General features: G+C 76.9%; 5 protein-coding genes. All 5 read right to left on the bottom strand.

Annotated elements, in window-relative coordinates; translation table 11 throughout:
* Window positions 1–11,673 (bottom strand): type I polyketide synthase (locus AB0G08_RS23215; RefSeq protein WP_358091397.1); only part of this gene is annotated, 11,673 nt, incomplete at its 3' end.
* Window positions 11,674–11,719: 46 nt separating this feature from the next.
* A complete protein-coding gene (locus AB0G08_RS23210; protein WP_358091395.1) occupies window positions 11,720–22,903 on the bottom strand; it encodes a type I polyketide synthase in 11,184 nt (3,727 codons plus the stop codon).
* 41 nt (window positions 22,904–22,944) lie between these two features.
* Window positions 22,945–37,512: a type I polyketide synthase gene (locus AB0G08_RS23205; RefSeq protein ID WP_358091393.1), complete on the bottom strand. Its 14,568-nt coding sequence runs from the start codon at window positions 37,510–37,512 to the stop codon at window positions 22,945–22,947.
* A gap of 43 nt (window positions 37,513–37,555) precedes the next feature.
* Entirely contained in the window at window positions 37,556–47,608 is a 10,053-nt protein-coding gene (locus AB0G08_RS23200; RefSeq protein WP_358091391.1) for a type I polyketide synthase, read from the bottom strand.
* Between the two features lie 348 nt (window positions 47,609–47,956).
* The gene (locus AB0G08_RS23195; protein ID WP_358091389.1) at window positions 47,957–54,802 is read right to left on the bottom strand and encodes an SDR family NAD(P)-dependent oxidoreductase; all 6,846 of its coding nucleotides are present in this window, start codon (window positions 54,800–54,802) and stop codon (window positions 47,957–47,959) included.
* Window positions 54,803–54,810 lie beyond the last annotated feature (8 nt).

Genomic DNA, 54,810 nt, shown 5'->3' with positions numbered 1-54,810 from the left:
CACCCGCACGGCCGCGTCGAACCGCACGGTCTGCCGCAGGTTCTCGTACCAGTAGTCCGCCGTCATCGAGGACGGCTCCACCCAGTCCCCGGTCAACGTCGAGACGAGCCGGACGTGCCCCTGCCGCGGGGTCACGTCGGCCAGGTCGGCGCGCAACCGCTCCGCGACCTCCTGCACCGCCGCCGAGTGCGACGCGTAGTCCACCGGGATCAACCGGGCGCGCACGCCGTCGGCCTGGCACGCCTCGACCAGGTCGGCGACCGGCTGCGGCGGCCCGGACACCACGACGGTGGTGGGGCCGTTGACGGCCGCCACCCCCACCCCGGGGAACGCCGCGAGACGGGCGGTCACCGCCTCGGCGGACAGGTCGACCGAGGCCATCGTGCCGGTGCCCCGCAGCACGGTCAGGGCCCGCGAGCGCAGGGCCACGGCCTTCGCCGCGTCCTCCAGGCTGAGGATGCCGGCGACGCACGCGGCGCCGATCTCGCCCTGCGAGTGACCGATCACCGCGGCCGGAGCGACACCGGCGTGCTGCCACACCGCCGCGAGGGCGATGCCGACGGCCCACAGCACCGGCTGCACGACCTCGACCCGCGCCAACCACGACTCGTCATCCCCGGTCAGCACCGACACGAGGTCCACGTCCAGGTACGGGGCCAGGGCACGCTGGCACTCGGCCAGCCGCGCGTCGAACACCGGCGTACGACCCACCAGGCCGGCGGCCATCCGCGCCGACTGCGCACCCTGACCCGGGAACACGAACACCGCACCCGCGCCGGTCCCGGAGACCGCGCCCGTGACGAGGTTCCCCGCCGGCATGCCGGCGGACAGGGCGTCCAGCCCGGCCAGCAGGTCCTCGGCAGTCGACCCGACCACGGCGGCCCGCTGGTCGAACGTCGACCGGGTGGTGGCCAGGGACCAGCCCACCGCCGCCGGATCGACCTCGCCGCGCTCGCGGACGTGCCGGGCCAGGCGGGCGGCCTGACCGGCCAGGCCGGCCTTCGAGCGCGCCGACACCGACCAGACGACGACGTCGGCGGCCACCAGGCCCGGGCCCCGGCCCGCGCCGGTCTCGGCGTCGGGAGCCGCGCTCTCGGCGGGCAGGTCCTCGGGCAGCTCGATGATGACGTGCGCGTTGGTGCCGGAGATGCCGAACGACGACACCGCCGCGCGACGCGGCCGCTCCACCGCCGGCCACGGCCGCGACTCGATCGCCAACTCGACCGCGCCGGAGGTCCAGTCGATGTGCGGGGACGGCTCGTCCACGTGCAGCGTCGCCGGGACCACGCCCTCCCGCATCGCCAGCACCATCTTGATCACGCCGGCGACGCCGGCGGCGGCCTGGGTGTGGCCGATGTTCGACTTCACGGAGCCCAGCAACAGCGGCTCGTCGCGCTCCTGCCCGTACGTCGCCAGCAGGGCCTGCGCCTCGATCGGGTCGCCGAGCGTGGTGCCGGTGCCGTGCGCCTCCACCACGTCCACGTCGGCGGTGGACAACCGCGCCGACGCCAGCGCCTGCCGGATCACCCGCTGCTGCGACGGCCCGTTCGGCGCCGTCAGGCCGTTCGACGCGCCGTCCTGGTTGACCGCGCTCCCCCGCACGATCGCCAACACCTCGTGACCGTTGCGCCGCGCGTCCGACAGCCGCTCCACCAGCAGCATGCCGACGCCCTCGCCCCAGCCCGTGCCGTCCGCACCGGCCGCGAACGCCTTGCACCGGCCGTCGGCGGCCAGGCCCCGCTGCCGCGAGAACTCCACGAACAGCCCGGGCGTCGACATCACGGTCACGCCACCGGCGAGGGCGAGGTCGCACTCGCCGCGCCGCAGCGACTGCACCGCCAGGTGCAACGCCACCAACGACGACGAACACGCCGTGTCCACCGACACCGCCGGCCCCTCCAACCCCAACGCGTACGCCACCCGACCCGACACCACACTCGCGGCGTTGCCCGTCCCCGCGAAGCCCTCCACCTCGTCCCCCGCCACCATCAGCAGGGCCCCATAGTCCTGACCATTGGTGCCCACGAACACCCCTGTTCGCGAACCCCGCAAGACCCCAGGCTCAACCCCTGCCCGCTCGACCGCCTCCCACGAAACCTCGAGCAACAACCGCTGCTGCGGATCCATGGCCAACGCCTCGCGGGGCGAAATCCCGAAGAAACCGGCATCAAACTCCGCCGCCTCGTAGAGGAAGGCGCCACTGCGGACGTAGGAGGTGCCGGTGGAATAGGGGTCGGGGTCGTAGAGCCGCTCGACGTCCCAACCCCGATCGCCGGGTAGGTCGGACACGGCGTCGCGGCCGGCGTGCAGCATCTGCCAGAACCGCTCGGGGTCGTGCGCCCCGCCGGGGAAGCGGCAGGACATGGCGACGATGGCCACCGGCTCGTCGTCGCCGAGCGTCACCGGGGCGGTCTCCGCCGCCACGGCGGCCTCCCCGCCGAGTTCCTCGTGCAGGTGCCGGGCGAGCGCGGTCGGCGACGGGTAGTCGAAGACCAGGGTCACCGGCAGCCGCAGCGAGGTGGCGGTGGCGAGCCGGTTGCGCAGCTCCACCGCCGTCACCGAGTCGAAGCCGAGGTCGCGGAACGCGTGGTGCGGGTCGACGGCCTGGCCGTCGGCGTACTTGAGGACCGTGGCCGCCTGGTCGCGGACCAGGTCGAGCAGCGCCTGCTGGCGCTCGGCGGCGCTCATCCGGGTGAACGTCCCGGCCGGGCCGGCCTCCTCGGTCTGCTTCGTCTCGGCCAGGCCCTTGGTGGCCTGCAACCGCTGCGCCTCGGGGATCTCCGAGATCAGCGGGCCGGGTCGGGTGGCGGTGAAGGCGACGAAGAACCGGTCCCAGGCGATGTTCGAGATGGTCAGGAACGTCTCGTCGTGCTCGACGGCCTGGTGCAGGGCCGCGACGGCGAGCCGCGGGGGCATCTCGGGCGCACCGTGGCGGTGCAGCATCTGGCCGAACTCGCCGTCGGCCATGCCGCCGCCGCCCCAGGCGCCCCAGCCGATCGAGGTGGCGGGCAGGCCGAGGGCCCGCCGGTGCTCGGCGAGGGCGTTGAGGAACGCGTTGCCGGGGGCGTAGTTGCCCACGCCGGAGCTGCCGACGGTGCCGGCCATCGAGGAGAACAGGATGAACGCGTCGAGGTCCAGCTCGCGGGTCAGCTCGTGCAGGTTCAGGGCCGCGGTGACCTTCGCGCTGAGCGCGTAGTCGACCTGGTCGAGGGTCAACGAATTGATCACCGAGTCGTCGAGGACGGCGGCGGTGTGCACGACGGTGGTCAGCGGGTGCTCGGGCGGCAGGTCGGCGAGGACGGCGGCGAGCGCCGACCGGTCGGCCGCGTCGCAGGCGGCGACGGTCACCCGGGCGCCCAGTCCGACCAGCTCGGCCTCGAGGTCGGCGATGCCCTCGGCCTGCCGGCCGCGCCGGCTGACCAGCACCAGGTGCGCGGCGCCGTTGGCGGCGAGCCAGCGGGCCATGTGTCCGCCGAGCGCGCCGGTGCCGCCGGTGACCAGGGCGGTGCCGGAGGGCCGCCAGGCGCGCGGGGCGGGGGCGTCGCCGAGCGGGGCGTGCAGCAGTCGCCGGCCGAACGCGCCGGCCCACCGCAGCGCGACCTGGTCCTCCCCGTCGGTGCCGGCGAGGACGCGGACCAGCCGGCGGCCGGCCGCGTCGTCGAGCTCGTCGGGGAGGTCCACGAGGCCGCCCCAGCGGTCCGGGTGCTCGAGTGCGGCGACCCGGCCGAAGCCCCAGGTGAGCTGCTGGAGCGGGTGCGGCAGCGGGTCGGCCGGGCCGGTGGCGACGGCCCCCCGGGTGAGGCACCACAGCGGTGCGCGCACGCCGGCGTCGCCGAGTGCCTGCACGAGGGTCACGGTGCCGGCGAAGCCGACCGGCACCGACGGGTGCGCCGGGGCGGGCGTCTCGTCGAGCGGCAGCAGCGACAGGATCCCGGCGGGCGGCGCGCCGCCGTCGGCGAGGTCGCGCAGCCGGGCGGCGAGCGCCGCGCGGTCCGTGCGGTCGGCGTCCAGCACCAGCGGTACGACGGTGCCGCCGTGCCGCCGCAACGCCTCGGTGCAGAAGGCGGCCTCGGCCGCGCCGGTGTCGTCGGGGCCGGTGACCAGCCACCAGGTGCCGGTGACGGCGGGCTCGCCGGCGGCGTCGGGGGCGATCGGCGTCCAGCTGTCCCGGTACCGCCAGGAGTCCACGGTGGCCTGGTCGCGGTGCCGGCGGCGCCAGGCGGCGAGGACCGGCAGCACGTCGGCGAACGCCGCGTCCGGCACGGGCTCCGACTCGGTCGCGCCGGCGAGTTCGGCGGTGAGCGCGGTCAGGTCCTCCGCCTCGACAGCCGCCCAGAACCGGGCGTCGACCTCGTCGTCGGCCACGGGACCGGTGACGCCGGCGGCCGGGGCGGGGGTGGCGGACGGCTGCGGCCAGTAGAGCTGCCGCTGGAACGGGTACGTGGGCAGGTCGCGGCGGCGGCCGGCGAGGCCGGTGAACGCGGGCCGCCAGTCCACCGGCGTGCCCCCGGTCCAGACCTCGGCGAGGGCGCGGAGGAAGCGGCCGAGGCCACCCTCGCCGCGGCGGAGGCTGCCGGTGACGGTGACCGCGTCCGGGTCGGCGGCGGCCAGCTCGACGCTCTCCTGCACGGCCATGGTCAACACCGGGTGGGCGCTGACCTCGACGAAGGTCTGGTAGCCGGCGGCGACGAGGCTGCGCACCGCGTCGTCGAAGCGGACGGTCTGCCGCAGGTTGCGGTACCAGTAGTCGGCGTCGAGGGCGGCGGTGTCGAGCCAGTCCCCCTCCACAGTGGACCGGAACCGGACCTCGCCGGTGCGGGGCCGCAGCCCGGCGAGCAGTTCCAGGAGCTGCTCGCGCAGCTGCTCGACGTGGGCGGAGTGGGAGGCGTAGTCCACCGGGACGCGGCGCACCCGCACCTCGCGGGCCTCGTAGTGGGCGACCAGCTCGTCGAGGGCGGCGCTGTCGCCGGAGACCACGACCGAGGTGGGTCCGTTGACGGCGGCCAGGGCGATCCGGCCGGCCCAGCGGGCGATCGTCTGCGTGGCCTCGTCGGCGGTGGTGGCGACCGAGACCATGCCGCCGTCCCCGGCGATGCCGGCGATGATCCGGCTGCGCAGCGCGACCACGGCCGCCGCGTCGTCCAGGGTGAGGCCCCCGGCGACGTACGCGGCGGCGATCTCGCCCTGCGAGTGGCCGACGACGGCGGAGGGGCGCACCCCGTACGACGCCCAGAGCGCGGCGAGCGAGACGCTGACCGCGAACAGGGTGGGCTGCACGACGTCGACCCGCTCCAGCGACGGGGCGTCCGGCGCGCCGCGCACCACGTCGGTCGGCGACCAGTCGACGTACGGGCGCAGCGCCTCGGCGCAGGCGGCGAACTTCTCCGCGAAGACCGGGGCGGTGTCGAGGAGTTCCGCGGCCATGCCGACCCACTGGGAGCCCTGGCCGGGGAAGACGAAGGCGACCTCGCCCGGGGTGCCGGGGGCGCGGGTGACGGTCTGCGCGGTGGGGCGGCCGGCGACGAGCGCGTCGAGGGCCGCGGTCAGGTCGTCGCGGTCGGCGGCGAAGACGACGGCCCGGTGGTCGTGGGACGCGCGGGTGGCGGCCAGCGACCAGCTGACGTCGGCGAGTTCGCCGTCGTCGACCGTCTCGAGGTGGTCGAGCAGGTCCCGGGTGCGGGCGGTGAGGGCGTCGACGGTGCGCCCGGAGAGCACCCAGGGCAGCTCCCCGGTCGGCCCGTCGGCCGCCGGCTCGGGCTCGGGCTCCTCGGCGGGGGCCTGTTCGAGGATGGTGTGCACGTTGGTGCCGCTGATGCCGAACGAGGACACGGCGGCGCGGCGTACGCCGTCGGCCGGCTCCCACGGGCGGGCGGCGGTGAGCAGCTCGACGCTGCCGGCGCTCCAGTCGACGTGCGGGGTGGGCTCGTCCACGTGCAGGGTGGGCGGCAGCACCCCGTGCCGCATGGCCAGGACCATCTTCATCACCCCGGCGACGCCGGCGGCGGCCTGGGTGTGCCCGATGTTCGACTTGATCGAGCCCAGCCACAGCGGCCGGTCGGCGGGACGGTCCTGGCCGTAGGTGGCCAGCAGCGCCTGCGCCTCGATGGGGTCGCCGAGGGTGGTGCCGGTGCCGTGCGCCTCGACGGCGTCCACCTGGTCGGCGGTGAGTCCGGCGTTGGCGAGGGCCTGCCGGATCACCCGCTGCTGGGCGGGGCCGTTGGGGGCGGTGAGGCCGTTGGAGGCGCCGTCCTGGTTGACGGCGCTGCCGCGCAGCACGGCGAGGATGGGGTTGCCGTCGCGGCGCGCGTCGGAGAGCCGCTGGAGCACCAGCAGGCCGACGCCCTCGCCCCAGCCCGTGCCGTCGGCGGCCCCGGCGAACGGCTTGCACCGGCCGTCGGCGGCGAGGCCGCGCTGGCGGGAGAAGCCGACGAAGATGCCGGGGGTGGCCATCACGGTGGCGCCGCCGGCCAGGGCGAGGTCGCACTCCCCCGCCTGGAGGGCCTGCGCGGCGAGGTGCATCGCGACCAGCGACGACGAGCAGGCGGTGTCGACGGTGACCGCCGGGCCGTGCAGCCCGAAGGTGTACGCCAGCCGACCGGAGATGACGCTGGCGGAGGTGCCGGTGGCGAGGTAGTTCTCGTCGACGTCCCCGGCGGCCATCAGCAGCGAGCCGTAGTCCTGGCCGTTGGTGCCGACGTACACGCCGGTGCGGCTGCCGCGCAGCGCGGTCGGGTCGATCCGGGCCCGCTCGAACGCCTCCCAGGTGGCCTCCAGCAGCAGCCGCTGCTGGGGGTCCATGGCGAGGGCCTCGCGGGGGCTGATGCCGAAGAAGGCCGGGTCGAACTCGCCGGCCCCGGCGACGAAGCCGCCCTCGCGGACGTAGCTGGTGCCGAGGTGCTCGGGGTCGGGGTGGTACAGCTCGGCGAGGTTCCAGCCGCGCTCGCCGGGCATCAGGCTCATCGCGTCGGTGCCGGTGGCGACGAGGTCCCAGAGCTGCTCGGGCGAGGCGACCCCGCCGGGGAAGCGGCAGCTCATCGCGACGATGGCGATCGGCTCGCGGTCGCGGCCCGTGCCGTCGGCGACCACCTCGCTGGTGGTGTGCCCGGCGGTGAGGCCGTGCAGGTGGGCGGCGAGTTCGGCGACCGTGGGGTGGTCGAAGACCAGCGTGGCGGGCAGCGTCATGCCGGTCTCGGCGGTCAGCCGGTTGCGCAGCTCGACGGCGGTGAGCGAGTCGAAGCCGAGGTCGCGGAAGGTGCGGTCGGGCAGCGGCTGGCCGGCCGGGTAGCCGAGCACGACGGCGGCCTGGGTGCGCACGAGGTCCGCGAGCTGCGGCAGGGACCGGCCGACCACCACGGCCCGGGCGGGGCCGGTGGGCACGGCGGGCACCCCGGGCAGGGCGGCGATCAGCGGCGTCGGCCGGCCCCAGGAGGCGGCGAGGCGTCCCCAGTCGACGTCGGCGACGGTGACCGCCGGCTCGGCGGTGTTGACCAGCCGGCCGAGGGCGGTGACGGCCTCGGCGACGGGGAGCGCGTTGACTCCGCCCCGGGCGAGCCGGGCGGTCAGCGCCGCGGCCATGCCGTCCTCGGACCAGGCGCCCCAGGCGATGGCGGTCGCTGGCAGGCCCTGGTCGCGCCGCCAGGCCGCGAACGCGTCGAGGTACGCGTTGGCCGCCGCGTAGTTGCCCTGTCCGGCGCTGCCGATGACCCCGGCGAGGGAGGAGAAGAGCACGAACGCGTCGAGGTCGCGGTCGGCGGTGGCCTCGTGCAGCACCCGGGCGGCGCGGACCTTGCCGTCGAGGACGGTCTGCATCCGGGCCAGGTCGAGCCCGTCGAGCACGCCGTCGTCGACCACGCCGGCGGTGTGCACGACGGCGGTCAGCCCCGGCAGGCCGGCGACCAGCGCGTTGACCGCGGCCCGGTCGGTGACGTCGCACGCCACCACCCGCACCGCACCCAACTCGTCGATCAGCTCCGCCGCGCCCGGCGCCGCCGAGCCACGCCGCGAGGCGAGCACCACCTCGGCCGCCCCGTTGGCCAACAACCAACGGGCCACGTGCCGACCCAACGCACCCGTACCGCCGGTCACCAGCACCGTCCCGGCGGGCCGCCAGCCCGACCCGGCGGGCGGCGCGGCCGGCACCAGCCGCCGGCCGAGGATCCCCTGCGGGCGGATCGCCACCTGGTCGTGGCCGCTGTCGGCGAGGACGGCGAGCAGCGCGTCCCCGGCGCTCCGGTCGACGCGGGCGGGCAGGTCGACCAGGCCGCCCCAGCGGTCCGGCTGTTCGAGGGCGACGACCCGGCCCAGGCCCCAGGCCAGGGCGGGCCACGGGTCGGCGAGGGTCTCGCCGCCTCCGACGCGGACGGCGCCCCGGGTGAGGCACCAGAGCCGGCCGGGCAGGTTGGCGTCGGCGAGCGCCTGGGTGAGGGTGAGCAGCAGCGCGGCGCCGGTGGAGACGGCCGGGGCGTCCGGCAGTGCCCGGTCGTGCGCGGGCAGCACGCAGAGCACCCCGGTCCAGCCCTGGTCGCCGTGGTCGCGCAGCAGCTCGGCCAGCTCCGCGCGGCCGACGCCCGGGGCGGCGGTGAGGGTGTCGACGTGGGCGCCCGCGCCGGTCAGCGTCCCGGCCACCCCGGCGTCGTCGGCGTCGGCGGTGACGACCAGCCAGCGGCCGGTCAGCGCCGGCGCGGCGGCGGGGCGGACGGGCTCCCAGTCGACCCGGTACGCCCAGCCGTCCACCACGGCGTCGCGGTGCCGGGCGCGCCGCCACGACGACAGCACCGGCACGGCCGGGGCGAGGGCCTCGACCGCCGCGGGGTCGTCCTGCACGGCCAAATGGGCGGCGACCTCGGTCAGGTCGCCGCGCTCCACCGCCGCCCAGAAGTCCCCCTCGGCGGTGTCGGTCGGCGCGGTCGGTCCGGCGGTGCCGCCGACCTCGGGCCAGTAGCGCTGGTGCTGGAAGGCGTACGTGGGCAGGTCCACCCGCCGCGCGCCGGTGTCGGCGAACCACGGCTGCCAGTCCACCGCCACCCCGTGCACGTGCAGCTCGGCCAACCCGGCCAGCAACCCCTGCGCCTCGGGCCGGTCCTTGCGCTGCACGGCGACGCTCAGCGCGGCGTCGTCGCCGGGCAGGATGTCGGCCGCCATCGCGGTCAGCACGCTCTGCGGGCCGACCTCCAGGAACGTGTCCACGCCCGCGGCCCGCAACGCGGCCACCCCGTCGGCGTACCGGACCGCCTCCCGCACGTGCCGCACCCAGTAGTCGGCCGTACGGATCTCCTCGGCGTCGGCGAGCGCCCCGGTCACGTTCGACACGATCGGCAGCGCCGGCGCGGCGAAGGTCAGCTTGCCGAGCACCGCGCGGAACCTCGCGAGCATCGGCTCCATCAGCGGGCTGTGGAACGCGTGGCTGACCGCCAGCCGGCGGGTGCGCACCCCGCGCTCCCGCCAGACGCGCTCCACCTCGTCCAGGGCATCGACGGCGCCGGAGACGACGACCGACGACGGCCCGTTCACGGCCGCGATCCCCGCCCGGTCGGCCAGGCCGTCCAGCGTGGCGAGGACGTCGGCCTCGGCGGCCGCGACGGCGAGCATGCCGCCGCCGGTGGGCAGCGCCTGCATCAGCCGGCCCCGCGCCGCCACCAACGCGGCGGCGTGCTCCAGGGACAGCACCCCGGCCACGTACGCGGCCGTGACCTCGCCGATCGAGTGGCCGGCGACCAGGTCGGGGACGATCCCGAAGGACTCCACCAGCCGGAACAGCGCCACCTCGACGGCGAACAGGCCGGCCTGCGTGAACACCGTCTCGTCCAGCAGCTCGGCCTCGGCCGAGCCCTCGGCGGCGAAGAGCACCTCGCGCAGGGGGCGCGGCAGGGCCCGGTCCAGGTGTCCGCACGCCTCGTCGAGTGCGGCGGCGAAGACGGGGAACTCGGCGTACAGCTCCCGGCCCATGCCGGCGCGCTGCGCGCCCTGGCCGGAGAAGAGGATCGCGAGCTGACCGCGCGGCGACCCGGCGCCGGCGACGACGGTGCCGGCCGGTTCCCCGGCGGCGAGGGCGCGCAGCCCGGCGAGCAGGTCGTCGCGGTCGGTCGCGGAGACCACGGCGCGGCGGTCCAGGGTGGAGCGGGAGGTGACCGACGAGAAGGCCACGTCGAGGGGGCGCAGGGTGTCGTCGGCGGCGAACCGGGCGGCCCAGCGGCCGGCCTGGGCGGCGAGGGCGGCCTCGGAGCGGGCGGAGAGCAGCACGGGGGCCACCGGGCGCCGCGCCGTCGCGGTCGCCTCGGCCTCGGCCTCGGCCGGGGCCTGCTCGATGATGGTGTGCGCGTTGGTGCCGGACACCCCGAACGACGACACCGCGGCCCGGCGCGGCCGGTCCACGGCGGGCCACGGGGTGGCGGCGGTGGCGAGGGTGACCGCCCCGGCGGTCCAGTCGATGTGCGGGGACGGCTCGTCGACGTGCAGGGTGGGCGGCACGACGCCCTGCCGCATCGCCATCACCATCTTGATCACGCCGGCCACGCCGGCGGCGGCCTGGGTGTGGCCGATGTTCGACTTGACCGACCCGAGCAGCAGCGGCGCGGCGTCGTCGCGGTCCTGCCCGTACGTGGCCAGCAGCGCCTGCGCCTCGATCGGGTCGCCGAGCCGGGTGCCCGTGCCGTGCGCCTCGACGACGTCCACCTGCTCGGGGGTGAGCCGGGCGTTGGCCAGGGCCTGGCGGATGACGCGGACCTGGGAGGGGCCGTGCGGGGCGCTGAGCCCGTTGGACGCGCCGTCCTGGTTGACCGCGCTGCCCCGCACCACGGCGAGCACCGGGTATCCGTGCCGCTGCGCGTCGGAGAGTCGGGTGAGCAGCAGCATGCCGATGCCCTCGGACCAGGAGGTGCCGTCCGCGCCGGCGGCGAACGCCTTGCACCGGCCGTCGGCGGCGAGGCCGCGCTGCCGGCTGAAGCCGACGAAGACCGCCGGGGTGGGCATCACCGTCACGCCGCCGGCCAGCGCCAGCTCGCAGTCGCCGTTGCGCAGGGCCTGCGCGGCCAGGTGGATGGCGACCAGCGAGGACGAGCAGGCGGTGTCGACGGTGACCGCCGGCCCCTCCAGCCCGAGGGTGTACGCGACGCGGCCGGAGATGACGCTGGTGGCGTTGCCGGTGAGCAGGTGACCCTCGCCGTTCTCGGCCTGCGCCATCATGCCGTCGTAGCCGTGCGACGACGCCCCGACGAAGACGCCGGTGCGGCTGCCCCGGACCGCCGGCAGGGGCAGCCCGGCCCGCTCGAACGCCTCCCAGGAGGTCTCCAGCAGCAGCCGCTGCTGCGGGTCCATGGCGACGGCCTCGCGGGGCGAGATGCCGAACAGGTCGGCGTCGAAGTCGGCGGCGGAGTAGACGAAGCCGCCCTCGGTCACGTAGCTGGTGCCCGGGTGGTCGGGGTCGGGGTGGAAGAGGCGGTCCAGGTCCCAGCCCCGGTCGGCGGGGAACGGCCCGATGCCGTCGCCGCCGTCGCGGACGAGCTGCCACAGCGCCTCGGGGCTGTCGACCCCGCCCGGGTAGCGGCAGCTCATCGCCACGATGGCGATGGGCTCGGAGTCCCGGGTCTCCAGCTCGCGCAGCCGCCGCCGGGTACGCCGCAGCTCCGAGGTCGTACGCTTCAGGTACTCGACGTACTTCTCGTCCTCGTTGCTCACCGTGGACCTACCTCACTCGGCATGCCGATGTCGTTGCGGCTGGTGGTCACGACGTCTCCAGCTCGCGGTCGATCAGGTCGAAGATGTTCTCGGCGGTGGCCGACTCCAGGTCGTCGTCGCCGTCCGCGTCCGCCTGCCGCTCGGTCAGCCGGTCCAGCAGGCCGTGCAGCCGGTCGGTGATCCGGCGGAACTCGTCGTCGGTCGGGTCGAGCCCGACGAGCGCCGCCTCCAGCCGGTCGAGCTCCCGGCCCGCCGTCGACGTCCCGCCCGCCGGGGTCGCCGGGGCGAACTGTCCGGCCAGGTGGGCGGCGAGCGCCGCGGGCGTCGGGTTGTCGAAGACCAGCGTCGCCGGCAGCCGCAGCCCGGTGGCCGCGCCGAGCCGGTTGCGCAGCTCGACCGCGGTGAGCGAGTCGAAGCCGAGTTCCCGGAACGCGCGGGTCGGCTCGATGCCGGCCGGGTCGCCGTGGCCGAGGACGACCGCCACGTGCGACAGCACCAGGTCGCGCAGGACGCGTACCCGCTTGTCGTCGGGCAGGCCGCGCAGCGTCTCGGCGTACGCCTGCCCGTCGGCCACCTCGCCGGCCGCGGCCCGGCGGCCGGCGGGACGGACCAGGTTCGCCAGCAGCGGGTGGACCGGCGCCCCGGGCGCGGCCACCCCGGTGATGATCTTGGCCGGCATCAGCGTCGCCCGCTCCGAGCGCCAGGCCGCGTCGAACAGGGCGAGGCCCTCGTCGTTCGACAGCGCGGCCATGCCGCCCCGGTCGAGCCGGCGGATGTCGGCCGAGTCGAGGTGCCCCGTCATGCCGCTGGCCTGGGCCCAGCGGCCCCAGGCCAGCGAGACCGCCGGCAGGCCGAGGGCCCGCCGGTGCTCGGCGAGGGCGTCGAGGAAGGCGTTGCCGGCGGCGTAGTTGCCCTGGCCGGGACCGCCGAAGACGCCGGCGGCGGCGGAGAAGAGCACGAACGCCGTCAGCTCGTGCCCGAGGGTGGCCCGGTGCAGGTTCCAGGCCACGTCGACCTTCGGTCGCAGCACCGCGTCGAGGCGGTCCGGGGTGAGCGACTCGACGGTGGCGTCGTCGAGGACGCCGGCGGCGTGCACGACCGCGCGCAGCGGACGCCGCCGGTCCACCATGGACAGCACGTCCGCCACGGCGTCCGGGTCGGCCAGGTCGGCGGCGACGATCGACACGTCCGCGCCGAGCGCCTTGAGGTCGGCGAGCAGCTCGTCGGCGCCCTCGGCGTCCGGGCCGCGCCGGCTGACCAGGAGCAGCTGCCGGGCGTCGTGCGCGGTGACCAGGTGTCGGCAGAGCAGCGCGCCGAGGGTGCCGGTCGCCCCGGAGACCAGGACCGTGCCGTCGAGGCGGGGCACCTGCGGGATGCTCAGGGCGAGCTTGCCGACGTGCCGGGCCTGGCTGAGGAAGCGGAACGCCTCGGGGGCGCGCCGGACGTCCCACGTACGCCGGGGCAGCGGCCGCAGCGCCCCGCTGGCGAAGAGCGCCATCAGCTCGCCCAGCATCGCGCCGATCTTCTCCGGGCCGGCCTCGATCAGGTCGAAGACCTGGTAGCTGACACCCGGGTGCTCGCCGGCGACGAGCCGCGGGTCCCGCTTGTCGGTCTTGCCCATCTCGACGAACCGGCCGCCGTCGGCGAGCAGCCGCAGCGACGCGTCCACGAACTCGCCGCTGAGCGCGTTGAGCACCACGTCGACGCCCCGCCCGCCGGTGCGGTGGGCGAACTCCTCGACGAAGTCGAGGCTGCGGGAGGAGGCGAGGTGCGCGTCGTCGAAGCCGGTGGCGCGCAGCGCCGGCCACTTGCCGGGGCTGGCCGTGCCGTAGACCTCCGCGCCGAGGTGGCGGGCGATCTGCACGGCGGCCATGCCGACGCCGCCGGCCGCCGCGTGGATGAGCGCGGACTCCCCGGCGCGCAGCCGGGCCAGCTCCACCAGGCCGTACCAGGCGGTCAGGAAGACCACGGGCACGGCGGCGGCGTCGGTGTACGACCAGCCGTCGGGGATGCGGGTGAGCAGCCTGCGGTCGGTGACCGCGGCCGAGGAGAACGAGCCGGAGAAGATGCCCATCACCCGGTCGCCGGGGGCGAGGTCGGTGACCCCCGCTCCCACGCCGAGCACCACGCCCGCGCCCTCGTTGCCCAGCACCTCCTGGTCGGGCACCATGCCGAGGGCCAGCACCACGTCCCGGAAGTTCAGCCCGGAGGCGCGCATCCCGACCAGGACGTGGCCGGCCGGCAGGTCCCCGGCCACCTCGGGGGCGGGCAGCAGGGCCAGGTTCTCCAGCGTGCCCTGTTCGGTGACGTCGAGGCGCCACGGCACCTCGTCAGCGGGCGGCGACAGCACCGCGGCGTCGCGCGCCCGGGCCAGCCGGGGCACCAGCGGCGCGCCGTCGCGGACCGCGAGCTGCGGCTCGCCGGAGGCGACGGCCGCCGGGACGGCCGCCAGGGAGGCGGCGGCGTCGTCGGTGTCGAGCAGCGTGAACCGGCCGGGGTGCTCGGACTGCGCGGAGCGCACCAGCCCCCACAGGCTCGCCCGGGCCAGGTCGCGCGGGGCCTCGCCGGGAGCGGCGCCGACCGCGCCCCGGGTGTGCAGGACCAGCCGGGCCCGCTCCAGCCGGGGCTCGCCCAACCACTGCTGCACCAGCGCGAGCGCGGCGCGGGCCGCGTCGTGCGCGGCCGCGTCGGCCCGCTCCGGGTCCGGCTCCGCGCCGGAGCGCAGGTCCAGCACCACGTCGGGTACGTCCCCGGACTCCTCGATCGCCGCGACCAGCGCCGCCAGGTCGGCGTGGACCCGCGTCGGGTGCCCGGCGGCGGTGAGCGCCCCGGCGAGGCCGGGGGTGTCGTCGCCGAGCAGCGCCCAGCGGGCGTCCCCCGCCACCGCGTCGGTGCGCGGCAGCGGCGTCCAGTCCAGGTGGAACACCGAGGTGCGGCGCAGGGCGGCGGCCTCGTCGGCCCGGCCCGCGGCGACCGGGCGGAAGGTCAGCGAGCCGACGGTGGCGACCGGCTGGCCGGCGGTGTCGGCGAGCGTGACGGCGACCGTGTCCGGGCCGAGCGACCGCAGCCGTACCCGCAGCCGGGTGGCGCCGTGGGCGTGCAGGGCCACCGAGCGGAAGGCGAACGGCATCCAGCCCATTCCGGAGGTGTCCGCCGGGTCGCCGAGCAGGGCGGTGATCCCGCTGGCCTGGAGGGCCGCGTCGAACAGGGCCGGGTGCAGCCCGAACCGGGACGCGTCGGCGGTCGCCTCCTCGGGGAGGGCCACCTCGGCGTAGACCTCGTCGTCGCCGCGCCACACCCGGCGCAGGCCGCGGAAGGCGGGGCCGTAGCCGAGGCCACCCTCGGCCATCTCCGCGTACCAGGCGTCCAGGTCGGCGTCGACCTCGACGGCGTCGGCCGGCGGCCACTGCCCCGGTACGACCGTCGGGGCGGTCAGGTGCGGCAGCAGCAGGCCCTCGGCGTGCCGGGTCCACTCGGCGTCGGCGTTCTCCTCGGGGCGGGAGTGCACGGTGACGGTCCGCTCGCCGGTGTCGCCGGGCGGGCCCACGCGCACCTGCACCTGCACCGCACCGGCCGGCGCGAGCACCAGCGGGTTGATCAGGGTCAGGTCGCCCACCTGGCCCGCGTCGACCTCGTCGCCGGCCCGGACCACCATGTCGACCACGCCGGTGCCCGGGACGATCACCGCCCCGCCGACGGCGTGGTCGGCCAGCCACGGGTGGGTACGCACCGACAGCCGCCCGGTCAGCACCACCGTCTGGTCGTCGGCGACCGGTACGGCCGCGCTGAGCAGCGGGTGGTCGGCGTCCTGGAGGCCGGCGGAACCGACGTCGTGCACCCGGTGCGCGGGCGCCTCCAGCCAGAAGCGTCCCCGCTCGAAGGCGTACGTGGGCAGCGCCACGGCGTCGGTCTCGGCGAGGACCGTGGTCAGGTCGACGGGCAGGCCGATGGTGTGGGCGGTGGCGAGGTTGGTCAGCAGCCGCGTCGCGTCGTCGTCGCCGCGCCGCAGGCTGCCGAGGGTGTGGCCGGTGGCGCCGGTGTCGTCGAGGATCGCCGTCACCGGCATCGTCAGCACCGGATGCGGGCTGATCTCCACGAACGTGGTGTGCCCGGCGGCAACGGCCACCCGCACGGCCGCGTCGAATTGCACGGTCTGCCGCAGGTTCTCGTACCAGTAGTCCGCCGTCATCGAGGACGGCTCCACCCAGTCCCCGGTCAGCGTGGAGACGAGCCGGACGTGCCCCTGCCGCGGGGTCACGTCGGCCAGGTCGGCGCGCAACCGCTCCGCGACCTCCTGCACCGCGGCGGAGTGCGACGCGTAGTCCACCGGGATCAGCCGGGCGCGCACGCCGTCGGCCTGGCACGCCTCGACGAGGTCGGCGACCGGCTGCGGCGGACCCGACACCACGACGGTGGAGGGGCCGTTGACCGCCGCGACACCGACGCCGGGGAAGGCCGGCAGACGCTCGGCGACGGCGTCGGCGGAGAGGTCGACCGACGCCATGGTGCCGGTACCGCGCAGCACGGTCAGCGCCCGGGAGCGCAGGGCCACGGCCTTCGCCGCGTCCTCCAGGGACAGGATGCCGGCCACGCACGCGGCACCGATCTCGCCCTGCGAGTGACCGATCACCGCAGCCGGGGCGACACCGGCGTGCTGCCACACCGCCGCGAGGGCGACGCCGACGGCCCACAGCACCGGCTGCACGACCTCGACCCGCGCCAACCACGACTCGTCGTCACCGGTCAGCACCGACACGAGGTCCACGTCCAGGTACGGGGCCAGGGCACGCTGGCACTCGGCCAGGCGCGCGTCGAACACCGGCGTACGACCCACCAGGCCGGCGGCCATCCGCGCCGACTGCGCACCCTGACCCGGGAACACGAACACCGCACCCGCCCCGTGCGACAAGGCCGTGCCGGCGACGACATTGCCGGCCGGCGCCCCGGAGGCCAGGGCGTCCAGCCCCGCCAGCAGGTCCTCGACGGTCGACCCGACCACGGCGGCCCGCTGGTCGAACACCGACCGGGTCGTGGCCAGGGACCAGCCAACCGCAGCCGGATCGACCTCGCCGCGCCCGCGCACGAACTCCGCCAGGCGGGCCGCCTGACCGGACAGCGCGCCCTTCGAGCGCGCCGACACCGGCCACACCACGACGTCCGACGCCACCAGGCCCGGCCCGGACACCGCCGGGGCCATCGCCTCCGGCTCGTCGGGCAGCTCGATGATCACGTGGGCATTCGTGCCGGACATGCCGAACGACGACACCGCCGCCCGACGCGGGCGGTCCACCGCCGGCCACGGCCGCGACTCCGTCGCCAACTCCACCGCGCCGGAGGTCCAGTCGATGTGCGGGGACGGCTCGTCCACGTGCAGCGTCGCCGGGACCACGCCCTCCCGCATCGCCAGCACCATCTTGATCACACCCGCCACGCCCGAGGCGGCCTGGGTGTGCCCGATGTTCGACTTGATCGAGCCGAGCAGCAGCGGCTCGTGCCCGTCGCGGCCCTGCCCGTAGGTGGCGAGCAGCGCCTGCGCCTCGATCGGGTCGCCGAGCGTCGTGCCCGTGCCGTGCGCCTCCACGACGTCCACGTCCGCCGCGCCGAGTCGGGCACCCGCGAGGGCGTGCCGGATCACCCGCTGCTGCGACGGGCCGTTCGGCGCGGTCAGGCCGTTCGACGCGCCGTCCTGGTTGACCGCCGAGCCGCGTACGACCGCGAGGACCCGGTGCCCGTTGCGCCGCGCGTCGGACAACCGCTCCACGAGCAGCACGCCGACGCCCTCGCCCCAGCCCGTGCCGTCGGCGGCCGCCGCGAACGCCTTGCACCGGCCGTCGGCGGCCAGGCCGCGCTGCCGGGAGAACTCGAAGAAGGTGCCGGGGGTGGCCATGACCGTGACTCCGCCGGCGAGGGCGAGGTCGCACTCGCCGCGCCGCAGCGACTGCACCGCCAGGTGCAACGCCACGAGCGACGACGAACACGCCGTGTCCACCGACACCGCCGGCCCCTCCAACCCCAACGCGTACGCCACCCGACCCGACACCACACTGGCGGCGTTGCCCGTGGCCCCGAACCCTTCGGCCTGCTCCCCCGCAGCCATGAGCAGGGCCCCATAGTCCTGACCATTCGTGCCCACGAACACCCCTGTTCGCGAACCCCGTAGGACCCCAGGCTCAACCCCTGCCCGCTCGACGGCCTCCCACGAGACCTCCAGCAACAACCGCTGCTGCGGATCCATGGCCGCGGCCTCGCGGGGCGAGATCCCGAAGAAGCCCGGGTCGAACTCCGCCGCCCCGTGCAGGAAGCCGCCCTTGTCGGCGTAGGTGGTGCCGGGGTTGGCCGGGTCCGGGTCGTAGAGCCGGTCGAGGTCCCAGCCCCGGTCGGTCGGGAAGTCACCGATGGCGTCGACGCCGTCGGCGACGAGGCGCCACAGCCGCTCGGGGTCGTCGACGCCGCCGGGGTAGCGGCAGGCCATGGCGACGATGGCCACCGGCTCGTCGTCGTCCACGGCGGCCGGGGCGGCGACGGGGGCCGGCCCGGCGTCGGCGCCGAAGAGGCCGGTGAGCAGGAGCCGGGCCAGCACGACCGGGGTGGGGTGGTCGAAGACCAGCGTGGTGGGCAGCGCCTGCCCGGTGGCGGCGACGAGCCGGTTGCGCAGCTCCACCGCGGTCAGCGAGTCGAAGCCGAGGTCACGGAACGCGGTGGTCGCCGGGATGGCCGCGGCCCCGCCGTCGTGGCCGAGCACGTCGGCGGCGAGTTCCCGGACCAGGTCGGCGACGGCCTCCTCCCGCCGCGCCGGGGCCAGCCCGGCGAGGCGCCGGCGCAGGGTCGCCGCCGGGCCCTCGTCGCCGTCGTCGACCGCGACACCGCCGTCGAGGGCGGCCCGCGCCTCCGGTACGCCCTCCAGCAGCGGCCGGCGGCGGGCGGAGGCGTACGCCGGGGCGAACCGGGACCAGTCCACGTCGGCCACCGTCACGGTGACGTCGTCGTGGTCGAGGGCCTGCCGCAACGCGCCCATGGCCACGGTCGGGTCCATGGCGGGCAGGCCCCGGCGGCGCAGGTTCCGCTCGGCGTCCGCCGCGTGCATGCCGCCGTCGGACCACGGCCCCCAGGCGATGGCGGTGCCGGCCCGGCCGTCGGCCCGCCGCCGCTGCACCAGCGCGTCCAGGTAGGCGTTGCCGGCCGCGTAGCCGACCTGTCCGCCGCTGCCCCAGGTGGCGGCGATGGACGAGTAGACGACGAAGGCGTCCAGTTCCCGGTCGGCGAGGAGGTCGGCGAGGTGGGCGGCGCCGGCGGTCTTGCCGACGGTCACCTCGGCCAGCTCGGCGGGGGTCACCTCCGCCAGCGGGGTGGCCTGCGCGATGCCGGCGGTGTGCACGACGGTGCGCACCGGCGGGCCGTCGGCCTCGATCCGGTCGAGCAGGTCGGCGAGGGCGGCCCGGTCGGCGATGTCGCAGGCGGCGACGGTGACCCGGGTCCCGAGGCCGGTCAGCTCGGCCTCCAGCTCGGCGGCGCCGGGGGCGTCCGGTCCGCGCCGGCTGACCAGCACGACGTGCTCGGCTCCGGCGGCGGCGAGCCAGCGGGCGGCGCGGGCGCCGAGTCCGCCGGTGCCGCCGGTGACCAGGGCGGTGCCGGTGGGCGTGAACCGGCGCGCCGGCGGGCGGTCGCCGAGGGGGGCGCGGACCAGGCGGCGGACGAAGACGCCGGGGCCGCGTACCGCGAGCTGGTCCTCGCCGGTCGATCCGGTGAGGACCGCGGCGAGCCGGGTGGCGCTCCGGTCGTCGGGCTCCGGCGGCAGGTCGACCAGGCCGCCCCAGCGGTGCGGGGCCTCGACGCCGACCACCCGGCCGAGGCCCCAGATCGCGGCCTGGGCCGGGTCGGTGAGCCGGTCGTACGAGGCGGCGGCGACCGCGCCCCGGGTGACCAGCCACAGCGGCGCGTCCAGCCCGGCGTCGCCGAGCGCCTGCACGAGCGCGAGGGTGGCGGTCAGGCCGGGCAGGACGGTGCCGTCGGCGGCGGGCGGCTCCGCGGCGAGCAGGGAGACCACGCCGGCGGGATCGGTGCCGGCGAGGGACGCCGCGAGGTCGGCCCGGTCGGCGTCGGGCTCGACGCCCAGCGCCACCACGTCCGCGCCAGCAGCGGTCAACGCGGCCCGGACGGTCCGCGCCGCCGGGTCGTCGGCGCCGCCGGCGGGCAGCGCCAGCAGCCAGGTGCCGGCCAGCCGGGCCGGAGCGGGTTCGCCGGTCACCTGCCAGTCGGCCCGGTACCGCCAGCCGTCGAGCACCGAGTGCTCCTGCCGCTGCCGCCGCCAGTCGGCGAGGACGGGCAGCAGGGTGCGCAGCGACTCGGCGGCGGCGGAGTCGGTGACGGCGAGGGTGTCCCGCAGCGCGTCGAGGTCGGCGCGTTCGACGGCCGCCCAGAACCGCCGGTCCAGCGCGTCGGCTCCGCCGGGGGTGACCTCGTCGGCGGGCGCCTCGGCCGGCACCCAGTAGTGCTGCCGCTCGAACGGGTACGTGGGCAGGCCGACGAGCCGGCCGGGCCGGTCGGCGAAGAGGTCCGCCCAGCGCACCGGCGTGCCGGCGACGTGGAGCTGGGCGAGGGCGGCGAGCAGGGCGCGGCGGTCCGGGCGGTCCCGGCGCAGCACCGGCACCACCACGGCGGGCGCGGCCTCGGCGGCCTCGGTCCCGGCCAGGGTCTCCTGGATGCTGGCGGTGAGGACGGCGTCGGGGCCGACCTCCACGAAGGTGCCGACGCCGTGGGCGCGCAGCGTGCGTACGCCGTCGGCGAAGCGGACCGCCTCCCGGACGTGGCGCACCCAGTACCCGGGGTCGGTGAGCTGCGCCGGGTCGGCCAGCTCGCCGGTCAGGTTGGAGACCACCGGCAGGGTGGGGGCGCGCAGGTCGAGGTTGGCGGCGACGGCGGCGAACTCGGCGAGCATCGGCTCCATCAGCGGACTGTGGAACGCGTGGCTGACCCGCAGCCGTCGCACCTTCACCCCCCGGCCGGCCCAGAGTTCGGCCAGCTCGTCGATGGCCGCGCCGTCGCCGGAGACGACGACGGAGCCGGGGCCGTTGACGGCGGCGACGGCGACCCGGTCGGTCAGGTGGGCGATGGACTCGGCGACCCGGGCCTCGTCGGTGGCGACGGCGAGCATCGCGCCGCCGTCGGGCAGGGCCTGCATGAGCCGGCCCCGGGCGGCGACGAGGGCGCACGCGTCGTCGAGGGTCAGCACGCCGGCCACGTGGGCGGCGGTCAGCTCGCCGACGGAGTGCCCGGCGACCAGGTCGGGGGCCAGCCCCCAGGAGCCGAGCAGCCGGTGCAGCGCCACCTCGACGGCGAACAGGGCGGCCTGGGTGAAGACGGTCTGGTCGAGCAGCGCGGCCTCGGCGGTGCCGGGCTCGGCGTGCAGCAGCGGCTTCAGTGGCCGGGGCAGCCGGTGGTCGAGGTGGGCGCAGACCTCGTCGAGCGCCTCGGCGAAGACCGGGTACGTCTCGTACAGTTCCCGGCCCGCGCCCGCGCGCTGGGCGCCCTGGCCGGAGAAGAGGAACGCGGTCCCGCCGCGCTCGGCGGCGGCGCCGGTGACCAGGCCGGGGGCGGGCCGGTCCTCGGCGAGGGCGTGCAGGGCGGCGAGCAGCCCGGCGGAGTCGTCGGCGAGGACGACCGCCCGGTGTTCCAGGGGCGAGCGGGAGACCACCGAGGTCCAGGCGACGTCGGCCGGGCGCAGGTCCGCGTCGTCGGCGACGGACCGCGACCAGCGCTCGGCCTGACGGCGCAGCGCGGCGCGCGTGCGGCCGGTGAGCAGCACCGGTACGGGCGCGGGCGGTTCGGGCCGGGCGGCCTCGGCGCGGGCCGGTTCGGGCTGTTCGAGGATGAGGTGGGTGTTGGTGCCGCTCATGCCGAAGGAGGACACGGCGGCCCGGCGGGGCCGGTCCACGGCCGGCCACGGCGTGGCCTCGGTGACCAGGGTGACCGCGCCGGCGGCCCAGTCCACGTGCGGGGTGGGCTCGTCGACGTGCAGGGTGGCCGGCACGATCCCGTGCCGCATCGCCTGCACCATCTTGATCACCCCGGCGATGCCGGCGGCGGCCTGGGTGTGGCCGATGTTGGACTTGATCGAGCCGAGCAGCAGCGGCGCGGCGTCGCCGCGCTCCCGGCCGTACGTGGCGAGCAGGGCCTGGGCCTCGATCGGGTCGCCGAGGGTGGTGCCCGTGCCGTGCGCCTCCACCACGTCGACCAGGTCGGGGGTGAGCCTCGCACCGGCCAGGGCCTGCCGGATGACCCGCTGCTGGGACGGGCCGTTGGGGGCGGTGAGCCCGTTGGACGCCCCGTCCTGGTTGACCGCGGAGCTGCGGATGATCCCGACGACGGGGTGGCCGTTGCGGCGGGCGTCGCTGAGCCGTTCCAGCAGCAGCATGCCGACGCCCTCAGACCAGCCGGTGCCGTCGGCGGACGCGGCGAACGACTTGCACCGGCCGTCGGCGGCGAGGCCGCGCTGCCGGGAGAACTCGACGAACGGGCCGGGGGTGGCCAGCACGGTCGCCCCGCCGGCGAGGGCGAGGCCACACTCGCGCTGGCGCAGCGCCTGGCAGGCGAGGTGGATGGCGACGGACGCCGACGAGCAGGCGGTGTCCACGGTGACCGTGGGGCCCTCCAGCCCGAACGTGTACGCCAGCCGGCCGGAGACGACGCTGGCGGCGGTGCCGGTCAGCACGTACCCCTCGACGCCGGGGGCCCGGTGCAGGACGGCGGCGTAGTCCTGGCCGGAGGTGCCGACGAAGACGCCGGAGCGGCTGCCCCGCAGCGACAGCGGGGCGATGCCGGCCCGCTCGAACAGCTCCCAGGTGACCTCCAGCAGCAGCCGCTGCTGCGGGTCCATGGCGACCGCCTCGCGCGGCGAGATGCCGAACAGCACGGCGTCGAACTGCCCCGCGTCGTGCAGGAACCCACCGGAGGTGGTGTACGAGGTGCCGGCGTTGTCCGGGTCGGCGTGGTAGAGCCGCTCCAGGTCCCAGCCCCGGTCGGTGGGGAAGTCGCCGATGGCGTCCCCGCCGGACGAGACGAACTCCCACAGCTGTTCGGGCGAGGTGATGCCGCCCGGGTAGCGGCAGCTCATCGCCACGATCGCCACCGGCTCGGACTCCTCGGCGGTGACCTCGCGCAGCCGTTGGCGGGTCTGCTGAAGTTCGGCGACGACCCGCGTCAGGTACTCGCGCAGCCGCTCTTCGTCCGCCATGACATCTCGCTTTCTCGTGACACCACAGGTCCCCGGGCGGCTCAGGAGAGCCCGAGGTCCTGGTCGATGAGGTCGAACAGCTCCTGGTTGCTGGCCACCCGCAGCCGGTCCGCCACCTCGGCGGTCTCCTCCCGGCGTTCCTCGACGGTGCCGAGCCGTTCGAGCAGGCTGTGCAGCCGCATCGTGATCCGCACCCGGCCGATGTCGTCCGGGTCACGCAGCGCGAGGGCACTCTCCAACTGGTCCAGCTCCGCGAGGGTCGGCAGCGCCTCCACCGACGCCTCGCTGAGCAGTTCGGCCCGGAGGTGTTCGGCCAACGCCTGCGGCGTCGGGTAGTCGAACACCACCGAGCTGGGCAGGCTCAGGCCGGTCGACCGGGCCAGCCGGCCCCGCAGCTCCACCGCCGTCAGCGAGTCGAAGCCGAGGTCCCGGAAGGGCCGGCCGGCCTCCACCGCGTACGGGCTGTCGTGGCCGATGACCTCGCCCGCGGCGGTGCGGATGAGGTCCACCAGCAGCCGCGCCTGTTCGGCCTGCGACAGCTCGCCGAGCCGCTTGCGCAGTTCGCCGGCGACCTCGTCGCCGTCCTCGGCGTCGGCCCGTGCCGCCGCGGCCTGGGCGGCCACCTCGGCGATCTCGCTGATCAGCGGCCGGGGCCGGGCGGAGGCGAACACCGGCGCGAAGCGGTCCCAGTCGATGTCGGCGACGGTGAGGGCGGCGTCGTCGCCGTCGAGGCCGGCGCGCAGGGCGGCCATCGCCGGTTCCCGGTCCAGCAGGGACACCCCGCGCCGGCTCATCGCCGCCGCGTGCGCGTCGGTCACCATGCCGCCGCCGGCCCACGGTCCCCAGTTCACCGAGAGGTGCCGGGGACCCCCGGCCGGGCGGGACTGCGCCCAGGCGTCGAGGAAGGCGTTGCCGGCGGCGTACGCCCCGTGGTCGCCGACACCCCAGACGGCGGCGATGGAGGAGAAGTGCACGACCAGGTCGAGCGGCTCCGGGCCGAGGAACTCGTCCAGGTGCCGGGCGCCGGCGATCTTGCCGGACACGACGTCGGCGAGTTCCTCCCCGGTCACGGCGGCGACCGGGTTGAGCCGGCCCACCCCGGCGGCGTGCACCACCGCGTGCACGGTTTCGCCGTCGGCGCGCAGGCCACGTACGAGCTCGGCGACCGCGTCCCGGTCGGCCAGGTCGCAGGCCAGGACCCGGGCCTGGGCGCCCAGCGCGGCCAGTTCCGCCACCGCCTCGTCGGCCCCGGGGGCCGCCGCGCCGCGCCGGCTGACCAGCAGCAGCCGCCGCGCGCCGTGCCGGGCGAACCAGCCGGCGGCGTACCGGCCGACGGCGCCGGTGCCGCCGGTGACCAGGACGGTGTCCGGCGACCGCCAGTCGGCCGGCGCCTCGGCGCGGGGCGCGCGGGCCAGCCGGCGCAGGTACGTCCCCGAGTCCCGCACCGCGAGCTGGTCCTCGTGCCCGGCGGCGGTCAGCGCCGCCAGGACGTGCCCGGCGGCGGCCGGGGTCAGGGTCGCGGGCAGGTCCAGCAGGCCGCCCCAGTGCCGGGGGTGCTCCAGCGCGGTCACCAGGCCGAGGCCCCACGTGGTGGCCTGGGCGGGACGGGCGACGGGGTCGTCGGCGGCGGTGGCGACGGCCTGCCGGGTGAGCAGCCACAGCGGCACCGGCGGCAGGGCGTCCGTGACCGCCTGCACCAGGGCGAGGTTCGCGGTCAGCCCCAGGGGCACGGCGGGCCGCTCGGGGTGCGGTCGCTCGTCGAGGGCGAGCAGCGACACGATCCGGGTCGGCGCGGCGTCGGCGAGCTGCGCGGCGAGCGCCGTCCGGTCGCTCGTGGCCGGGTCGACGGCGAGCTGCCGCACGGTGCCGCCCCGGGCGGTGACGAGTTCGGCGAGCCGGTCGACGACCGACTGGTCCGCACCGCTGTGGACCAGGACCCAGGTGCCGTCGGTGCTGCCCGCGGCGAGTGCCTGCGCACGCCAGGTGATCCGGTAGCGCCAGCCGCCGGCGAGGGTGTCCTCCTGCTGCTGGCGCCGCCACTGGGCCAGGTCCGGCAGCAGCTCCCGCAGCGGCCGGTCCGCGTCGAGGCCGAGCCGGTCGGCGAGCACGTCGCCGTCGCCCGACGCCACGGCCCGCCAGAACGCCGAGTCGACGTCGTCGTGGGTGGCGGCGGGGGTGCCCGCCGTCGCCGCGTCGAGGGTCGGCCAGAACCGCTGGTGGGCGAACGCGTACGTGGGCAGGTCCACGGGGCCGGCGCCCGGCAGCAGCCGCGACCAGCGTACGGCCACGCCCTGGCAGTGCAGTCGCGCCACCGCGCCCAGCAGGGTGGCCACCTCGTCCTGGCCGGGCCGCTGCACGCCGGTCACGGTGACCGGGGCGTCCGCCGGCAGCGCGTCGGCGGTCAGGGCGGTCAGCACGGTGTCCGGCCCGATCTCCAGGAACCGGGTCACCCCGTTGGCGTGCAGGTGGGTGACGGTGTCGGCGAAGCGGACCGCCTCGCGCACGTGCCGGACCCAGTAGTCGGGGGTGCAGAGCTGCTCGGCGTCGACGACCGCGCCGGTCAGGTTCGACACCAGCGGCACCGTCGGCGGGGCGTACTCCAGGCTCGCCGCCACGGCCGCGAAGTCGGCGAGCATCGGCTCCATCAGCGGGCTGTGGAAGGCGTGGCTGACCCGCAGCCGCTTCGTGCGCACCCCGAGGCCGGCGAAGTGGGCCGCCAGGTCGGTCAGCGCGTCCTCCGCGCCGGCGACGACGACGGCCGTCGGCCCGTTCACGGCGGCGACGGCGACCCGGCCCCGCGTGTCGGTCAGCGCCCGCAACACGTCGACCTCGGGCGCGGCGACGGCGAGCATCCCGCCGCCGGCGGGCAGGGCCTGCATCAGCCGGCCCCGGTTGCCGACGAGCGCGCAGGCGTCGGCCAGGGAGAGCACCCCGGCCACGTGGGCCGCGCTGATCTCCCCCACCGAGTGGCCGGCCACGAAGTCGGGCCGGATCCCCCAGTGCTCGAGCAGCCGGAACAGCGCCACCTCGACGGCGAAGAGCCCGGCCTGGGTGAAGGCCGTCTGGTTGAGCAGGTCGGCCTCGGCGGTGCCGGGCTCGGCGAACAGCACCGGACGCAGCGGTCGCGGCAGGTACGCGTCCAGGTGCTGGCACGCCTCGTCGACCGCCGCGGCGAAGAGCGGGAACGTCTCGTACAGCCGGCGGCCCATCCCGGCGTGCTGGGCGCCCTGGCCGGAGAAGAGCGCCGCGAGCGCGCCCCCGGGTTCGGCGACGCCCCCGGTGAGTCCGGGGTGGTCCTGCCCGGCGGCGAGCGCCCGCAGCCCGGCGAGGGCGGCGTCGGCGTCCGCGGCGAGCAGCACCGCGCGGTGCCGCAGCGGGGAGCGTCCGGTGGCCAGGCCCCGGGCCACGTCGGCGGCGGGCGTGCCGGTGTGCGGCAGCCAGTCGGCCAGCCGTGCCGCCTGGGCCCGGAGGCTGTCGGCGGTGTCGGCCGAGACGACCCAGGGCAGCACCGGCGGCCCGTCGGCCGGTCGGGGCGTGCCGGTGTCGGCCGGCGCGGCGGCGGGCGCCTGTTCGAGGATGACGTGCACGTTGGTGCCGCTGACCCCGAACGACGACACGCCGGCCCGGCGCGGCCGGTCCACCTCCGGCCACGGCTGCGCCTCGGTCAGCAGCGCGACCGCGCCCGCCGACCAGTCCACGTGCGGCGAGGGCTCGTCCACGTGCAGGGTGGGCGGCAGCAGGTCGTGCTGGAGCGCCAGCACCATCTTGATCACGCCGGAGACGCCGGCGGCGGCCTGGGTGTGGCCGATGTTCGACTTGACCGAGCCGAGCCAGAGCGGCCGGTCGGCGGGCCGGTTCCGCCCGTACGTGGCGAGCAGCGCCTGCGCCTCGATCGGGTCGCCGAGCCGGGTGCCGGTGCCGTGCCCGTCGACGGCGTCCACGTCGGCGGCGGTCAGCCGCGCGTTGGCCAGCGCCTGGGTGATCACCCGCTCCTGGGCGGGCCCGTTGGGCGCGGTGAGGCCGTTGCTGGCGCCGTCCTGGTTCATCGCCGAGCCGCGCACGACGGCCAGGATGCGCCGGCCGTCGCGCTGGGCGTCGGAGAGCCGCTGCAACATCAGCAGGCCCACGCCCTCGCCCCAGCCGGTGCCGTCGGCGGCCCCGGCGAACGACTTGCACCGGCCGTCGAGGGCGAGCCCCCGCTGCCGGGCGAACTCCAGGAACGGCCCGGGGGTGGCCATCACCGTCACGCCGCCGGCGACCGCGACGTCGCACTCGCCCTGGCGCAGGGACTGGCAGGCCAGGTGCAGCGCCACCAGCGACGACGAGCAGGCGGTGTCGACGCTGACGGCGGGGCCCTGCAACCCGAAGTGGTAGGCCAGCCGGCCGCTGATGACGGCGGCGACGTTGCCGGTGGCCTGGTAGCCCTCGGTCTCGACCCGGGCGGCCATCAGCAGCGTCGCGTAGTCCTGGCCGTTCGTGCCGACGAAGACGCCGGTGTTGGTCTCGCGCATGTCGGCTGGCGCGGTGCCGGACCGCTCGAACAGCTCCCAGGCGCTCTCCAGCAGCACCCGCTGCTGCGGGTCCATCACCATCGCCTCGCGCGGGGAGATGCCGAACAGGGCGGCGTCGAAGCCGGCGGCGTCGGTGAGGAAGCCGCCCTCCCGGACGTACGAGGTGCCGGGCCGGTCGGGATCCGGGTCGTAGATCGCCGCCAGGTCCCAGCCCCGGTCGGTCGGGAACTCCGCGATCCCGTCCCGCCCCTCGGCGACCAGTCGCCAGAGGTCCTCGGGGCCGGCGACGCCGCCGGGGTACCGGCAGCTCATCGAGACGACCGCGATCGGCTCGTCCAGCGCGGTGGCGGCCCGCACGGGCGCGGCCGCCGGGGCGTCGTCGCCGGTGAGCCGGGCGGCCAGGTGCTCGGCGAGGGCGTCGGGCGTCGGCCGGTCGAACACCAGGGTCGCCGGCAGGGTCAGCCCGACCGCCTCGGCGAGCCGGTTGCGCATCTCGACGGCGCTGAGCGAGTCGAAGCCGATCTCCCGGAACGACCGGTCCGCCGCGAGCGCCTGCGGCGAGGACAGCCGCAGCACCGCCGCCGCGTGGACCCGTACGAGGTCGAGCAGGACGCGGCGCCGCTCCGGTGCGGCGAGGCCGGCCAGCCGGCCGCGCAGCGGCGAGGCCGCGTCGGGCGCGTCGGCGGCCCGCTGCCCGGCGGCGAGCAGCCGGGCCACCTCGGGGACGTCGGCGATCAGCGGTCGGGGGCGGGCCAGCGTGTAGGTCTGCAGGAACCGGTCCCAGGCGATGTCCGCCACGGTGAGCGTGGTCTCGCCGTGGTCGAGCGCCTCGGCCAGGACGGAGACCGCGAGGTCGGGACGCATGGCCCGCACGCCCGAGCGGAACATCTGGTCGGCGGCGCCCTCGGCGTCGACCATGCCGCCGCCGTCCCAGGCGCCCCAGGCGATGGCGGTGGCCGGCCGGCCGCGCCGTCGCCGGTCCTCGGCGAACGCGTCGAGGAAGGCGTTGGCCGCGGCGTAGCCGCCCTGGTGCCCACCGCCCCAGACGCCCGCGCCGGAGGAGAAGAGCACGAACGCCGACAGCTCGTCGCCGCACACCGCGTCGAGGTTCACCGCGCCGGCCACCTTCGCGCGCAGGGCGTCGGCGAGTTCGGCCACGTCGGTGGCCGCGACCGGTCCGGCGTGGGCGACCCCGGCGGTGTGGAACACGGCCGAGATGCGGGTGCCCCGCCCGGCCAGCTGCTCGACGAGGGCCCGCAGGGCGTCGGGGTCGGCGACGTCGCAGGCGGCCACGGTGACCGTGGCGCCGGCGGCGCGCAGCTCGGTCGCCAGCTCGTCCGCGCCGGGCGTGGCGGGGCCCTGGCGGCCGGTCAGCACCAGCTCACCGGCGCCCTCCCGGGCCAGCCAGCGCGCCACCTGGGCCCCGATCGACCCGAGGCCGCCGGTCACCAGGACGGCGCCGCTCGCCGGACGCCAGTCGCCGGGCGCGGTCCGCTCGGTGCGGGCCCGGACCAGTCGCCGGGCGAACACCCCGGAGGGGCGCAGCGCCAGCTGGTCCTCCGCGTCGACGCCGGCCAGCACCGCCACGAGCCGGGCCCGGTCCCGCGGGTCCAGTGCGGCGGGCAGGTCCAGCAGGCCGCCCCAGCGGTCCGGGTGCTCGAGGGCGACCACCCGGCCGAGGCCCCAGAGCATCGCCTGCCGGGGGCGGCCGAGCGGATCGGCCCGGCCGGTGGAGACCGCGCCGGCGGTGGCGCACCAGAGCGGGGCGGTGACACCGGCGTCGCCGAGGGCCTGGACCAGGGCGTACGTGCCGGCGAGGCCGGCCGGCACCACCGGGTGGGTCGGGTGGGCGGCGTCGTCCAGGCCGAGCAGGGAGAGCACGCCGGCGACGGATCCGCCGGTGCCGTTGGTCCGCGCCAGCCGGTCGGCCAGCGCCTGCCGGTCCGTCTCGGTCGCGTCGACCCGGACGACCTCGGCCCCGCCCTCGGTGAGGGCCCGGGCGACGCCGTCGACGAGGGGGTGCGCGGCGCCGGCCGCCGGCACCAGCAGCAGCCAGGCGCCGGACAGGGTGGCCTCCGACGTGACGGTCACCGGCTTCCAGGTCACCCGGTACCGCCAGGAGTCCACCGTGGACTCGTCGCGGCGGCGTCGGCGCCACGAGGAGAGCAGCGGCAGCGCATCGTCGAGGGACCGGGCCGCCGTCTCGTCGATCCGCATCGCGGCGGCCAACGCCTGCGGGTCGGCCCGCTCCACGGCCTCCCAGAAGTGCCGGTCCGCCTCGTCGGGACCGGCGAGGGCGGGGCCGGTCGGGACCGGCGCCTGCGGCCAGTACCGCTGGCGCTGGAAGGCGTACGTCGGCAGCTCCACCGGTGGGCCGGTGCGGGCGCCCAGGAGCGCCGTCCAGTCCACGGGCACGCCGTGCACGTGCAGTCCGGCGAGGACGGTCAGCATCCGGAACCAGCCGTCGGCCCCGGTGTCGGCGGCGGCCACCACGACGGCGTCGCCGGCGGCGGCGTGCGCGATCTCCCGCATCCCGGCGGCGAGCACGGGCTCGGGGGCAGCCTCGACGAAGACCTGGTGGCCCTCGTCGAGCAGGGCGCGCACGACGGGGTCGGCGTCGACGCCGTCGGCCAGCCCCCGGTACCACTGGGCGGCGTCGAGGCCGTCGGTGTCGACCTGCCCGCCGGCCGTCGCCGAGTGCAGCGGCAGCTCGGCCGCCCGGAGGGTGGTGCCGGCCAGCGCGTCCGGGTCGGCCTCGGCTCCGCTGCCGAGGGCGATCGTCTTCGCCGCGTCCGCCAGCGACAGCGCGCCGGCCACGCAGGCGGCCGCGACCTCGCCGTGGGCGTGTCCGACCACGGCGGCGGGCCGGACGCCGAGCGAACGCCACCAGCGGGCCAGCGAGACCGCCACGGCCCACCGGACGGGGTGCGCCACCCGGGGGTCGGCCGGGGACGGGGCGCCGTCCGCGCCGCGCAGCACGGCGGTGAGCGACCAGTCCGTCCAGGGTGCGAGGGCCGCCTCGCACTCGGCGATCGCGGCGGCGAACTCCGGCGACCGGTCGAGCAGCTCGACCGCCGTGGCGGGCCACGGATCGCCGTGGCCGGGGAAGACGAGGACCGGGTCGCCGCCGCGCAGCGCGGTGCCGGTGACCGTGGCGGGGGTGGCCTCGCCGAGGCGGAACGACTCCAGGGCCCGCGTCAGGCCGACGGTGTCCCGGCCGAGGACGACGGCGCGGTGTCCGAACGCGGCCCGGGTGGTGACCAGGGCGTGCGCGACGTCGGCCGGTTCCAGCTCCGGGTGCGCCGCCAGGTGCGCGCCCAGCCGGGCGGCCTGGTCGCGCAGCGCCGGGGCGTCCACGGCGGAGAGCAGCAGGGGCACGACGCCGCCGCGCGGGCGGCCGGTGCTCGGTCCGTCGACCGCCTCGGCGGGCGGCTGCTCGATGATCACATGCGCGTTCGTGCCGGAGATGCCGAACGACGACACCGCCGCGCGACGCGGCCGGTTGACCTGCGGCCAGGGGGTGGGCTCGGTGGCGAGGGCCACCGCCCCGGCCGACCAGTCCACGTGCGGGGACGCCTCGTCCACGTGCAGGGTCGGCGGCACCAGGCCGTGCCGCATCGCCAGCACCATCTTGATCACACCGGCGACGCCGGCGGCGGCCTGCGTGTGCCCGATGTTCGACTTCACCGACCCGAGCAGCAGCGGCCGGTCCTGCGGGCGGTCCTGCCCGTACGTCGCCAGCAACGCCTGCGCCTCGATCGGGTCGCCGAGGGTGGTACCGGTGCCGTGCGCCTCGACGGCGTCCACGTCGGCGGTGGTGAGACGGGCGTTCGCGAGGGCCTGGTGGATCACCCGCTGCTGCGACGGGCCGTTCGGCGCCGTCAGGCCGTTCGACGCGCCGTCCTGGTTGACCGCCGTGCCGCGCAGGACGGCGTGGATCCGCCGGCCCTCGCGCTGGGCGTCAGAGAGGCGCTGCACCAGCAGCACGCCGACGCCCTCGGACCAGCCCGTCCCGTCGGCGGAGGCGGCGAACGACTTGCAGCGGCCGTCCTGCGACAGACCGCGCTGGCGCGAGAATTCGATGAACGTGCCGGGCGTCGCCATCACGGTCACGCCACCGGCCAGGGCGAGGTCGCACTCGCCGCTGCGCAGCGCCTGCGCGGCGAGGTGCAGCGCCACCAGCGACGACGAGCAGGCCGTGTCGACGGTGACCGCCGGGCCCTCCAGCCCGAACGTGTACGCCACCCGGCCGGACAGCACGCTGCCCGAGTTGCCGGTGCCGACGTAGCCCTCGACCTCGTCGGCCTGTTCCATCAGCCGCGTCGCGTAGTCGTGGTACATGACCCCGGCGAAGACGCCGGTCCGGCTGCCGCGCAGCCGCTGCGGGTCGAGCCCGGCGGACTCGAACGTCTCCCACGAGGTCTCCAGCAGCAGTCGCTGCTGCGGATCCATCGCCAGGGCCTCGCGCGGCGAGATGCCAAAAAAGGCGGGGTCGAACTCCGCCGCGCCGTACAGGAAGCCACCGTGCCGCGTGTACGACGTGCCGGGGTGGTCGGGGTCGGGGTCGAACAGGCTCTCCAGGTCCCAGCCGCGATCGGTGGGGAACTCCCCGATCCCCTCGCCGCCGGCGGCCAGCAACGCCCACAGCTGCTCGGGCGTCTCGACCCCGCCGGGGTAGCGGCAGGCCATGCCCACGATGGCGATCGGCTCGTCGAGCCCGGCCGTGGCCCGCGCCCCGGACGCGGCGGTGCCGCCGGCGGCGCCAACCAGCTCGGCGTGCACGTGGGCGGCGAGCGCCTGCGGCGTCGGGTAGTCGAACACCAGCGTCGAGGGCAGCCGGAGGCCGGTGGCCGCGTTGACCCGGTTGCGCAGGTCCACGGCGGTCAGCGAGTCGAAGCCCAGCTCCCGGAACGCCCGGTCGGCCGGCACGGCCTCCGCGCCGCCGTGCCCGAGCACCTGCGCGACGAGCCCGCGCACCAGCACGTCGATCTGGGCGCGCGCCTCGTCGGCGCTCAGGCCGCCGATGCGGGTCGCCCAGGTGGTGCCCTGTCCCGCCTGGCGGCGGGTCGTGGTGGTGCCGACCAGGGCGCGGAGCATCGGCGGCACCAGGCCGGCGCCGGCCGCGGCCCGGAGGGCGACCAGGTCGATCACGGCCGGCACCAGGGCCGGCCGGTCGGCGGCCAGCGCCGCGTCGAACAGCCGCAGGCCGGTCTCGGCGCTCATCGCGCTGACGCCGCCCCGGGTCGAGCGCGCCCGGTCCGCGTCGTCGAGGGACGCCGCCATGCCGGGGGTGTCCCACATGCCCCACGCCAGGCTCACCGCCGGCAGGCCCAACTGCCGCCGGTACACCGCCAACCCGTCCAGGAACGCGTTACCCGCCGCATACGCCGACTGACCCGGCGAACCCAACACACCCGCCACCGACGAGAACACCACAAACAAATCAAGACCCAGAGACGCCGTCGCCTCGTGCAGGAACCACCCCGCCGACACCTTCGGCGCCAACACCGCCCTGAGCCGCTCCGCCGTCAGCCCTTCCACGACACCGTCGTCCAGGACACCCGCGGTGTGCACCACACCCGCCAACCGGCCCTCGGCTGCGATCTCGGCAACCAGCGCGCCGACCTGGTCCCGGTCCGTCACGTCACACGCCACCACCCGAACGGCAGCACCCAGCGCGGACAGCCGCTCCGACAGCTCGCCCGCACCCGCAGCCTCCGGGCCACGCCGGGAGACGAGCACCAGCGACCGCACCCCGTGCACCGACACCAGGTGCTCCGCCACCAACGCGCCCAGCGCACCCGTACCACCGGTCACCAGCACCGCGCCATCACCCACGCTCGGCGTCTCCACCGACGCCGGGACGACCGCACGCACCAGACGCGGCACGAACACCCCACCGGAACGCACCGCCACCTGACCACCGAACGCCACCGGCTCGTCCGCCACCGCGCCCAGCACACCCAGCAGCCCGGCGTCCACGTCACCATCGACGTCCGCCAGCACGATGCGACCCGGGTGCTCCGACTGCGCCGCGCGCAGCAGACCCCACACCCCCGCACCCGCCAGATCCGTCACCCGGTCCCCGTCGCCGACGGACACCGCACCCCGGGTCACCACCACCAGCCGGGAGTCCGCCAGGACGTCAGCGGCCAGCCAGGACCGCACCGTCGCCAGCACGTGCGAGGTCGCCGCGCGTACCGCGTCGGGGTCGTTGTCGTGGCCGGCGTCCGCCGCGCCTTCGTGGTCGCGTCGCTGCGCGCTGCCCGCCGGCACCAGCAGCAGGCGCGGCGCCACGCCGGACGCCCCGGCGACCGCCTCGACGTCGGCGAACGCCGGCAGGTCCACGCCGACCGGCGCGCCCAGCAGCGCCCAGCCGGCGGCGTCCCCGACCGGGGTGACCTCCTGGGCCTGCCAGGCCACCTCGAACAACGACCGGGCCGTCTCGTCCGGGGACGACACCCCGGTCAGCTCGCGCAGCGCCAGCGAGTCCACCGACACCACGGCCGCACCCGACTCGTCGCACGCGACCAGCCGCACCGCCGAACCCGCCCGCGTCAACCGCACCCGCAACACCCGCGCGCCCGAGGCGTGCACCTGCACACCCTCGAACGCGAACGGCACCCGCGGCCCGCCCGACTGCTCCGTGCCGGGCAGCAGCCCGATCGGGTGCAGAGCGGCGTCCAGCAGCGCCGGGTGCACCCCGAACCCCGCCGCGTCGCCCGCGACCTCGTCCGGCAGCGCCACCTCGGCGAACACCTCGTCGCCGCCGGCCCACACCCGGCGCAGTCCCCGGAACACCGGCCCGTACGCCAGGCCGCGCTCCGCCAGCGCCGGATACCAACCGGCCACGTCCACCTCGGACGCGCCGGCCGGCGGCCACTCCCCCACGCCCGGCTCGTCGGCCGACGCCGGCTCCAGCACGCCCTCCGCGTGCCGGACCCACTCCGGGTCGACGGCCTCCTCCGGCTGCGAGTGCACGGTCACCGACCGGGTGCCCGCCTCGTCGGCCGCGCCGACGCGTACCTGCACCCGCACCGCACCCGCCTGCGGCAGCACCAGCGGCGCGGCCACGGTCAACTCCCGCACCCGCGACGCGCCCACCTCGTCGCCCGCCCGCACCGCCAACTCGACCAGGGCGGCACCGGGCACGATCACCACGCCGGAGACCGCGTGGTCGGCGAGCCAGGCGTGCGTCGACGTGGAGAGGCGGCCGGTCAGCACCACCATGTCCTCGCCGGCCACGGAGACGGCCGCGCCGAGCAGCGGGTGCCCGGCCGCCCCGAGGCCAGCCCCGGAGACGTCCGTCCACCGGCCCGCCGGCTCCAGCCAGAAGCGCTGGTGCTGGAAGGCGTACGTCGGCAGGTCCACGTGCCGGCCGCCGGCCCGGCCGAGCAGGTCCGCCCAGCCGACAGTCAGGCCGTGCACGTGCAGCAGCGCGAGGGCCTCGAAGAGGGCCTGCGGCTCGGGCCGGTCGTGGCGCGACACCGGGACCAGCAGGGGCGCCGGTTCGTCCTCCGCCCGCTCGGCGAGACAGTTCTGCGCCATGGCGGTCAGGACGCCGTTCGGTCCCACCTCCAGGTAGGTGTCGACCTCCTCGGCGCGCAGGCAGTCGACGGCGTCGGCGAAGCGCACCGTGCCGCGTACGTGCCGCACCCAGTAGCCCGGGTCGCAGAGCTGGTCGGCGTCGGCGATGCGGCCGGTCAGGTTCGACACCACCGGGATCGTCGGCGGCCGGTACGTCAGCCGACCGGCGACGGCCGCGAACTCGGCGAGCATCGGGTCCATCCGCGCGCTGTGGAAGGCGTGGCTGACCCGCAGCCGGCGGGTCTGCACGCCCCGCTCGGACCACACCCGCTGCACCTCGTCGAGCGCCTCGACGTCGCCCGCCACCACCACGGCGGCGGGGCCGTTCACGGCGGCCACGTCCAGCCGGCCGGTCAGCCCCGCCAGGGAGGCGGCCACGGCGGCCTCGTCCGCCGCCACGGCGAGCATGCCGCCGCCGGCCGGCAGCGCCTGCATGAGCCGGCCGCGCGCGGCGACCAGCGCGCACGCGTCGGCCAGGGACAGCACCCCGGCCACGTGCGCCGCCGCGATCTCGCCGATGGAGTGCCCGGCCACCAGGTCCGGCGCCACACCGAACGACTCGACCAGCCGGAACAGGGCCACCTCGACGGCGAACAACCCCGCCTGGGTGAACACCGTCTGGTCCAGCAGCTCCGCCTCCGGCGTACCCGCCTCGGCGAACAGCACCTCGCGCAGCGCACGCGGCAGCAGCGCGTCGAGGTGCCCACACACCTCGTCCAGGGCGGCGGCGAAGACCGGGAAGGCCCCGTACAACTCGCGACCCATGCCGGCGCGCTGCGCGCCCTGACCCGAGAAGAGGAAGGCCACCTTGCCGCGCGGGGCCGCCGCCCCGGTGGTCACCGTGCCGGTCGGCTCGCCGGCGGCGAGGGCCCGCAGCCCGGCGAGCAGGTCGTCCGCGTCGCCGGCCAGGACCACCGCGCGGTGCTCGAGCCCGGCGCGGTTGACCGAGGAGAGCGCGACGTCCACCGGGCGGAGGGCGTCGACGCGGGCGAGGTGGTCGGCCCAGCGCCCGGCCTGCCCGGCGAGCGCCTCGGGGTTCCGGGCGGAGAGGAACACGGGGGCGAGCGGGAGCGCCCCCGGCGCGTCGACGACGGGCGCGGCCCCGTCGGTGGCCGGGGCGTCGTCGGCGGGCGCCTCCTCCAGGATGACGTGGGCGTTCGTACCGCTGATGCCGAACGACGACACGGCGGCCCGGCGCGGCCGGTCGGTGGCCGACCACGGGCGCGCCTCGGTCAGCAGCGAGACCTGCCCGGCGGACCAGTCGATGTGCGGGGACGGCGCGTCGACGTGCAGGGTGGCGGGCATGGTGCGGTGCCGGATCGCCTCGATCATCTTGATCAGGCCGGCGGCGCCCGCGGCGGCCTGGGTGTGGCCCAGGTTCGACTTGACCGAGCCCAGCCAGAGCGGCCCGCCGTCGCCCCGGTCCTGCCCGTACGTGGCCAGCAGCGCCTGCGCCTCGATCGGGTCGCCGAGGGTGGTGCCGGTGCCGTGCGCCTCGACCACGTCGACGTCGGCCGGCGAGAGCCGGGCGTTCGCGAGGGCCTGCCGGATCACCCGCTCCTGCGACGGGCCGTTGGGCGCGGTGAGCCCGCTGCTGGCGCCGTCCTGGTTGACCGCGCTGCCCCGGACCACGGCGAGGATCCGCCGGCCGTCCCGGCGGGCGTCGGACAGCCGCTGCAACAGCAGCACCCCGACGCCCTCGGACCAGCCGGTGCCGTCGGCGGCGGCGGCGAACGACTTGCACCGGCCGTCCGAGGCCAGGCCCCGCTGCCGGGAGAAGTCGGCGAAGGTGCCCGGGGTGGACATCACCGTCACGCCACCGGCGAGCGCGAAGTCGCAGTCGCGTTGGCGCAGCGCCTGCGTCGCGAGGTGCACGGCGACCAGCGACGACGAGCACGCCGTGTCCACCGTGACCGCCGGGCCCTCCAGCCCGAAGGTGTACGCCACCCGCCCGGACACCACGCTGCCGGAGTTGCCGGTGCCGATGTAGCCCTCGACGCCGTCGGGCAGGTCCAGCACCCGGGAGGCGTAGTCGTGGTACATCACGCCGGCGAAGACGCCGGTCCGGCTGCCGCGCAGCCGCTGCGGGTCGATGCCGGCGTGTTCGAACGCCTCCCAGGAGGTCTCCAGCAGCAGCCGCTGGTGGGGGTCCATCGCCAGGGCCTCGCGGGGGCTGATGCCGAAGAAGCCCGGGTCGAACTGCGGCGCGTCGTAGAGGAAGCCACCCTGGTTGCTGGTCGACGTGCCCGGGTTGTCCGGGTCGACGTGGAAGAGCCGCTCCAGGTCCCAGCCCCGGTCGGTCGGGAAGTCACCCACCCCGTCGCCGCCCCGGTCGACGAGGTCCCACAGCTCCGCCGGGCTGGACACGCCGCCCGGGAACCGGCACGCCATCCCGATGACGGCCATCGGCTCGCGGTCCTTGGCCTCCACCTCGCGCACCCGCCGGCGCGCGTCGCGCAGGTCGGCAGTCGCACGCCGGAGGTAGTCGAGGAACTCTGCCTCAGTGGGCATCGGGCCACTCCGTATCGGGGTTCGAGGTGTGCGACATGCCGGATCAGGCCGAGCCGAACTCTTCGTCCAGCAGGCTGAAGATCTCTTCGGCGGAGGCCGACTCGAGGCTGGCGCCCTCGTCGGCGGCGGAGTCCGCACCGGACTCGGTGTAGGTCCACAGGGAGAGCAGTTCGCGCAGCCGGGCGCCGACGGCGGCCCGGTCGGTGTCACCGGTGGCCACCGCGCGCATGGCGTGCTCCAGCTTGTTCAGCTCACCCAGCACCGTCAGCGCGGACGTGCTCCGCTCCGCCAGCAGCGCGCCGCGCAGGTACTCGACCAGCGCGGCCGTGGTCGGCCGGTCGTAGATCAGCGTGGACGGCAGCCGCAGCCCGGTGGCCGCGTTGAGCCGGTTGCGGAACTCGACCGCGGTCAGCGAGTCGAAGCCCAGCTCGACGAAGCCGCGCTCGGCGTCGATCGAGCGGATCGACGCGTAGCCGAGGACCGCGGCGGCGTGGGTGCGGACCAGGTCGGAGAGCACCTGGTCACGGTCGGCCTCCGCCGTGGCGGCGAGGGTCTCCCGCAGCGCCTCGGCCGGGTCGCGCTCGGCGGCCCGCACCGCGCCGGTCGTCGCCGGCCGGACCAGCGAGCGCAGCACCGGCGGCACCGCCGCCGGGCCGTGCCGGCCGATCAGCGCGAGGTCCAGGTTGACCGGTACGACCACCGGCTCGGCGAAGCGCAGCGCCTCGCTGAACAGGTCCATGCCCTCGTCGGCGCCGAGCGGGACGAAGCCGCCCCGGTTCATCCGGGCCTCGTCGACGTGCCCGGTCTGGCCGTCGCCGGTGTCGTTGACCCACGGGCCCCAGGCCAGCGAGAGCGCGGGGAGTCCCCGGTCGCGCCGGTGCTGGGCGAGGGCGTCGAGGAAGCAGTTCGCTGCCGCGTGGTTGGCCTGCCCGGGGCCGCCGAAGAGGCCGGCCGCCGAGGAGAAGAGCACGAACGCGGCCAGGTCCAGCTTCTCGGTCAGCTCGTGCAGGTGCCACGCCGCGTCGACCTTGGGGCGGAGCACGGTGTCGAAGCGGTCCGGGGTGAGGGCGGCCAGGACGCCGTCGTCGAGCACCCCGGCCGCGTGCACCACGCCGGTCAGCGGCAGGTCGGCGGGGATCTGGTCGACCAGCAGGGCGAGCGCGTCGCGGTCGGTGACGTCGCAGGCGACCACCCGGACGGTGGCGCCCAGCCCGGCCAGCTCGTCGACCAGCGCGGCGACGCCCGGGGCGTCCGCCCCGCTGCGGCTGACCAGCAGCAGGTGCCGTACGTCGTGCCGGGTCACCAGCCGCCGCGCCACGAGCCGCCCGAGCAGGCCGGTCGCACCGGTCACCAGGACGGTGCCGGCGGCCAGGTCGGGGCCGGGCACCTCGGCCGGGGGCGGGCCGAGCCGGGTCAGCCGGGGCACCCGGAGCTGGCCGGCGCGTACGGCGAGCTGGGGTTCGCCCGTGGCCAGGGCCGCCGGCAGCAGCGCGGCGGCCGAAGCGTCGTCGTCGACGTCGAGGAGCACGATCCGGTCGGGGTTCTCCGACTGGGCGGAGCGCAGCAGGCCCCAGGCGGTGGCGGCCGGCACGTCGGCGATCCGCTCGTCCGGCTCGACCCGCACCGCGCCGCGGGTGACGACCACCAGGCGGGCGGCGGCGAGGGCCTCCTCGGCGAGCCACTGCTGGGCCAGCGCGAGCATGCGGTGGGCGACCCGGTGCGCCTGGCGGGCCGGGTGCGGCTCGTCGGCGGCCGGTCCGACGCAGGTCACCACCACCGCGTCGGGTGCGGGACCGCCCGCGCGCACCTCGGCCACCAGCGCCGACAGGTCCGGGAGCCGGTCGGCGCCGAGCCAGTCGTCGCCCAGGGCGACCAGTCGGGACGTGCCGTCGGCGCGGCCTGTGGCGGGGGCGACCCAGTCGAGACGGTGCAGGGACCGGCTGGCCGACCGGCGGGCGGCGCTGAGCTGCTCGCCGGAGATGGGCCGCAGCACCAGACCGTCGACGGAGGCGACCGGCGTCGCGCCGGTGTCGGTGATCGTCAGGGCCACGGACCCGGCGTCGGTGGCGCGCAGCCGGATCCGCAGCTCGCGGGCGCGGGTGGGCCGGATGGTCACGCCGGACCAGGTGAACGGCAGGCCCGGGCGGATGTCGGGGCCGCCGTCGGGGGCCGGCGTCGCGCCGTCGGGGTCGCCGGCAGTCGCGCCGGCTGTGGCGCTGGCGCCGATGGCGTGCAGCGCCGCGTCCATCAGGGCCGGGTGCACCGAGAAGGCCGTGGCGTCGGTGGACGCGTCGGCGTCCAGGGCGACCTCGGCGAGGATGTCCGGGCCCGACCGCCACGCGGCGCGCAGCGCGCGGAACACCGGGCCGTAGTGGTAGCCCTGGGCGGCGAGCCGGGCGTAGAGCCCGTCGAGGGCGATCGGCTCGGCGTCGGCGGGCGGCCACACGGCCGCCGGTGCGGGCTCCGGGTCGGCGGTCTCGCTGAGCTGGCCGGAGGCGTGCCGCTGCCAGGCCCGGGATCCGTCGGCTCCGGTGTCGTCGTCGCGCCGGGTGTGGATGGCGACCGGCCGGTGCCCGGTCTCGTCCGGCGGACCGACGCGGACCCGCAGGTCGACTCCCCCCTCGGTGGGGATCGCCAGCGGCGCCTCCAGGTTCAGCTCGGCGACGGTCGCCGCGCCGGCCTGCCGGCCGGTCCAGGACGCCAGCTCCACCAGCGCCGTCCCGGGCAGCAGCACCGTGCCCAGCACGGCGTGGTCGGCCAGCCAGGGGTGGGTGGCGAGGGTGATCCGGCCGGTGAACAGCAGCCCCTCGTCGCCGGGCAGGTCGGCCACCGCGCTGAGCAGCGGGTGGTCGACCACGTCGAGGCCCACGGCGGGCAGGACCGAGCGGTGCGCGCCGGTGCGCTCCAGCCAGTAGCGGTGCCGGTCGAAGGCGTACGTGGGCAGGTCGACCGGCTCGGCCTCGGGCAGCAGCCGGCGGTGGTCCACCGCCAGGCCGAGGACGTGCGCGGTGGCGAGGCCGGTCAGCAGCCGGGTGGCCGCGTCGCCCGTCCCGCCGAGGGTGTCCAGGACGTGGCCGGTGGCGCCGGCCGCGTCGAGGACGGCGGCGACCCGGGCGGTCAGCGCCGGCTCCGGCGAGACCTCCACGAAGGTCAGGTGTCCGGCGTCGACGGCGGTGCGGAGGGCGGCGTCGAGCTGCTCCGGTCCCCCGGCCCGCTGGCCGGCGCCGAGGGTGGCCGGGTCGGCCCAGTGGTCGGCGCCGAGGGCGGCCGGGTCGGCCCAGTCCCCGGTGGCGGTGGAGGCCAGCCGGGCGGTTCCGGGCTGCGGGGCGATCCCCGCCAGGGCGGCGCGGAGGCCGTCGGCGTCCAGCTCGCCGGTGGCGGCCCGGGCCCGCAGCGCCACCGTCCGGGCGGCGTCGGGCAGGGACAGCAGGCCCGCCACGCAGGCGGCCACGACCTCGCCGTCGCCGTCGCCGACGACCGCGGCCGGGGTGAGGCCGGCGTGCCGCCAGACGGCGGCGAGCGCCACCCCGACGGCGAACCGGACGGGCCGGGCCAGCTCCGGCCGCTCGGTCCACGAGGCGTCCGCGCCGGTCAGCAGGGCGGCCGGGTCGACGTCGAGCCAGGGCGCCAGGGCCTGCCGGCACTCGGCGAGCGTGGCGTCGAAGACCGGGCAGCGGCCCACGAGTCCGGCCGCCGCGCCCGCCGGGGTGGCGGCCGGGAAGACGAACACCGGGCCCGCGCCGTGCTGGGCGACGGTGCCGGTCACCACGTTGCCCGCCGGGGTGCCGGCGGCCAGCGAGTCCAGGCCGGCCAGCAGGTCGCCGGGGGTCGCGCCGAGGATCGCGGCGCGCCGGTCGAACGCCGACCGGGTCGCGGCGAGGGACCAGCCGACCGCCGCCGGGGCGAGGCCGGGGTGTTCCCGCACGTGCCGGGCCAGCCGGGACGCCTGCGTGGCCAGGGCGGAGGCCGAGCGGGCCGAGAGCGGCCAGAGCACCACGTCGGCGGCGACCAGCCCCGCGGCCGGGGCGGGGGCCGGCTCGGCGTCGCTCACCTCGGCGTCGGTGGGCTGCTCGACGACCACGTGGGCGTTGGTGCCGGAGATCCCGAACGAGGAGACCGCCGCCCGGCGGGGCCGGGCGACCGCCGGCCACGGCCGGGACCGGGTCACCAGCTCCACGTCGCCGGAGGACCAGTCGATGTGTGGCGACGGCGTGTCCGCGTGCAGCGACGCCGGGACGGTGCCCTCCCGCATCGCCAGCACCATCTTGATCACACCGGCCACGCCGGCGGCGGCCTGCGCGTGGCCGATGTTCGACTTCACCGAGCCCAGCAGCAGCGGGCCGGCGTCGCCCCGGTCCTGCCCGTACGTCGCCAGCAGGGCCTGCGCCTCGATCGGGTCGCCGAGGACGGTGCCGGTGCCGTGCGCCTCGACGACGTCCACGTCGGTGGCCGCCAGGCCGGCGCTGGCGAGCGCCTGCCGGATCACCCGCTGCTGGGACGGCCCGTTGGGGGCGGTCAGGCCGTTCGACGCGCCGTCGGAGTTCACGGCGGAGCCGCGCACCACGGCCAGGATGCGACGGCCCTGCCGCCGGGCGTCCGAGAGCCGCTGCACGAGCAGCATGCCGACGCCCTCGGACCAGCCGGTGCCGTCCGCCGTGGCGGCGAAGGACTTGCACCGCCCGTCGGAGGCCAGGCCGCCCTGGCGGGAGAATTCCTGGAACGCCGTCGGGGTGGCCATCACCGCCACGCCGCCGGCCAGCGCCAGGTCGCACTCGCCGCGCCGCAGCGCCGCCCCGGCGAGGTGCAGCGCCACCAGGGACGAGGAGCAGGCCGTGTCGACGGTGACGGCCGGTCCCTCCAGCCCCAGCGCGTACGCGACCCGGCCGGAGATGACGCTGTGCGCGGCGCCGGTCATCAGGTAGCCCTCGACCCCCTCGGGGACCTCGGTCAGCCCGGTGCCGTAGCCGGAGGTGGAGGCGCCCACGAAGACGCCGGTGCGGGTGCCGCGCAGCGCGGCCGGGTCCACCCCGGCCCGTTCCAGCGCCTCCCAGGACGCCTCGAGGGTGAGCCGCTGCTGCGGGTCCATGGCGAGGGCCTCGCGGGGCGAGATCTCGAAGAAGGCGGGGTCGAAGTCCGCCACGTCGTAGAGGAACCCGCCCGCCGGGGGGTGGGTCCCCTCCGCCGGCTCGGGGATCTCCCAGCCCCGGTCGGTGGGGAACGGCGAGATCGCGTCCACGCCGTCGGCGACCAGCCGCCAGAACGCCTCCGGCCCGTCGACGCCGCCGGGGTAGCGGCAGGCCATGCCGACGATCGCGACGGGCTCGTCGGCGTCCACGACGACGGTCTGCGGGGCGTCGACCGGGTCGGCGCCGGACACCAGCTCACGCAGGTGCGCGGCCAGCTCGGCGGGGGTGGGGTAGTCGAAGACCAGCGTGGTGGGCAGCCGCAGGCCGGTGGCCGCGTTCAGCCGTCCCCGGAAGTCGACGGCGGTCAGCGAGTCGAAGCCGAGGTCCTTGAACGGGCGGCCGCGCAGCTCGTCGGGCGTGGCGTGGCCCAGCACCGCCGCGGTCTGCTCGTTGACCAGCTTCAGCAGCTCCCGCTCCTGCTCCGCCGCGGGCAGCGCCGCGAGGTGGCGCAGCGGCGCGGCGACCCCGCCCGTGGGCGTGGCGGCCTCCTCCTGCGCGACGAGCGCCCGCACCTGCGGCAGGCCGCCCAGGAACGGGCTGGGCCGGGCCACGGTGAACGCGGGGTGGAACCGGCTCCAGTCGACGTCGGCGACGGTCACGCAGGGCGTCGGTCGGCGCAGCGCCCGGTCCAGCGCGACGAGCGCCTTCTCCGGGTCGACCGGCGGCAGGCCCATCCGGTTGAGCTGCTCGGTGGCCACGTTCTCGGCGGCCATGCCGTGCGCGCCGCCCCAGGCCGTCCAGGAGACGGCGGTGGCCGGCAGGCCCCGGTCGCGCCGGTTGACGGCCAGGGCGTCCAGCAGGGAGTTGCCGGCGCCGTAGGCGCACTGCCCGGCGCTGCCCCACACGCCGGAGATGGAGGAGAACATGACGAACGCGCCGAGCTCGCGCTCGGCGAGGCAGGCGTCGAGGTGCAGGGCGCCGAGCACCTTCCCCGCGACGACGTGGGAGAACTCGTCGAGGGTGGTGTCGGTCAGCGGGGTGAGCTGGTCGGTGCCGGCGGCGTGCACGACCGCGGTCAGGTCGGGCAGCGAGTCCACCAGCTCCGCCACGGACCGCCGGTCGGTGACGTCGCAGGTGGCGACGGCGACCCGCCCGTCGGCGCCGTACGCATCGAGCAGGTCCGCCACGGCCGGGGCGGCGGTGCCCCGGCGGCTGGCCAGGACCACCCGCCCGACGCCGCGGTCGAGCAGCCAGCGGGTGACGTGGCCGCCGAGGGCGCCGGTGCCGCCGGTGACGAGGACGGTGCCGGACCACCAGTCGCCGGCGGGGGGCTCGTCCGCCGCAGGCGGGGCCGGGCTCAGCCGGCGGGCCCAGGTCCCGCCGGGCCGCACGGCCACCTGGTCCTCGCCGCCGTGGCCGGCCAGCACGGCGGCGAGCCGCCGGGCGGTGGCGTCGTCGACGGTGGCCGGCAGGTCGACCAGGCCGCCCCAGCGGTGCGGTTGTTCGACCGCCGCCGCCCGGCCGAGACCCCAGACCTCGGTCTGCAGCGGGTGCGCGACCCGGTCGCCCGGGGCCGCCGCCACCGCGCCGCTGGTGACGCACCACAGCGGCGCCACCAGGTCCAGGTCGGTCATCGCCTGGACCAGGGCGAGGACGCCGGCCGCGGCGAGGGTCACGCCGGGGTGCTCGGGCAGCAGCCGGTCCTGGCCGGCGACCACGGCGAGGACGCCGTCGACCGGCCGGCCGTCGATCTCCTCCCGCAGCCGGGCGGCGAGCGCCGCGCGGTCGAGGTCCGCCGCGCCGACCCGCAGCACCAGCGGCTCGGCGTCGCCGAAGAGCCCGGCCAGGCGGTCGGCCCACGCCGGGGCGTCGTCGGTCGGCAGCACGAGCAGCCAGCGGCCCGCCGGGGCGTCCGTGTCCTCGACCGGCACGGGCTGCCAGGTCACGTGGTACGACCAGCCGTCCACGAGGGAGCGTTCCCGCCGGGACCGGCGCCAGGAGGTGAGCACGGGCAGGGCCGGCAGCAGCGCTTGGACCTGCGCGTCGTCGTCCGGACCGACGCCCAGCTCGCTGCGGAGGGTGTCGACGTCCGCCTGCTCCAGGGCGGTCCAGAACTCGTCGTCGCCGTCGTGCGCGGCGGCGTCGGGGGCGGCGGGCGGCGGCTCGGGCCAGAACCGCTGCCGGCGGAAGGCGTAGCCGGGCAGGGGCACCCGCCCGGCGTCCGCGCCGACGAACAGCTCTGCCCAGCCCACCTCGACCCCGCCGACGTGCAGCTCCGCGAGGGCGGTGAGCACGGACGCGGGCTCGGGACGGTCCCGGCGCAGCAGCGCCACGGCGGCGGTGTCGTCGTCCGCGGCCAGGATGTCGCGGGCCAGCGCGGTGAGCACGCCGCTGGGGCCGACCTCCAGGAAGGTACGCACGCCCAGGGCGCGCAGCTGCTCGACGCCGTCGGCGAACCGGACCGCCTCCCGCACGTGCCGGACCCAGTAGTCGGCGGTGCGGATCTCGTCGGGGTCGGCGACCGCGCCGGTCAGGTTCGACACGATCGGCACCGCCGGCGGGTGCAGCTCCAGCCCGCGCACCACGGCGGCGAACTCGGCGAGCATGGGTTCCATCAGCGGGCTGTGGAAGGCGTGGCTGACCCGCAGCGGCCGCATCCGTACGCCCTGGTCCGCCCAGCGGCGTTCGAGTTCCTCGACGGCGTCGGCCACGCCGGAGACGACCACGGCGGTGGGGCCGTTGACGGCGGCGACGGCGACCTGGTCCTCGATGCCGGCCAGGGCGGCCCGCACCGCGTCGGCGGGGAGCTGGACGGCCAGCATCGCGCCGCCGGCCGGCAGGGCCTGCATCAGCCGACCCCGGGCCGCGACGAGCGTGGCGGCGTCGGGCAGCGACAGCACGCCGGCCACGTGCGCGGCGGAGAGCTCGCCGATCGAGTGGCCGAGCAGGACGTCCGGGACGATCCCCCAGCTCTCCAGGAGCCGGAACAGCGCGACCTCGACGGCGAACAGGCCGGCCTGGGTGTAGAGGGTCTGGTTGAGCAGCCCGGCGGCCTCGTCGCCCTCGGGCGCGAAGAGCACCGGGGCGAGCGGGCGGGGCAGGTGCCGGTCCAGCTCGGCGCAGACCTCGGCCAGTGCCCGGCCGAAGACGGGGAACGCGGCGGCGAGGTCACGGCCCATGCCGCTGCGCTGCGCGCCCTGGCCGGAGAAGAGGAACGCGAGCTTGCCGCCGCGCGAGCCGGCGCCGGTGACCAGGCCCGGGGCGTCGCCGTCGGCGGCGAGCGCGCGCAGGCCGTCGCTCAGGTCGGCGCGGTCGGCGGCGAGCAGCACGGCCCGGTGCTCGAGGCTGGCCCGGGTGCGCACCGACGACCAGCCGACGTCGGTCAGCCGCAGCTCGGGGCGGCCGTCGAGCCAGTCGGCCCAGCGGGTGGCCTGCGCGGCCAGCGACTCGGCGTCGCGGGCGGAGACCAGCACCGGCACGAGGCCGGCCCCGGTGACCGGGGCGGTGTCGGCGGCGTCCGGCACGGTGGCCGCGTCGGTCGCGGCGGCGGGGCCGTCCGGGGCGTCCGACGGGGCCGGGTCGGCGGCGGGCGCCTCCTCGATGATCACGTGGGCGTTGGTGCCGCTCATGCCGAAGGACGAGATGCCCGCGCGGCGGGGCTGCTCCCCGGCGGGCCACGGCTGCGGCTCGGTCACCAGCGACACCGCGCCGGCCGTCCAGTCCACGTTGGGGGTGGGCTCGTCGACGTGCAGCGTCGCCGGCACGGTCCCGTGCCGCAGCGCCATCACCATCTTGATCACCCCGGCCACGCCGGCGGCGGCCTGGGTGTGCCCGATGTTCGACTTGACCGAGCCGAGCCAGAGCGGCCGGTCCGCCTGCCGCCCCTGCCCGTACGTGGACAGCAGCGCCTGGGCCTCGATCGGGTCGCCGAGGGTGGTGCCGGTGCCGTGCGCCTCCACGACGTCGACCTGCTCCGGCGCGAGCCGGGCGCTGGCCAGCGCCTGGAGCACGACGCGCTGCTGGGACGGGCCGTTGGGGGCGGTCAGGCCGTTGCTCGCGCCGTCCTGGTTGACCGCGCTGCCACGCACCACGGCCAGGACGGGGTGGCCGTTGCGCCGGGCGTCGGAGAGCCGCTCGACGAGCAGCAGGCCGGCCCCCTCGCCCCAGGCTGTGCCGTCGGCGGCGGCGGCGAACGACTTGACCCGGCCGTCCATGGCCAGGCCGCGCTGCCGGCTGAAGCCGATGAAGGCGGACGGGGTGGACATGACGGTGGCCCCGCCGGCGAGCGCCAGGGTGCACTCCCCCTGCCGCAGCGCCTGGCAGGCCAGGTGCAGCGCGACCAGCGACGACGAGCAGGCCGTGTCGACGGTGAGGGCGGGGCCCTCGATGCCGAGCGCGTACGAGATCCGGCCGGACACGACGCTGGCCGCGGTGCCGGTGAGGATGTAGCCCTCGGTGCCGGGCGGCGGCTGCTGGAGCAGCCCCACGTAGTCCTGGCCGGTGGTGCTGGCGAACACCCCCACCTGGTGGCCGCGCAGCGCGGAGGGGTCGATCCCGGCGTGCTCGAACGCCTCCCAGGAGGTCTCCAGCAGCAGCCGCTGCTGGGGGTCCATGGCGAGCGCCTCGCGCGGCGAGATGCCGAAGAACCCGGCGTCGAAGTCGGTGGCCGAGTCGACGAAGCCGCCCTCGGCGACGTACGACGTGCCGGGGTGGTCGGGGTCCGGGTGGAACAGCCGCGCCAGGTCCCAGCCGCGGTCGGCGGGGAACGCGGAGACGGCGTCCCGACCGGAGGCGACCAGCTCCCACAGCTCCTCGGGCGAGCCCACCCCGCCCGGGAACCGGCAGGCCATGCCGACGATGGCGATCGGCTCCCGGTTGGCCGCCTCAAGCTCGCCGAGCTTCCTCCTGGTCTGGTGAAGGTCCGCCGTCACCCATTTCAGGTACTCCCGGAGCGTATCTTCAGTCGCCATTGACGCCACCTCTTCGGGCCGGAAAGAAACAGGCGGCCCAATACCGTCCACAGACGCCACAAGCCGCGAAGATCTAAGCCCATTCAGCCGACCACGAATTGCCAGACAAAAAGCGTTTCAGCCCCCACCAGGTCTTACGCGCCGGACGAAAGGTAATTGTCGCCGGACGGCGGTCACAACCCCTAGCCTGCCCCTACGGGTGCCCCTAGGCGGCGGGCGCGCAGGCTGGGCCGACCCGCCCTGCGAGCGGTCCGGCGCACCGCCCTCGCGGGGTGCGGCCGGGCGGGTGGTCAGGCCCGCCCGGCCGATCGTGTCACAACCGTCGACAACGGCCGCGCCACACCATTTCTAGATGCCCGGCAAATTGCCGCCGGGGCCGCCCAGCTCGCGGTGGATGAAATCGAAGATCTCGGCGTCCGTGGCGTCGTCGAGGGTGTGCGTGGCCGGTTTCTCCTCGACGGGGCCCCGGTCGTCGCCCCACCGGGCGACGAACGCCTGCAGCTGCACCAGCAGCTTCTGCCGGGTCAGCCGGTCCGGCGCGTCGGCCGCGAAGACGCCGTCGAGCCGGTCCAGCTCGGCGAGCAGCGGGGCGGCCGCGGCGGCGCCGTCCTCGACGAGCCGGTCGCGCAGGTGCCGGGCGAGCGCCGCCGGCGTGGGGTAGTCGAACACCACGGCGGCGGGCAGCTGGACGCCGGTGGCGGCGCGGAGCCGGTTGCGCAGCTCCACGGCCGTCATCGAGTCGAAGCCGACCTCGCGGAACGCGCGGTCGGGCTCCAGCCCCGCGCCCCCGGTGTGGCCGAGCACGGTCGCCGCCAGGCCGCCCACGAGTTCGACGAGGACGCCCTCCCGTTCGGCGGGGCTCAGCGGGCGCAGCCGCTCCCGCAGCGCGGTCGCCGCCTCGTCGTCCGCCGGCTGGCGGTCGTCGTCGGCGGGCATCGCCGCGCCCGCCTCGGGGACCCCGGTCAGCAGCGGGCACGGCCGCATCGACGCGAACGTCGGCACGAACCGGTCCCAGCGCACGTCGGCGACCACGAGCGCCGCCTCCGCACGCAGCGCCTGCCCGAACGCCTCGACGGCCAGTTCCGGGGGCAGGCCCGGCAGGCCGCGGCGGCGCAGCTGCGCCAGCTCGGCCGACTCGGGATCGTCGCGCCACGGACCCCATGCCACGGCGGTGGCCACCAGGCCGCCGTGCCGCCGGTTCGCCGCGAGGGCGTGCAGCAGCGCGTCGCCGGCGGACTGGCCGGCCCGGCCGCCCGCGCCCCACACCCCCGTGGTGGAGGTGCACAGCACGAACGCGTCGAGCGGCCGGTGGGCGAGCTCGTCGGCGTACCTCGGGACGTCACCGACGGTGGCGGCCAGGTCGGCGGCCAGGCCGGCGAGGGTCAGCTCGGCCAGGGGCACCGAGCCGGTCTCCGTCGGGACGTGCACGAGCGCGGTCACCGGTCGGCTCTCGGCGGCGAGCTGCTCCATCAGGTCACCGAGCTTGCCCGTGGCCGGCTCGGCCAGCGGGAGCACCTCGGCGCCCTGGCGGCCCAGCCAGTCCGTGGTGTGCCGGGCGAGGGCGCCGGTCCCGCCGCTGAGCAGGACGGTGCCGTTCGGGCGGTACCCGCCGCCCGCCGCCGGCCGCCCGGTGTCGCGGACCAGACGCCGGGCGTGCACGCCGCCCTCCCGGACGGCGAGCTGGTCCTCCCCGTCGACGTTGGTGAGGGCCCGGGTCAGGGCCGCGTACGCCGCCTCGCCGTGGCCCGCCGGCAGGTCGACGACTCCGCCGACGTGCCGGGGGTGCTCCAGCGCGGCGACGAGGCCGAGGCCCCACGTGGTGGCCTGCGTCGGGTGGACGACCGGTTCGTCGTCCACGGCGACGGCGCCGGTGGTGGCCAGCCACAGCGGCACGGGCGGGCCGGAGCGGCCGGTGTGCGCCTGCACGAGCAGCAGGTTCGCCGCCAGGCCGGTCGGCAGCGCGGTCTGCTCCGGGTGCGGCGCCTCGTCCAGCGCCAGCAGGGAGAGCAGTGCCGTCGGCTGGTGCGCGGCGGCGAGCCGGTCGAGGTCGGCGGCGAGGCCGTCCCGGGTGGCCGTGGCCGGGTCGACGGTCAGCAGGTGCACCGTCGCGGCGCCGGCGGTGAGGGCGGCGAGCACCCGGTCGGTGACCTGGTGCGGCGGGGCCACCACCAGCCAGGTGCCGGGGTCGGCGCCGGTCAGCGCCCGGTGCTCCCAGGTGACCCGGTACCGCCAGCCGGCCAGGGTGCCGTCGAGCTGCTGGCGGCGCCGCCACGACTCCAGTTCCGGCAGCAGGTCGCGCAGCGGCTGGTCCGGGTCGATGCCGAGCCGGTCCAGGTCGCCGTCGGTGACCGCGCGCCAGAACGCGTCGTCCACCGGGTCGGCGGCCGGGGTCGGGGCCGCGTCGAGGGTCGGCCAGTAGCGCTGCGGCCGGAACGCGTACGTCGGCAGCTCGGGCAGCCGGCGGGCATCCGGACGGGGGCCGGCCAGCACGGCGAGCACCGCCGCCCAGTCGACGTCCCGCCCGGTGCCGTCCAGGACGGCCAACGCGGACAGCAGGGCGGCCGGCTCGTCGACGCCGGCGCGCAGCGCCGCCACGGCCGTCCCGTCCTCGTCGGTGGGCAGCAGGCCGGCGGTCATCGCGGTCAGCACGGCCTGCGGGCCGAGTTCCAGGAAGGTGTCCACGCCCGCGTCGCGCAGCGCGGCGATCCCGTCGGCGTACCGGACGGCCTCCCGGACGTGCCGCATCCAGTAGTCGGGCGTACGGATCTCGTCGGGCTCGGCGAGCCGCCCGGTCAGGTTCGACACGATCGGCAGCAGCGGCGCGCCGAACGTCAGCCCGTCGAGGACGGCCCGGAACCCGGCCAGCATCGGCTCCATCAGCGGGCTGTGGAACGCGTGGCTGACCCGCAGCCGCCGGGTGCGTACCCCGCGCTCCTGCCAGAGGCGCTCCAGCCCGTCGAGGGCGTCGAGGGCCCCGGCGACCACCACGGAGGTGGGACCGTTGACGGCCGCGACGCCGACCCGGTCGGTCAGCCCGGCCAGCGACTCGACCACCGCCGCCTCGTCGGCGGCGACGGCGAGCATCCCGCCACCGGCGGGCAGGGCCTGCATCAGCCGGCCCCGGGCGGCCACCAGCGTGGCGGCGTCCGCGAGGGAGAGCACCCCGGCGACGTGCGCGGCGGCGATCTCGCCGATCGAGTGCCCGGCGACGTGCCCGGGCACCACCCCGAACGACTCGACCAGCCGGAACAGGGCCACCTCCAGCGCGAACAGCGCGGCCTGGGTGAACACCGTCTCGTCGAGCAGCGCGGCCTCCGCGCTGCCGTCGGCCGCGAACAGCACCGGCTTCAGCGGCTGCGGCAGCTGGTGGTCCAGCTCGCCGCAGACCTCGTCGAGGGCCGCCGCGAACACCGGGAACGTGTCGTACAGCTGCCGGCCGGCGCCGGGGCGCTGGGCGCCCTGGCCCGAGAAGAGGACCGCGAGGCCGCCCGCGCGCCGCCGGGCGGTGACCAGCGCGGGGTGCGCCTCGCCGCCGGCCAGGGCCCGCAGCGCGGCGACCCGGGTGGCCCGGTCGGCGGCGACCACGGTGGCCCGCTGGCCGAGGTGGGCCCGGCCGTCGGCGAGCGCCCAGGCGACCAGGTCGGCGGGGTCGTCGTCGGTCGCGACCCGGTCGGCCAGCCGGCCGGCCTGCTCGCGCAGCACGGGCAGGTCCGCGGCGGAGACCGGCCACGGCAGGGTCGCCTCGGGCCGTTCCCCGGCGGAATCGACCGGCTCCGGCCCGTCCGGGGCCTGTTCCAGGATCACGTGGGCGTTGGTGCCGCTGATCCCGAAGGAGGAGACGCCCGCCCGGCGGGGCCGGTCGTCGGCGGTCCACGGCCGCGCCTCGGTGAGCAGCGCCAGCGCGCCGGACGTCCAGTCGACGTGCGGGGTCGGCGCGTCGACGTGCAGGGTCGCCGGCAGCACCTCGTGTTGCAGGGCCAGCACCATCTTCATGAGGCTGGCGGCGCCCGCGGCGGCCTGGGTGTGGCCGATGTTCGACTTCACGGACCCGAGCCACAGCGGCCGGTCGGCGGAACGGTCCCTGCCGTACGTCGCCAGCAGCGCCTGCGCCTCGATCGGGTCGCCGAGGGTGGTGCCGGTGCCGTGCGCCTCGACGACGTCCACGTCGCCCGGGGTCAGGCCGGCGTTGTCCAGGGCCTGCCGGATGACCCGCTGCTGCGCGGGCCCGTTCGGCGCGGTGAGGCCGTTGCTCGCGCCGTCCTGGTTGACCGCGCTGCCCCGTACGACGGCGAGGATCCGGTTGCCGTCGCGCTGGGCGTCGGAGAGCCGCTGGAGCAGCAGGACGCCGACGCCCTCACCCCAGCCGGTGCCGTCGGCGGCCTCGGCGAACGCCTTGACCCGCCCGTCGGCGGCGAGGCCGCGCTGCCGGGAGAACTCCAGGAACGCGCCCGGGGTCGACATCACCGTCACGCCGCCGGCCAGGGCGAGGTCGCACTCGCCGCTGCGCAGCGCCTGCGCGGCCAGGTGCAGCGCCACCAGCGACGACGAGCAGGCCGTGTCGACGGTGACGGCGGGGCCGTGCAGCCCGAACGAGTACGCCAGGCGGCCGGAGACCACCGACGCGCCGTTGCCGGTCGCCTGGTAGCCCTCCACCTGGGACCGGGCGCCCAGCAGCAGGGTGGCGTAGTCCTGCCCGTTGGTGCCCATGAAGACGCCGGTGGCGGAGCCGCGCACCCGGTGCGGGTCGATGCCGGCGCGTTCGAACACCTCCCAGGTGGTGTGCAGCAGCAGGCGCTGCTGCGGGTCCATCGCGAGGGCCTCGCGCGGGTTGATCCCGAAGAACGCGGCGTCGAAGCCGGCCACGTCCCGCAGGAACCCGCCGCTGCGGGTGTAGCTGGTGCCGACCCGCTCCGGGTCGCTGTCGAACAGGGCGTCGAGGTCCCAGCCCCGGTCGGTGGGCATCGGCGTCACCGCGTCCACCCCGTCGGCCAGCAGCCGCCACAGCTCCTGCGGCGACGACACCCCGCCCGGGAAGCGGCAGGCCATGGAGACGATCGCGATCGGCTCGTCGGCCGGCGGCCGGACCGAGGTCACGCTGGCGGCGGCCGGGCCGCCGTCCGCGCCGACCACGATTTCGGTACGCAGGAAGCGGGCCAGTTCCGCCGCCGACGGGTGGTCGAAGACCACGGTCGACGGCAGGGTCAGGCCGGTGACCCGACCCAGCCGGTCCCGCAGCTGCACGGCGGCGAGGGAGTCGAAGCCCAGCTCGCGGAACGCCCGGTCGGCCGGCACCTGGTCGGTCGTGGGGTGGCCGAGGACCGCCGCCGCCTCCGCGCGGACGAGGTCGACCAGCAGCGCCTCCTGGCCGGTCGCCGGCAGGGCGACGAGCCTGGCCCGCAGCCCGTCGGTGGCGACCGCGCTCTCCGGCCGCTGCGGCTCCTCGGCGGTCGCCGGGGCGACCCGGTCGAAGAGGTGGCTCGGCCGCGCGGCGGTGAACGCCGTGACGAACCGGGACCAGTCGACGTCGACGATCACCGGCGCCGCCTCCGGGGCGTTCACCCAGCGGCCCAGCGCCGCGACGGCGGCGTCGGGCGCGAGCGGGGTGAACCCGCGGCGGCGCAGGCCGTCCGCGGTCTCGCCGGAGGCCATGCCGTCCTCCGCCCACGGGCCGTAGGCCAGGGCGGTGGCGGGCAGGCCGGCCGCCCGGCGGGCGGCGACGAGGGCGTCGAGCAGGGCGTTGCCGGCCGCGTAGCCGGCCTGGCCGCCGCCGCCCCAGACGCCGGCGACCGAGGAGAAGACCACGAACGCGTCGAGGTCCCGGCCCCGGCAGGCGGCGTCCAGGTGCACGGCGCCGAGCACCTTGCCGGCCAGGGTCTCCGACAGCTCGCCGTCGGTCACCTCGTACGCCGGGGTGGTGCCGCCGGACGCGCCGGCGGTGTGCACGACGGCGGTCAGCCCCGGCAGGCCGGCGACCAGCGCGTCGACCGCCGCCCGGTCGGTGACGTCGCACGCCACCACCCGCACCGCACCCAACTCGGCCACCAGTTCCGCCGCACCCGGCGCCGCCGGACCCCGCCGCGAGGCCAGCACCACCTCGGCCGCCCCGTTGGCCAACAACCAACGGGCCACGTGCCGACCCAACGCACCCGTACCGCCGGTCACCAGCACCGTCCCGGCGGGCCGCCAGCCCGACCCGGCGGGCGGCGCGGCCGGCACCAGCCGCCGGCCGAAGAGGCCGTTGCGGCGGACGGCCACCTGGTCCAGGGTGCCGTCGGCCAGGACCGCGACGAGCCCGGCGCGGGTGCTCCGGTCGGCGCGGTCGGGCAGGTCGACCAGGCCGCCCCAGCGGTCCGGCTGTTCGAGGGCGACGACCCGGCCCAGGCCCCAGGCCAGGGCCGCCCAGACGTCGTCGACCCGCTCCCCCGCCGTGACCGGCATCGCGGTCCGGCTGAGCGCCCACACCCGGCCCGGCAGGCCGGTGTCGGTCAGCGCCCGGACGAGGGTGAGCAGCACCGCCGTGCCGGCGGGCACCGCGGGCGTGTGCGCCGGCGGCCGGTCCTGACGGGGCAGGACGCAGAGCACCCCGGCCCAGCCCTCCCCGCTGGTCCGGCGCAGCCGTTCGCCCAGGTCGGCGCGGGTGAGGGTGGATGGCACGGTCAGCGAGTCCACCCTGGCGCCCGCCTGGGTGAGGGTCTTCGCCACGCCCGCGTCGGCGCCGCTGTCGGCGGTGACCACCAGCCACCGCCCGGCCAGTCCGGTCGCCGGGGCCGGCCGCACCGGCTCCCACCCGACCCGGTAGGACCAGCCGTCCAGTGCGGTGTCCCGGGACCGGAGCTGACGCCAGCGCGAGAGGACCGGCAGCGCCGGGCTGAGGGCGTCCAGTGCCTGGGGGTCGTCGCCGAGTTCGGCGGCGAGGGCGGCCAGGTCGCCACGCTCGACGGCGGCCCAGAACTCGGCGTCGCCGCCGTCCGGGGCGGCCTGCTTCGCGGGCGAGCCCTCGGGCCAGTACCGCTGGTGCTGGAAGGCGTACGTGGGCAGGTCGACCCGGCGCGCGCCGGTGTCGGCGAACCACGGCTGCCAGCTCACGGGAACGCCGTGCACGTGCAGCTCGGCCAGGGCGTGCAGGAGCGCGTGCGCCTCCGGCCGGTCCTTGCGCTGCACGGCGACGGCCAGCACGGCGTCGTCGGGCAGCACGTCGGCGG

Source organism: Micromonospora sp. NPDC023644 (assembly GCF_040640115.1).
In the GTDB taxonomy this organism is placed as follows: Bacteria; Actinomycetota; Actinomycetes; order Mycobacteriales; family Micromonosporaceae; genus Micromonospora.
This window is presented reverse-complemented; position numbering and strand designations above follow the sequence as displayed.

What these genes read in the sequence shown, in the direction of transcription:
- AB0G08_RS23210 (WP_358091395.1), bottom strand. Translation starts at nt 22,903, where the DNA reads ATGGCGGACGAAGAGCGGCTGCGCGAGTACCTGACGCGGGTCGTCGCC.
- AB0G08_RS23205 (WP_358091393.1), bottom strand. Translation starts at nt 37,512, where the DNA reads ATGCCCACTGAGGCAGAGTTCCTCGACTACCTCCGGCGTGCGACTGCC.
- AB0G08_RS23200 (WP_358091391.1), bottom strand. Translation starts at nt 47,608, where the DNA reads ATGGCGACTGAAGATACGCTCCGGGAGTACCTGAAATGGGTGACGGCG.